The sequence below is a fragment of the Streptomyces sp. LMG1-1-1.1 genome (assembly GCF_040815545.1).
Lineage (GTDB): Bacteria > Actinomycetota > Actinomycetes > Streptomycetales > Streptomycetaceae > Streptomyces.
Window position 1 is genome coordinate 55,450 of the sequence record NZ_JBFPNH010000065.1, and the last position, 55,798, is coordinate 111,247.

The 55,798-nt window shown below is 72.9% G+C and carries 48 protein-coding genes and 2 pseudogenes (2 of these 50 running past the window's edge); 30 read left to right on the top strand and 20 right to left on the bottom strand.

The genetic code is table 11. The features are described 5' to 3' along the window. Window positions 1–907: the 5' portion of a M4 family metallopeptidase gene (locus MRBLMG1_RS31335; RefSeq protein ID WP_367827542.1), read on the bottom strand. The gene continues 131 nt to the left of window position 1, outside the view; only the first 907 of its 1,038 coding nucleotides appear in the window; its start codon is at window positions 905–907; its stop codon lies off the left edge, out of view. Window positions 908–1,275: 368 nt separating this feature from the next. Between MRBLMG1_RS31335 and MRBLMG1_RS31340 the strand changes: the two genes are divergently transcribed. Continuing rightward, entirely contained in the window at window positions 1,276–2,319 is a 1,044-nt protein-coding gene (locus tag MRBLMG1_RS31340) for an isopenicillin N synthase family dioxygenase (RefSeq protein ID WP_367827543.1), read from the top strand. Here the strand turns inward: MRBLMG1_RS31340 and MRBLMG1_RS31345 are convergent. After that, entirely contained in the window at window positions 2,298–3,398 is a 1,101-nt protein-coding gene (locus tag MRBLMG1_RS31345) for a citrate synthase 2 (RefSeq protein ID WP_367827544.1), read from the bottom strand. The two genes, MRBLMG1_RS31340 and MRBLMG1_RS31345, sit on opposite strands and share 22 nt — an antisense overlap. 222 nt (window positions 3,399–3,620) lie before the next feature. Between MRBLMG1_RS31345 and pdxH the strand changes: the two genes are divergently transcribed. Continuing rightward, window positions 3,621–4,247, top strand: coding sequence for a pyridoxamine 5'-phosphate oxidase (gene pdxH, locus MRBLMG1_RS31350; RefSeq protein WP_414721691.1), 627 nt, complete (start codon window positions 3,621–3,623; stop codon window positions 4,245–4,247). Between the two features lie 366 nt (window positions 4,248–4,613). After that, a complete protein-coding gene (locus tag MRBLMG1_RS31355; RefSeq protein ID WP_367827546.1) occupies window positions 4,614–5,945 on the top strand; it encodes a PAS domain-containing protein in 1,332 nt (443 codons plus the stop codon). Window positions 5,946–6,046: 101 nt separating this feature from the next. Here MRBLMG1_RS31355 and MRBLMG1_RS31360 read toward each other — a convergent pair. Continuing rightward, window positions 6,047–6,394 (bottom strand): annotated as a pseudogene (locus MRBLMG1_RS31360) (winged helix-turn-helix transcriptional regulator); the annotation flags it as partial. A gap of 103 nt (window positions 6,395–6,497) precedes the next feature. On the opposite strand from MRBLMG1_RS31360, the gene MRBLMG1_RS31365 reads away from it, so the two are divergent. Continuing rightward, window positions 6,498–7,415 carry an NAD(P)-dependent oxidoreductase gene (locus MRBLMG1_RS31365; protein WP_367827547.1) on the top strand — a complete coding sequence of 306 codons (918 nt, stop codon included), beginning with the start codon at window positions 6,498–6,500 and terminating at the stop codon, window positions 7,413–7,415. Window positions 7,416–7,591: 176 nt separating this feature from the next. Next, entirely contained in the window at window positions 7,592–7,936 is a 345-nt protein-coding gene (locus tag MRBLMG1_RS31370; protein WP_367827548.1) for a hypothetical protein, read from the top strand. Between the two features lie 126 nt (window positions 7,937–8,062). Here the strand turns inward: MRBLMG1_RS31370 and MRBLMG1_RS31375 are convergent, their stop codons facing one another. Next, complete coding sequence (locus MRBLMG1_RS31375; protein ID WP_367827549.1) at window positions 8,063–8,818, bottom strand: SIS domain-containing protein; 756 nt, start codon at window positions 8,816–8,818, stop codon at window positions 8,063–8,065. 150 nt (window positions 8,819–8,968) lie between these two features. On the opposite strand from MRBLMG1_RS31375, the gene MRBLMG1_RS31380 reads away from it, so the two are divergent. After that, the gene (locus MRBLMG1_RS31380) at window positions 8,969–9,658 is read left to right on the top strand and encodes a metal-dependent transcriptional regulator (protein ID WP_053644941.1); all 690 of its coding nucleotides are present in this window, start codon (window positions 8,969–8,971) and stop codon (window positions 9,656–9,658) included. A 95-nt stretch (window positions 9,659–9,753) separates the two neighbouring features. Here the strand turns inward: MRBLMG1_RS31380 and MRBLMG1_RS31385 are convergent, their stop codons facing one another. Beyond that, window positions 9,754–10,521, bottom strand: coding sequence for a hypothetical protein (locus tag MRBLMG1_RS31385; protein ID WP_367827550.1), 768 nt, complete (start codon window positions 10,519–10,521; stop codon window positions 9,754–9,756). 464 nt (window positions 10,522–10,985) lie between these two features. Here MRBLMG1_RS31385 and MRBLMG1_RS31390 point away from each other — a divergent pair, with 464 nt between their 5' ends. The 5 genes from MRBLMG1_RS31390 (at window position 10,986) to MRBLMG1_RS31410 (ending at window position 16,573) form a co-directional block, all read left to right on the top strand. Further along, window positions 10,986–11,837 (top strand): alpha/beta fold hydrolase, encoded by an 852-nt coding sequence (locus MRBLMG1_RS31390; protein WP_367827551.1) that lies wholly within the window; start codon window positions 10,986–10,988, stop codon window positions 11,835–11,837. Between the two features lie 979 nt (window positions 11,838–12,816). Then, entirely contained in the window at window positions 12,817–14,049 is a 1,233-nt protein-coding gene (locus MRBLMG1_RS31395; protein WP_367827552.1) for an FG-GAP-like repeat-containing protein, read from the top strand. Between the two features lie 212 nt (window positions 14,050–14,261). Then, window positions 14,262–14,918, top strand: a complete 657-nt coding sequence (locus tag MRBLMG1_RS31400; protein WP_367827553.1) for a maleylpyruvate isomerase N-terminal domain-containing protein — start codon at window positions 14,262–14,264, stop codon at window positions 14,916–14,918. 69 nt (window positions 14,919–14,987) lie between these two features. Beyond that, window positions 14,988–15,533, top strand: a complete 546-nt coding sequence (locus MRBLMG1_RS31405; protein WP_367827554.1) for a GNAT family N-acetyltransferase — start codon at window positions 14,988–14,990, stop codon at window positions 15,531–15,533. 11 nt (window positions 15,534–15,544) lie between these two features. Next, complete coding sequence (locus MRBLMG1_RS31410) at window positions 15,545–16,573, top strand: hypothetical protein (RefSeq protein WP_367827555.1); 1,029 nt, start codon at window positions 15,545–15,547, stop codon at window positions 16,571–16,573. Between the two features lie 171 nt (window positions 16,574–16,744). Here MRBLMG1_RS31410 and MRBLMG1_RS31415 read toward each other — a convergent pair whose 3' ends face one another. After that, on the bottom strand, window positions 16,745–17,713 hold the full coding sequence (locus MRBLMG1_RS31415) for a hypothetical protein (RefSeq protein ID WP_367827556.1): 969 nt from the start codon (window positions 17,711–17,713) through the stop codon (window positions 16,745–16,747). A gap of 52 nt (window positions 17,714–17,765) precedes the next feature. Between MRBLMG1_RS31415 and MRBLMG1_RS31420 the strand changes: the two genes are divergently transcribed. After that, a complete protein-coding gene (locus MRBLMG1_RS31420; protein WP_367827557.1) occupies window positions 17,766–18,425 on the top strand; it encodes a M15 family metallopeptidase in 660 nt (219 codons plus the stop codon). A gap of 1,718 nt (window positions 18,426–20,143) precedes the next feature. Here the strand turns inward: MRBLMG1_RS31420 and MRBLMG1_RS31425 are convergent. After that, complete coding sequence (locus tag MRBLMG1_RS31425) at window positions 20,144–20,830, bottom strand: GNAT family N-acetyltransferase (protein WP_367827558.1); 687 nt, start codon at window positions 20,828–20,830, stop codon at window positions 20,144–20,146. A gap of 361 nt (window positions 20,831–21,191) precedes the next feature. Between MRBLMG1_RS31425 and MRBLMG1_RS31430 the strand changes: the two genes are divergently transcribed. After that, window positions 21,192–22,130 (top strand): aminoglycoside phosphotransferase family protein, encoded by a 939-nt coding sequence (locus MRBLMG1_RS31430; RefSeq protein WP_367827559.1) that lies wholly within the window; start codon window positions 21,192–21,194, stop codon window positions 22,128–22,130. Window positions 22,131–22,308: 178 nt separating this feature from the next. Here the strand turns inward: MRBLMG1_RS31430 and MRBLMG1_RS31435 are convergent, their stop codons facing one another. After that, the gene (locus MRBLMG1_RS31435) at window positions 22,309–22,881 is read right to left on the bottom strand and encodes a dihydrofolate reductase family protein (protein WP_367827560.1); all 573 of its coding nucleotides are present in this window, start codon (window positions 22,879–22,881) and stop codon (window positions 22,309–22,311) included. A gap of 189 nt (window positions 22,882–23,070) precedes the next feature. On the opposite strand from MRBLMG1_RS31435, the gene MRBLMG1_RS31440 reads away from it, so the two are divergent. Then, complete coding sequence (locus MRBLMG1_RS31440) at window positions 23,071–23,601, top strand: precorrin-3B C(17)-methyltransferase (protein WP_367827561.1); 531 nt, start codon at window positions 23,071–23,073, stop codon at window positions 23,599–23,601. A 199-nt stretch (window positions 23,602–23,800) separates the two neighbouring features. On the opposite strand, the gene MRBLMG1_RS31445 is transcribed toward MRBLMG1_RS31440, so the two are convergent. The 3 genes and pseudogenes from MRBLMG1_RS31445 to MRBLMG1_RS31455 all read right to left on the bottom strand — a co-directional run bounded on the left by MRBLMG1_RS31445 (window position 23,801) and on the right by MRBLMG1_RS31455 (window position 27,267). Then, on the bottom strand, window positions 23,801–25,465 hold the full coding sequence (locus MRBLMG1_RS31445) for a transporter (RefSeq protein ID WP_367827562.1): 1,665 nt from the start codon (window positions 25,463–25,465) through the stop codon (window positions 23,801–23,803). A gap of 194 nt (window positions 25,466–25,659) precedes the next feature. Then, window positions 25,660–26,505: pseudogene (locus tag MRBLMG1_RS31450) on the bottom strand (ABC transporter ATP-binding protein); the annotation flags it as partial. A gap of 75 nt (window positions 26,506–26,580) precedes the next feature. Then, the gene (locus MRBLMG1_RS31455; RefSeq protein ID WP_367827563.1) at window positions 26,581–27,267 is read right to left on the bottom strand and encodes a bifunctional DNA primase/polymerase; all 687 of its coding nucleotides are present in this window, start codon (window positions 27,265–27,267) and stop codon (window positions 26,581–26,583) included. 269 nt (window positions 27,268–27,536) lie between these two features. On the opposite strand from MRBLMG1_RS31455, the gene MRBLMG1_RS31460 reads away from it, so the two are divergent. Together MRBLMG1_RS31460 and MRBLMG1_RS31465 are read left to right on the top strand one after the other, a co-directional pair. Beyond that, on the top strand, window positions 27,537–28,919 hold the full coding sequence (locus tag MRBLMG1_RS31460; protein WP_367827564.1) for a transcriptional regulator: 1,383 nt from the start codon (window positions 27,537–27,539) through the stop codon (window positions 28,917–28,919). 266 nt (window positions 28,920–29,185) lie between these two features. Further along, a complete protein-coding gene (locus tag MRBLMG1_RS31465) occupies window positions 29,186–30,688 on the top strand; it encodes a hypothetical protein (protein WP_367827565.1) in 1,503 nt (500 codons plus the stop codon). A 12-nt stretch (window positions 30,689–30,700) separates the two neighbouring features. On the opposite strand, the gene MRBLMG1_RS31470 is transcribed toward MRBLMG1_RS31465, so the two are convergent. Next, a complete protein-coding gene (locus MRBLMG1_RS31470) occupies window positions 30,701–31,981 on the bottom strand; it encodes an ABC transporter substrate-binding protein (RefSeq protein ID WP_367827566.1) in 1,281 nt (426 codons plus the stop codon). A 203-nt stretch (window positions 31,982–32,184) separates the two neighbouring features. On the opposite strand from MRBLMG1_RS31470, the gene MRBLMG1_RS31475 reads away from it, so the two are divergent. Together MRBLMG1_RS31475 and purU are read left to right on the top strand one after the other, a co-directional pair. Beyond that, window positions 32,185–32,628 (top strand): SCO4402 family protein, encoded by a 444-nt coding sequence (locus MRBLMG1_RS31475; protein WP_367827567.1) that lies wholly within the window; start codon window positions 32,185–32,187, stop codon window positions 32,626–32,628. Between the two features lie 138 nt (window positions 32,629–32,766). Beyond that, a complete protein-coding gene (gene purU / locus MRBLMG1_RS31480) occupies window positions 32,767–33,618 on the top strand; it encodes a formyltetrahydrofolate deformylase (protein WP_367827568.1) in 852 nt (283 codons plus the stop codon). A 123-nt stretch (window positions 33,619–33,741) separates the two neighbouring features. Here the strand turns inward: purU and MRBLMG1_RS31485 are convergent, their stop codons facing one another. Together MRBLMG1_RS31485 and MRBLMG1_RS31490 are read right to left on the bottom strand one after the other, a co-directional pair. Then, the gene (locus MRBLMG1_RS31485; RefSeq protein WP_367827569.1) at window positions 33,742–35,079 is read right to left on the bottom strand and encodes a maleylpyruvate isomerase N-terminal domain-containing protein; all 1,338 of its coding nucleotides are present in this window, start codon (window positions 35,077–35,079) and stop codon (window positions 33,742–33,744) included. After that, window positions 35,076–35,657, bottom strand: coding sequence for a sigma-70 family RNA polymerase sigma factor (locus tag MRBLMG1_RS31490; protein ID WP_367827570.1), 582 nt, complete (start codon window positions 35,655–35,657; stop codon window positions 35,076–35,078). The genes MRBLMG1_RS31485 and MRBLMG1_RS31490 overlap by 4 nt, the downstream gene beginning before the upstream one ends. 179 nt (window positions 35,658–35,836) lie before the next feature. Between MRBLMG1_RS31490 and MRBLMG1_RS31495 the strand changes: the two genes are divergently transcribed. Next, window positions 35,837–36,244, top strand: coding sequence for an STAS domain-containing protein (locus MRBLMG1_RS31495; RefSeq protein ID WP_367827571.1), 408 nt, complete (start codon window positions 35,837–35,839; stop codon window positions 36,242–36,244). On the opposite strand, the gene MRBLMG1_RS31500 is transcribed toward MRBLMG1_RS31495, so the two are convergent. Further along, the gene (locus MRBLMG1_RS31500; RefSeq protein ID WP_367827572.1) at window positions 36,213–37,724 is read right to left on the bottom strand and encodes a class I adenylate-forming enzyme family protein; all 1,512 of its coding nucleotides are present in this window, start codon (window positions 37,722–37,724) and stop codon (window positions 36,213–36,215) included. The genes MRBLMG1_RS31495 and MRBLMG1_RS31500 overlap by 32 nt on opposite strands. Window positions 37,725–37,882: 158 nt before the next feature. Between MRBLMG1_RS31500 and MRBLMG1_RS31505 the strand changes: the two genes are divergently transcribed. The 4 genes from MRBLMG1_RS31505 (at window position 37,883) to MRBLMG1_RS31520 (ending at window position 41,898) form a co-directional block, all read left to right on the top strand. Next, window positions 37,883–39,094, top strand: a complete 1,212-nt coding sequence (locus MRBLMG1_RS31505) for an amidohydrolase family protein (protein WP_367827573.1) — start codon at window positions 37,883–37,885, stop codon at window positions 39,092–39,094. Continuing rightward, the gene (locus MRBLMG1_RS31510; RefSeq protein WP_367827574.1) at window positions 39,094–40,227 is read left to right on the top strand and encodes an acyl-CoA dehydrogenase family protein; all 1,134 of its coding nucleotides are present in this window, start codon (window positions 39,094–39,096) and stop codon (window positions 40,225–40,227) included. Before MRBLMG1_RS31505 ends, MRBLMG1_RS31510 begins: the two co-directional genes overlap by 1 nt. Window positions 40,228–40,235: 8 nt before the next feature. Then, complete coding sequence (locus tag MRBLMG1_RS31515) at window positions 40,236–41,099, top strand: acyl-CoA dehydrogenase family protein (protein ID WP_367827575.1); 864 nt, start codon at window positions 40,236–40,238, stop codon at window positions 41,097–41,099. A gap of 355 nt (window positions 41,100–41,454) precedes the next feature. Next, complete coding sequence (locus MRBLMG1_RS31520) at window positions 41,455–41,898, top strand: ATP-binding protein (protein WP_367827576.1); 444 nt, start codon at window positions 41,455–41,457, stop codon at window positions 41,896–41,898. Window positions 41,899–42,054: 156 nt separating this feature from the next. On the opposite strand, the gene MRBLMG1_RS31525 is transcribed toward MRBLMG1_RS31520, so the two are convergent. After that, window positions 42,055–42,981: a cyclase family protein gene (locus MRBLMG1_RS31525; protein WP_367827577.1), complete on the bottom strand. Its 927-nt coding sequence runs from the start codon at window positions 42,979–42,981 to the stop codon at window positions 42,055–42,057. A gap of 101 nt (window positions 42,982–43,082) precedes the next feature. Between MRBLMG1_RS31525 and MRBLMG1_RS31530 the strand changes: the two genes are divergently transcribed. The 3 genes from MRBLMG1_RS31530 to MRBLMG1_RS31540 all read left to right on the top strand — a co-directional run bounded on the left by MRBLMG1_RS31530 (window position 43,083) and on the right by MRBLMG1_RS31540 (window position 46,474). After that, complete coding sequence (locus MRBLMG1_RS31530; RefSeq protein WP_367827578.1) at window positions 43,083–44,045, top strand: SDR family oxidoreductase; 963 nt, start codon at window positions 43,083–43,085, stop codon at window positions 44,043–44,045. Further along, window positions 44,042–45,091 (top strand): Zn-dependent alcohol dehydrogenase, encoded by a 1,050-nt coding sequence (locus tag MRBLMG1_RS31535; protein ID WP_367827579.1) that lies wholly within the window; start codon window positions 44,042–44,044, stop codon window positions 45,089–45,091. The genes MRBLMG1_RS31530 and MRBLMG1_RS31535 overlap by 4 nt, the downstream gene beginning before the upstream one ends. 168 nt (window positions 45,092–45,259) lie before the next feature. Then, entirely contained in the window at window positions 45,260–46,474 is a 1,215-nt protein-coding gene (locus MRBLMG1_RS31540; protein ID WP_367827580.1) for an MFS transporter, read from the top strand. Here MRBLMG1_RS31540 and MRBLMG1_RS31545 read toward each other — a convergent pair. After that, window positions 46,435–47,430, bottom strand: coding sequence for a GlxA family transcriptional regulator (locus tag MRBLMG1_RS31545; RefSeq protein ID WP_367827581.1), 996 nt, complete (start codon window positions 47,428–47,430; stop codon window positions 46,435–46,437). The genes MRBLMG1_RS31540 and MRBLMG1_RS31545 overlap by 40 nt on opposite strands. Before the next feature lie 70 nt (window positions 47,431–47,500). On the opposite strand from MRBLMG1_RS31545, the gene MRBLMG1_RS31550 reads away from it, so the two are divergent. The 3 genes from MRBLMG1_RS31550 to MRBLMG1_RS31560 all read left to right on the top strand — a co-directional run bounded on the left by MRBLMG1_RS31550 (window position 47,501) and on the right by MRBLMG1_RS31560 (window position 50,698). Further along, window positions 47,501–48,754 (top strand): MFS transporter, encoded by a 1,254-nt coding sequence (locus MRBLMG1_RS31550; protein ID WP_414721687.1) that lies wholly within the window; start codon window positions 47,501–47,503, stop codon window positions 48,752–48,754. 130 nt (window positions 48,755–48,884) lie between these two features. Next, window positions 48,885–50,210, top strand: a complete 1,326-nt coding sequence (locus tag MRBLMG1_RS31555) for an MFS transporter (RefSeq protein ID WP_367827582.1) — start codon at window positions 48,885–48,887, stop codon at window positions 50,208–50,210. Between the two features lie 23 nt (window positions 50,211–50,233). Next, the gene (locus tag MRBLMG1_RS31560; protein WP_367827583.1) at window positions 50,234–50,698 is read left to right on the top strand and encodes a hypothetical protein; all 465 of its coding nucleotides are present in this window, start codon (window positions 50,234–50,236) and stop codon (window positions 50,696–50,698) included. 146 nt (window positions 50,699–50,844) lie between these two features. On the opposite strand, the gene MRBLMG1_RS31565 is transcribed toward MRBLMG1_RS31560, so the two are convergent. From MRBLMG1_RS31565 to MRBLMG1_RS31575, 3 genes are all read right to left on the bottom strand, one after another. After that, the gene (locus MRBLMG1_RS31565) at window positions 50,845–51,441 is read right to left on the bottom strand and encodes a flavin reductase family protein (RefSeq protein ID WP_367827584.1); all 597 of its coding nucleotides are present in this window, start codon (window positions 51,439–51,441) and stop codon (window positions 50,845–50,847) included. Between the two features lie 63 nt (window positions 51,442–51,504). Then, complete coding sequence (locus MRBLMG1_RS31570) at window positions 51,505–52,317, bottom strand: enoyl-CoA hydratase/isomerase family protein (RefSeq protein ID WP_367827585.1); 813 nt, start codon at window positions 52,315–52,317, stop codon at window positions 51,505–51,507. An 11-nt stretch (window positions 52,318–52,328) separates the two neighbouring features. Further along, window positions 52,329–54,551, bottom strand: a complete 2,223-nt coding sequence (locus MRBLMG1_RS31575) for an acetate--CoA ligase family protein (protein ID WP_367827586.1) — start codon at window positions 54,549–54,551, stop codon at window positions 52,329–52,331. A 258-nt stretch (window positions 54,552–54,809) separates the two neighbouring features. Between MRBLMG1_RS31575 and MRBLMG1_RS31580 the strand changes: the two genes are divergently transcribed. Next, window positions 54,810–55,798 carry the 5' portion of an FG-GAP-like repeat-containing protein gene (locus MRBLMG1_RS31580; RefSeq protein ID WP_367827587.1) on the top strand. It continues 709 nt past the right edge of the window, so the window shows 989 of its 1,698 coding nt (coding positions 1–989); the start codon lies at window positions 54,810–54,812; its stop codon lies beyond the right edge, outside the window.

Below are 55,798 nucleotides of genomic sequence, written 5' to 3' on the forward strand. Positions count from 1 at the left end.
CGAACTGGGCGTTCACGATGATCCGGTCGGCCGTACGCGCGCCGAGCTTGCCCCGGATGTCGAAGAGGGCCCGCGACCAGATCTCGCCGTCGGCGTGGACCTCGCCCTCCACGTCCGCGTACGTCTTCGTGCCGTCGATCCGACGCAGGCAGTGCGGGGCCGCGCTGTAGCCGGTCGAGTCCCAGTCGGCCACGCAGGCCTGGTCGGCCTTCATGGGCCAGCCGTACTTCGCGACCGCGTTCGTGCCGACGGCCACCGCCAGGTAGTCGCCGAAGGCCTCGCCGATCGCGCCGGACTCCGGGGTGGTGCCGAAGCCGGGGACCTGGGCGTCGTGCACGGCGTGCCCGTACTCGTGCACGATCACCTCGGCGTCCTCGGCGTCGTCCACGCCGCCCTTGCCGAAGCGGATCTCGTCCTTCTTGTCGGTGAAGAAGGAGTTGTCGGCGCCCCACTGGTTCAGCCGGACCGGCTGGACGCGGTCGTTCGCCCCGCGCAGCTCGGTGCCGAAGCCGAGGCCCTGCAGGTACTCCTGCGCCTCGTTGACCCAGAAGTACGCCATGACCTGCTCGAACTCGTCGTCGGAGCGGTCGAACGAGGTGGCCTCCGCGACCTTCGCGGGCTTGCCGGTCTCCGAGCGGACCACGGCCCACTTTCCGGACAGGCCGCCGCTCGCGTCGAGGTTGCGCAGCGTGACGGTGGTGTACGCGGAGGACGGGACGTCGCTCACCGCGTCCTTGTGGTCGGTGAGGGACTGGTCACCCGAGGACTGGACCGGGTTCACCATGAAGACGCGGGCCTGCGGCGCGGAAGCGGCGGAGGCTCCCACGGACGGCAGCAGCGCCGCGGTGGCGGCGGCCACGGTGACGGCGGCCGCGGCCGCCAGGCCACGAGAGGTGCGGCGGGTCATGGACATCCTCCTGCGATGGGATGCTGCGACGGGAAGCTTGGCGTGTACTCGCCACTCAATGGCGGCGATCTTCGCCTACCCCCGCCGTTTTGAACAGACCCCGAGAGCGATGCCCGCTCCGTGACCCGGACCACAGTCCCCCGCGCGCACCCGCAGTACCCTGGTCCCATGCCTACGCTCGTACGCCGCCGTCACGTGGACTTCGTCCGCGTCACGAGCATGAGCTGTCGCCGCTCCGTCTGACCTTCCGGGCACCACACCACGCCCCGGCGGTCCCTCGTCCGAGCCCCCAACGCCGACCGGCACCCGTGGCCCCCGCCCCACCCTCGCGGCCGCCCCGGGCACCCGTACACCCCGCGGATGCACACATGACGCACAGCTCGTACCCCTCCCAGCTCCCCATCGTCGACCTCTCGGCCGCCGACCGGAACCCCCAGGCCCGCAGGCTGCTCCACGCCCAGCTCCACTCGGCCGCCCACGACGTGGGCTTCTTCCAGCTCATCGGCCACGGCATCACCGAAGCCGAGACCAGGGCCCTCACCTCCGCCATGCGCGCGTTCTTCGCCCTGCCCGAGGCCGACCGGCTTGCCCTCGACAACATCAACTCGCCGCACTTCCGCGGCTACACCCGCATCGGCGACGAACGCACCGCCGGCGCCCGCGACTGGCGCGACCAGCTCGACATCGGAGCCGAACGCCCCGCACACGCCCCCGCACCCTGGGAAGCCCCCTACTGGTGGCTCGAAGGCCCCAACCAGTGGCCCGCCGCCCTCCCCGAGCTGCGCACCGCCGCCCTGCACTGGATCGACCGCCTCAGCGGCGTCGCCGAGCGCCTCCTCCACGAACTGCTCGCCTCCATCGGCGCGCCCTCGGACTTCTACGACGACATCTTCGGCCCCCGTGCCCACCCGCACCTCAAGCTGGTGCGCTACCCCGGCAGCAGCGGCGAGGGCGACGACCAGGGCGTCGGCGCGCACAAGGACTACGGCTTCCTCACCCTGCTGCTCCAGGACCAGGTCGGCGGCCTCCAGGTCCAGCGCGAGGACGGGAACTTCCACGACGTGCCGCCGCTCCCCGGCGCCTTCGTCGTCAACCTCGGCGAACTCCTCGAAGTGGCGACGAACGGCTACCTGATCGCCACCAACCACCGGGTCGTCTCCCCGCCCGGGGCGACGGAGCGCTACTCCGTCCCGTTCTTCTACAACCCGCGGCTCGACGCCCGGATCTCCCCGCTGGTCTTCCCGCACGCGGACCGGGCCCCCGGCGTCACCGTCGACCCGGCGAACCCGCTGTTCGCCGAGTACGGCCGCAACGAACTGAAGGGGAAGCTCCGCGCCCACCCGTCGGTGGCCGCCCGCCACCACGCGGAGCTCCTGCTGCACCCGGAGGGTCAGCCGGCGATGTCCGCGTAACCCTCGATGTCGCGCGGGTCCCGCTGGCCGGGGCCCGTGTAGCGGGCCGACGGACGCACGAGGCGCCCGGTGCGCTTCTGCTCCAGGATGTGCGCCGACCAGCCGGCCGTACGGGCACAGCTGAACATCGACGTGAACATGTGCGCCGGCACCTCGGCGAAGTCGAGGACGATCGCCGCCCAGAACTCCACGTTCGTCGCCAGGATCCGGTCGGGGCGCCGGTTGTGCAGCTCGTCGAGGGCGGCCTTCTCCAGCGCGGCCGCCACCTCGTAGCGCGGCGCGTCCAGCTCCTTGGCCGTACGGCGCAGCACGCGCGCGCGGGGGTCCTCGGCGCGGTACACGCGGTGGCCGAAGCCCATCAGGCGCTCGCCCTTGTCGAGGGCCTGCTTCACGTACGCCGTCGCGTCGCCGGTCCGCTCGATCTCCTCGATCATGCCGAGGACACGGGAGGGCGCACCGCCGTGCAGCGGGCCCGACATGGCACCCACGGCGCCGGACAGCGCCGCCGCCACGTCGGCGCCGGTGGAGGCGATGACACGGGCGGTGAACGTGGACGCGTTCATGCCGTGCTCCGCGGCCGACGTCCAGTACGCGTCGACGGCCTTCACGTGCTTCGGGTCCGGCTCCCCGCGCCAGCGGATCATGAAGCGCTCCACGACCGACTGCGCCTTGTCGATCTCGCTCTGCGGGACCATCGGCTGGCCCTGGCCGCGCGCCGACTGGGCGACGTACGACAGCGCCATGACGGCCGCGCGGGCGAGGTCGTCACGGGCCTGCTCGGCGGAGATGTCGAGGAGCGGCTTGAGGCCCCACACCGGCGCCAGCATCGCCAGCGCGGATTGCACGTCGACCCGGATGTCACCGGAGTGCACCGGGATCGGGAACGGCTCGGCGGCCGGCAGGCCCGGGTTGAACGCCCCGTCGACGAGCAGGCCCCAGACGTTTCCGAACGAGACGTGACCGACGAGGTCCTCGATGTCGACCCCGCGGTAGCGGAGGGCACCGCCCTCCTTGTCGGGTTCGGCGATCTCCGTCTCGAACGCGACGACTCCCTCGAGCCCGGGTACGAAGTCGGACATCAGGCGGCTCCTCTATCGATGATCGATCAACCGTGTTGGTCGATGGTGGAGAATCAACAGTCATCCAGCGGAAGAGTCTGTACGGTTCCGATGATGCGGGGAAGCGTGACATCCGGCACACTGCGCCGATCCGGCGAGTGAGGATTAGGGCCGCGTGGTGCCGGGCAGACTCGGCCGCTGCGGCAGGATGACCCTGTGACCGACGCCCTGGACCCCGCCGACATGCGCGAGCAGTACCGCACCACGGAGCTCCTCGCGGCCGACCTCGCACCCGAGCCGATCGAGCAGTTCACCCGCTGGTTCAAGGAGACCGCCGCCAACCCGGCGATCCACGAGCCGAACGCCATGATCGTCTCCACCGCGACCCCCGACGGCCGCCCGTCCTCCCGGACGGTCCTCCTCAAGCACTACGACGACGCCGGCTTCGTCTTCTTCACCAACTACGGCTCCCGCAAGGGCCGCGAGCTGGAGGCCAACCCCCACGCCTCGCTGCTCTTCCCCTGGCACCCCCTGGCCCGCCAGGTCATCGTCACCGGCCGCGCCGTCCACACCGGCCGCGACGAGACGGTCGCCTACTTCCGCACCCGCCCCCACGGCTCCCAGCTCGGCGCCTGGGCCAGCCCCCAGTCCACCGTCATCCCCTCCCGCAGCGACCTCCTCGCCCGCTACGACGACCTCGCCGCCCGCTACCCCGACCCCGAACAGGTCCCCGTCCCCCCGAACTGGGGCGGCATCCGCGTCATCCCCGACGCCGTCGAATTCTGGCAAGGCCACGAGAACCGCCTCCACGACCGCCTCCGCTACCTCCGCGACGGCGACACCTGGCACGTGGAACGCCTGGCCCCCTGAGGCCCCGGGGCCCCCGGCCCCCGCGTCACGGGTTCGGGCACGCAGACGACCCGTGAGTCTTGGCACCGTCCGCCTAGGTTCGGACGGAGCCTGCCGGCCGGACTGCCGGCGACTCACGGGTCGGGTGACTGCGTTGGTGTTCGGCAGAGGCCTGCCGAGGTGCACAGAGTGCGACTGGCAGGCCTTAGCCCGCAGTCACCTCACGAGTCCGAAAAGAAATCATGTTTTCGGATCACCTCCTTTCGCGTGTACTCACACCCTAGGAAGCGCCCCCGCGTGCCTCAACCCATTTATTCAAATCACGGAACGGGGGTGTGCTCTGCGTCACGTTCCAGTTGAATGGCCCCAGCATGGGGGGAGTACCGGATGAGTGCCTTCACGGGGTCCGCTAGCGAGACCGCTTCCGTTCCGGGAGCGGGGGGAGATCTGCTGGCGGCGCTGCTCGACGGGATGGACGCGGCGCTGTGCGCGTTCGACGCGGACGGGACCGTCACACACTGGAACAGGGAGGCCGAGCGGATCCTCGGGTGGTCGGCCGCCGAGGCGGTCGGGCGGCGGGGGTTCGGAGGGTGGGCGGCGCGGAGCGCGGACGCCGAGGACACCCTGGGTCGGCTGATGGGGGCGATGAAGGGGCCCGGGCGGCAGGTCCACGAGTTCGTACTGCTGCGCAAGGACGGCGGCCGGGTGCTCGTACGGAGCCAGGCGGCGGGGGTGCGCGGAGCGGACGGGGCCCCGGCAGGGGTGTACTGCGCGTTCAGCGAGGTGCACGTCCAGCTGGATCTGGAGCGGTCGGTCGCCCTGAGCGAGGCCTTGTTCGACGACGCGTCGTGGGGGGTCGTGCTCGTCGACGCCGACCTGCGCCCCGCGATGATCAACCCCCATGCCGCCCGCGCGCTGGGAACGGGGCGCACGGCCCTGCTCGGGCGGCCGCTCGGCGACGTCGTCGTCCAGGGCGCGGAGGAGCTGGAAGCGGCCCTCCAGCACGTACTGGCGGAGGGGTCGCCGACCGCGCCCGCCGAGGTGTGGGTGACGCTGCGGACGGCCTCGGGGGAGGAGCGGCGCCGGTGCTGGCGCAGCGGCTTCCTGCTGCTGTCGTCACCGATGGCGGAGGAGCCGGTGCCGCTGGGCGTGGCCTGGCTGTTCCAGGACGTGACGGAGGAGCGCCTCGCGGCGCGCGAGGCCGACCGGATGCGGTTCCGGTGGAGCCAGCTGCACCGGGCGGGCGCGGCGGCGGCGGAGTGCGAGGACCCGGACGAGGCGGCCACGGTCCTCCTGGACTTCGCGCTCGCGGGCTTCGCGGACCACGCCCTCGTCGACCGCCCGGCGGGGGACCGGCGCCTCACCCGCGCCCTGGCGACCCCGGCGGGCGCCGCCCCCGGCCCGTCCTCGCCCGTCGTCGGCGGCGGCATCCCGCTGCGCTACGGCCCGAGGCACCCGGCACTCCAGGCCTGGGACCGGCTCGGCACCGTCCGGGCGACCGCCGGCCGCACCGCCGAGGTCTGGGCCGAGGCCCACCAGTGGCCCGGGGACGCCGCGCACGCCCTGTGCCTGGTCCTGCGCTCCCGTGGCCGCACGGTCGGCGTGCTGACCTTCCTGCGGGCCGCCTGCCGGTCGCCCTTCGAACGCGAGGACGTGGTGTTCGGCGAGACGGTCGCGGCCCGGGTCGCGGCCCTCCTCGACCTCGGCGACCGGGGCTAGGAGCCTGCCCGTACACCCACTTTTTTGTGGGTACTTGTAGGGGTCCGGGTGCCGGGGGGAACCTGGTGGTGGCCCGGACGAGAGGGAGCGACAGGGCCCGGGGGAGCGGCCCCCGCTTCCGTCATCCGGTCGAGCCGGCGATGGCCCCAGTCCGACAACGGGCCCAGTAGTCCGGACAGTTCACGTCCGAACACCGTCAGGGAGTAGACGGTCTTCGGGGGCAGTACGTCATGCACCTCGCGGTGCACCAGACCGTCCTCCTCCATCTCGCGCAGCGCCTGCGTCAGTACCTTCTCGCTGATCTCGGGGAGCCTGCGGCGCAGTTCGCCGGGCCGCAGCGGCCCGGACTCCAGCAGCCACAGCAGCGACGTCTTCCACTTGCCGTCGATCACGGCGATCGCGGCCGTCACTCCGCAGACGTTCGTGTCCTGGGCCCGGAGGCGTGTCATGCGCGTCCCTCTCCTTCGTCGGTCCCCTCATTACTTCACTCATGTGCAAGGGAGTTCACCCATGTCTTCTTCCGACACGTCCGCTTCTTCCACGGGTTCTTCCGTGACTGCTTCCGCGACCTCCGCCGCGACCTCCTCCGCGTCCGCCGAGGCGCTCTCCGTCACCGTTCTCGGTCTCGGGCCGATGGGCCGGGCGCTGACCGGCGCCTTCCTGGACGCCGGGGTGCGGACCACCGTGTGGAACCGCACCCCGGGCCGGGAGGGCGACCTGGTCGGGAGGGGCGCTGTCCTCGCCGGGAGCGCCGAGGAGGCGGTCGCCGCGAGCGCGCTGACCGTGATCTGCCTGGTCAACTACGACGCCACGGACTCCGTCCTGCGGCAGCCCGCCGTCACGGACGCCCTGAAGGGGCGGACCCTGGTGAACCTGAGCGCCGACGTCCCGGAGCGGGCGCGGGACACCGGCCGCTGGGCCGGGGAGCACGGCATCGGCTACCTGGACGGCGCCATCATGACGCCGACGCCGAGCATCGGGACGCCGGCCGGGGTCTTCCTCCACAGCGGGCCCGAGCCGCTCTACGCCGAGCACCGGCCGCTGCTGGACGCGCTGGGCGGCGTCCACACCCACCTCGGCGAGGACATCGGCCGGGCGGCGGCGTACGACGTCGCACTCCTGGACATCTTCTGGACGTCGATGACGGGGTACGTGCACGCCCTGGAGCTCGCGCGCGCCGAGGGGATCAAGGCCCGCGAACTCGCGCCGTTCGCGGCGGGCATCGGGGCGATCCTGCCCCCGCTCTTCGAGGAGTGGGCCGAGGACGTGGACGGCGGCTCGTACTCGGGCGAGGGCAACCCGCTCACCTCGGCCGTGTCCACGATGTCCCACGTCGTGCACGCCGCCGAGGCCCACGGCCTCGACGCCAGCGTCATGCGCGCCGCCGAGGCCCTGGCCCTCCGCGCCGTGGACCGCGGCTACGGCGCGGACGGCTTCACCCGCGTCACCCAGGTCCTCACCCGCCGCTGACGGCCGGCGCCGTCGTGCGGCGGGGCGGGCGGCGGGGTGTGCGGCGGGGTGTGCGGCGGGGCGTTCGTCGGGACGGGCAACCAAGGGCGGCCGGACTCTGCCGGGACCCGGCATGGACGGCCCCGGGCGGGCAGGACGACCATGTGCTCACGTTCGGGAGCTGTGGGGGGGCCGTCATGATGGCGTGGCTGATGGGATCGTTCATGCCGTTCGGCGTGGTGGCGATCGTGAGGGGAGTGGCCGCGTTCCGTACGGGCTGGATGATCGCCCCGGCGCGCCGGAGCGTCCGCCGCCCCCGGGTGTACGGCGTCGGCGTCGTGATGGCCGGCACGGGCGTCCTCGTCGCGGGAGCCACGTACTTCGCGCTGGCCGAGGCCGGGGCCCTGTCGGACCACCCCTGGTTCGCCCTCGTCGGGAACGGCGTCGAACTCGCCGGCATCGCCTTCATCGCGGCGAGCCGCTGGGCCCCCCGACCCGTCCGGGCCGCACGCCCCTCCCGAGGCGCGCATCCGACGGCCTGACCCCGCGAGCGTCGGCCAGGGCGTGTCCTGCCGACCCTGGCGACCCATGGCGTGTCCTGCCGATCGTGCCGACCATGGCGTGTCCTGCCGACTATGCCGACCATGCCGGGCTCGCCGAGAAGCTCCCTAGTGCCGGAAGAAGATCCGGTCGCCGTACTCGCTCATGACGCGGCCGTTCCACTCGTGGCCGCCGTCGACGTTGCCGGAGCGCAGCAGGGGCGGCTCGATGCCGCGGCGGACGAGGTCCTCGGCGGCGGCGGCCATGGTGGCCTGCATGAGGGCGCTGGTGACGACGGTGGAGGCGGGGGCGAAGGGGGCCTCGATGCCTTCGTGGGTGAGCTCGGCGTCGCCGACTGCGATCTTGGAGTCGAGGACGATGTCGCAGTGGTCCTTGAGGTAGGACCCGGAGACGTGGCGTGACTTCGTCTCGGTCGCGTAGGCCACCGAGGTGACCCCGATGACGGTGAGGCCGAGGGCGCGGGCGTTCATGGCCATCTCGACGGGCAGGGCGTTGCGCCCGGAGAGGGAGATGATGATCAGGACGTCCCCGGCCCGGGCGGGGGAGGAGTCGAGGACCGCGCCGGCGAGGCCGTCGACGCGCTCCAGGGCGGAGCCGAGGGTCGCGGGCATGACGTCGACGCCGACGGCGCCGGGGACGGCGAGCAGGTTCATCAGGGCGAGGCCGCCGGCCCGGTAGACGACGTCCTGGGCGGCGAGGGAGGAGTGGCCCGCGCCGAAGGCGAAGAGCCGGTTGCCGTTCTCGACGGCTTCGGCGATCGCCGCCCCGGCGGCGGCGATCTCGGCGGAGTCCTCGTCGCGGACCTGCTGGAGCAGGCCGATCGCGGCCTCGAAGAACTGTCCGGCCAGCTTGCTCTCGCCCATGGCGGCGGCTCCTTCTCGTCGTGGTCGCGGATCACGGTGCGGTCTGGACCATTGCTCTGTCAATACCGCCTCGCCCGGGTGAGGCCCGGTTGTCGGCTCGATGCGTCAGAATTGGGGCAGGGCCAGCGCACGACTCATCGAGGGGCACGTATGTCCGGACTGATCGACACAACGGAGATGTATCTCCGCACCATCCTCGAGCTTGAGGAGGAAGGTGTGGTCCCGATGCGTGCCCGGATCGCCGAGCGGCTCGATCAGAGCGGCCCGACCGTGAGCCAGACGGTGGCGCGGATGGAGCGCGACGGCCTGGTGGCCGTGGCGAGTGACCGCCATCTGGAGCTCACCGACGAGGGCCGCCGCCTCGCCACCCGTGTCATGCGCAAGCACCGGCTCGCCGAGTGTCTGCTCGTCGACGTGATCGGCCTGGAGTGGGAGCAGGTGCACGCGGAGGCCTGCCGCTGGGAGCACGTGATGAGCGAGGCCGTGGAGCGGCGGGTCCTGGAGCTGCTGCGCCACCCGACGGAGTCTCCGTACGGCAACCCGATCCCCGGCCTTGAGGAGCTGGGCGAGAAGGCGGAGGCGGAGGCCTTCCTCGACGACTCGATGGTGTCCCTGGCCGACCTGGACGCGAGCGGCGGCAAGACGGTCGTCGTGCGCCGGATCGGCGAGCCGATCCAGACGGACGCCCAGCTGATGTACACGCTGCGGAGGGCGGGCGTGCAGCCCGGTTCCGTCGTGTCGGTGTCGGAGTCGCCGGGCGGAGTCCTGGTGGGCAGCAGCGGCGAGGCCGCCGAGCTGGACGCCGAGGTCGCGGCGCACGTCTTCGTGGCGAAGCGCTGACGCCTTCCGATACGTGAGCGAGGGGCGCCCGGCCTGTGCCGTGCGCCCCTCGACCGTTTCCGCCGCCCGCGCGCCCCGATCCTTTTCAGAGGTCCTCAGATGTACGGGGCGAGGACTCCCCACAGCCCGAGCGCGAGGACGCCGAGGGCGGCGAGCGAGCCGAAGGCGTACTGCGCGACCAGGATGGGGAGCCACTTCCGCTGGACGTGACGGCCGGGTTTCCGCGGGTCGTAGACGACGTGGATGTGCGGCGTCGCGTTGCTGGAACCGCGCTGGAGGTACTCGTTGCCGTGGGTGTCGGTGTACTTGTAGAAGTCCGACCGCTTCCCGTTGGCGTAGTGGTCCGCGGTGGCCCGGACGGTGACGCCGCGCCGTTTCAGCACCCAGCGGTCGTGGAGGTGGCGCACGACGGCGAAGACGCCGAGCAGGCCGATGAGCGTCCCGAACCCGGCGAAGAAGGCGATCCAAGCCATCCCGCCGCCGTGGGCGACGGCGGTCCACCACACGTAGCCGGTGTAGGCGGCGACGAAGGCCACGCTCCAGCCGAGCACCGACCACCAGGGAATCGCGCCCGGGTCGTCCTCGACGGTGACCAGGGAGCTGCCGGCCGGATCCCGCTCCGCGGGGAGGGCGGCGTCCAGGGCCGTGTGGAACAACGTGGTCGCGGTCGGGTTGCCGCCCATGACCCGGTGAGGGACGCCGTCGGTCAGGACGACCTTGAGGGACGTCTCGGTGTCCCGCCGGACCTCCTGGATCACCGCGAGGGGGATCTCCTTGCGCGTTTCGGTCGTCGTGATGACGAGCCGGTCGTCTTCGAGGACGGCCGAGTCGGCGCCCTTGGCGAGTATCTGGGGTGACAGCACGCTTCGTGGACCGGCGAGGGCGCGGTCCGGTTGCGCGGATGCGGGTCACGAAGCCGTATCGACCCGGTCGCGCCGACCCGGCCGTAAGACTCAACGGCCCCTCGTGCGCCCCGTTTACGCCGGAATGGTCACGCCCGCGCCCTCGCCGTGCCACGCTGGTACGAGCCGGGCGTGGAGGGGGTGGGGCCATGAGGGGCTGCGGACGACAGAGGGCCCCGGCGCCCTTGGGCGCCGGGGCCTGTCCTCCCCTGTGCTGACCTGGAGCCCCGAGCTCTCAAGGTCAATCCCCTTCGGACCGTTTTTCCCCGAGCGGTCCGCCTCCCGTTCAAGATCTCCCCTCGGCAGCGGGAACCAATCCTTGAGTCCTGTCACTCGAACGAGGGGTGTTGGGTGGCAGAAGCGCATTTTCGAATGCGAGTTCGATAGTCTGGCTGGGTTCGACGGAAAGAGGGGGTGCCAGGGACATGGCGCGACGACTCGACGTCACCGGGGCCGACGGCGTACGGCTGGCGGCCTGGGACTTCACGAACGGCACCGCCCCGCGCTCGGGCCCCGGGGTCTTACTCCTCCACGGCCTCATGGGGCACGCCGCCCACTGGGCCCCCGCCATCAGCCGCCTCACCGGCCGCACCCGCACGGTCGCCCTCGACCAGCGCGGCCACGGCCACAGCGAGCGGCCACCCGGCGGCGTCTTCACCCGCGAGGCGTACGTCGCCGACGCGGCCGCCGCCGTGGAACAACTCGGCCTCGGCCCCGCGACCCTCATCGGCCACTCCATGGGCGCCCTCACCGCCTGGCAACTCGCCGCCGAACGCCCCGACCTGGTCCGCGCCCTCGTCATCTGCGACATGCGCGCCTCGGCGCTCGGAGCCGCCTCCCAGCGCGAGTGGCAGGACTGGTTCCGCCGCTGGCCCACCCCCTTCCCGTCCCTCGACGCCGTCCGCCGCTGGTTCGGCGAGGACGACCCGTGGGTCGAGCGCCCCAACCCCGCCCGCGGCGCCTTCTTCGCCGAGGTGATGGCCCAACACCCCGACGGCTGGCGCCCCGTCTTCGACCCCGCCCACATGCTCACCTCCCGCGAGACCTGGGTCCACGACGCCCACTGGGACTCCCTCGCCGAAGTCCGCTGCCCCACCCTCGTCGTCCGCGGCCTCGACGGCGAGCTCGGCCGCGCCGAAGCCCAGGAGATGGTCCGCGTCCTCCCCCACGGCTCCTACGCCGAAATCCCCGACGCCGGTCACCTCCTCCACTACTCCCACCCCTCCGCCTGGCACACCGCCACCACCCCCTTCCTCACCGGCCTCCTCACCCCCTGACCCCCCACCCCTACCGTCAGCCCTGAGAACAGCGCCCCCGCCCACCCCCGTTGCCGGCATAACGGACGGCACCCACCCCGATACCACCCTCGCCGCGAGCCCAACAGACAGCCCGGCCCACCCCTGTGGGGAGCCCAGCGGGAGGCTCCCCCAGCCCACCCCCGTTGCGGGCACAACGGACGCCGGCCCCCCACCCTCGTCGTGCGCGCAACGGACGCCGCCGCCCCCCCCCGGCCACCTTCGTCGTGCGCGCAACGGACGCCGCCGCCCCCCCCGGCCACCTTCGTCGTGCGCGCAACGGACGCCGCCCACCCCCCCGGCCGCCCTCGTCGTGCGCGCAACGGACGCCGCCCACCCTGCCCACCCTCGTTGTGGGCAATCGTTCCGCTGGGGCGGAACGGGTGGGCACAACGGAACGGCGCCCCCTGCCGGGCCTAGGCTTCCGCGCCCGAACCCGCACCCCGTGCACGGCGCCGTGTCGGTGCGGGCCAGGGCACAAGGGGGCGGAGGCGCCGCCAAGGGCGCCGTCCCGTGTGCCCACCCGTCCCGCCCCAGCGGGACGATTGCCCACACGGAGGTGGGCCGGGCGGCGGGCGCAGCCCGCACGAGGCGCGGGTTCGGACACCGGGGCGCGGGCCCAGGTCCGGGCAACGGGGCCAGGGCACGAGTCCGGACGACGGGGCGCGGGCGCGGGTTCGGACGACGGGGCGCGGGCGCGGGTTCGGACGACGGGGCGCGAGCACGGGTGACAGCGAGGCGCGGGCGCGGGGCCGGGCAACAGGGCGCGGGCACGGGTCCGGACAGCGAGGTGCGGGCGCGGGTCCGGACGACGGGGTGCGGGCGCGGGGCCGGGCAACAGGGTGCGGGCGGGCGCGGGGAGGTAGGGGGGACCCCTGCGGGGGTGGGGGGAGGGGCGCGGTAGCGTCCCTCACACGGCGCGTCGAGCACGGACGTCTCCGCGCCGCCCGAAGGGAACTCGATGCGCATTTCCATCACGCGGCGCCTGGCCGCGGCGGCCACGACGCTGGGCCTCGCCTCGGCCGGCCTCCTGGGCGCGGGCGCCACACCGGCGCAGGCGGCGATCAGCGATTGCCCGTCCGGCTATTTCTGTGCCTGGAAGTCGGACAACGGCACGGGCACGATGTACAAGACGAATGTGAACCAGGCGACGCTCGGGAGCTGGGACAACGCGTTCCGCTCGATCGTGAACCACACGAACAAGTGGCTGTGCCTGTACGACGACGCGAACTACACCGGCTCGCCCGGTGCGACGGTGATTCCGCCGGATCCGGCCGGCACGGAGTGGGGCGGCCCCGGGAGCAACTCGATCAGCTCGCTGAAGTTCGTGCCCACGGAGCGGGAGTGCAGCGGGCTCGCGTACCCGTCGTGGAACGCGGCGACGTCTCCGGCGAAGGCCGGTTTCGGCGATCTCAACGCGGACAAGAAGGCGGATGTCCTCGTCCGGGACGAGGCGGGGCGCCTGTGGTTCCTGCCCGGTGACAACACCGGCCGTCTCGTCGGTACCGGCGGCTGGGGTGTCATGAACGCCCTGACCCGGCACGGTGACTTCACGGGCGACGGCCGCGAGGACGTCATCGCCCGCGAGACCGCCACCGGCAAGCTCTGGCTCTACCCGGGAACCGGGACGGGAACGCTCGGGACCCGCAAGCTGATCGGCTCCGGCGGCTGGAACGCGATGGCCAAGCTCACCGCGTACGGCGACCTGACCGGTGACGGCCGCTCCGACCTGCTTGCCGTCGAGCCCACGACGGGCAAGCTCTGGCTCTACCCCGGCACCTCCGCCGGCACCCTCGGCGCCCGCAAGCTCCTGGGCACCGGCGGTTGGAACGCGATGAACGCGCTCGTCGCCCCCGGTGACATGAACGGCAACGGCACGGCCGACCTCATCACCCGCGAGGCCTCCACGGGCAAGCTCTGGCTCTACCCGGCCACCACCTCCGGCACCTTCGGCCCGCGTGTCCTGATCGGCTCCGGCGGCTGGAACGTCATGGCCGCCTTCCTCGCCCTCGGCGACTTCACCGGCGACGGCCTCAACGACCTCGCGACCGTCACCACCAGCTCGTACGTCGGCGAAGGCTGCCGCGGCGTCGGCTGCCTCGTCCTCTACAGCGGCAAGGGCACCGGCGGCCTCAACCCCGGCTCCCCGGAGAGCCAGGACGTCGACTGGTCCCATCTGCGCGGCACGTTCTGATCGGCACGTTCGGATCGGCACGTTCGGATCAGCACGTTCTGCGCGGCAGGCTCTGAGCTGCACGTTCTGAGCCGTACGTTCTGCGCGGCGGATTCCGCCCCGTAGTGCCGTGAGTGTGAAGTGAGGGCCTCCACCCACCGGGTGGAGGCCCTCACTTCTTCGTGTCGCGGCCAGGAGGGTGCCCCCGGTGGCACAGGCGTTACGGTCTTGCCATGTCCCGATCAGAGAAGACAGACGTGTCCCGGCAGCCCGTCACCGCGGACGACCTGGACCTGGCCGTGCAGCTCGCCCTGGAGGTCCTGCGGGGCGCGCCCCCGGAGGCGTGGGAGGAGAAGGCGGGCTCGCTGGAGTGGGACTGCTGGGAGACCGTGGAGCACCTGAGCGACGACCTGTTCGCGTACGCGGCGCAGCTCGGGCCGAAGGCACCGCCGCTGGACGGGGAAGTGCCGTTCGTGTGGGAGAGCCGCAGGGCCGGCGGGCCGGCGAACGCGATCCACGCGGACCGTACGGCGGGGCCGGCCGGGCTGTTGCAGGTGCTGGACGCGAGCGGCGCGCTGCTGGTCGCGATGGCGCGTACGGCGTCGCCGGAGACACGGGCGTACCACGTGTTCGGCGTCTCGGACCCGGAGGGCTTCGCGGCGATGGGGATCGTGGAGACCGTGGTGCACACGTACGACCTGGCGCAGGGACTGGGGCTCGTGTGGACTCCGCCGGCGGACATCTGCGCGCGGGTGCTGGCCCGGCTGTTCCCCGAGGCGCCGTCCGGCACGGATCCGTGGCCCACGCTGCTGTGGGCGACGGGGCGGGGCGATCTTGAGGGGCGGCCGCGTCCGACCACGTGGCGGTGGGACGGCACACCGCGCGCGTAGGGCGGAATTCCGTTCCGGCGCACGTTTATTGGATTGCCGCCGGTGAAGCCGGTCGGATAGGAAGCCTGCATGCTTACCGGCGGCAAGATCGGGCTCAGGGCCCGGCACGACGAAGACATCCCGATCCTGCGGACCGAGCTGTACGACGACGTGGTCAACGCCGCGCGCGCCGAGGGCGGTCCGTGGCGGCCGATCACGCCGGGCTCGAAGGACCCGCGACTCGTCGTGGACGAGTCCGACCAGCGGAACGTCCCCTTCTCCATCGTGGAGTCGGAAGGCGGCACGCTGATCGGCAGCGCGAACCTGTGGGGCATCGACACCCACAACCGGGGCGCGCACATCGGCCTCGGCCTGCTTCCGTCCGCCCGCGGCAAGGGCTACGGCACGGACGTGGTCGCGACCCTCTGCCACTACGGCTTCGTCGTGCGCGGGCTGCACCGCCTCCAGATCGAAACGCTGTCGGACAACCACGCGATGCTGCGATCGGCCGAGCGCAACGGCTTCGTACGCGAGGGCGTACTGCGCTCGTCGGCCTGGGTGATGGGCGAGTTCCTCGACGAGGTGATCCTCGGGCTGCTTGCCCGGGACTGGAAGCCGACGGCTGCGCACAGCTAGGACGGGATTGCTTGGACCTCTTCGTGTGTGCCGGGTGCGGCACGGAACTGACGGCGCCGGTGGCGCGGGTCGCGCTCCCCGTCCACACCCACTTCGGGGGGTGGGAGGAGCTCCACCCGCCGCTGATGGATCCCGGGACGTACGCCGTCGAACCGCTGCCCACCGGGCCGCCCTGGCGGCTGTGGGAGGACGTCGGGGAGGACGAGGCCGCGCGGCAGGGCGTGTACGCGCCGGTGTACCGGGTCTCGTTCGGCGCGCGGAACAGGATCGTCATCGCCCCCGGCGACTCGCGGTCCATGACGCTGATCCTCGACAAGTGCGACGGCTACTGCATGGGAGTCGACGGCCGGGACGGCCCCAATCTGGCGTGTGAGCAGTGCGGACGTGCGGTGGCGACCCGCATGGACGACTGCGGCATGTGGCAGACGGTCTGGCTGGAGCCCGACGCGGTCGTACGCCGCCCCTCAGGGCTCCCGGCCGTTCCGCCTCCCGACTGGGACGACCTGGAACGCGCGGACCACCGCGTCCCGCCCTTCGAACCCGACGGGTCGTGGAGCCGCCGCTGGGAGGCGGCGCTCGGGGTCGCTCTGGCCCACCTCGTCGCCGTGACCGGCGACCGTCCCGTGACCCTCCCCGCCGGCCCCGTCACCGAGCTGTTCGGCCCCGCCGTCCACCGCTGCCTCCCGGCCGGCCCCGACACCCGCTCCGTAGCCCTGGCCGGTCCGGGCATCCCCACCCCCCACCCCCGCCCCGACGTCCTCCTCGTCCCCCGCCACCCCCTCACGGGCGCCCCTTGGCGCCCACCCGGCGACGAGTCCCCGGTCGTCCCCCTCGACAGCGGCGTCTGGGCCTACCTCGTCCACCCCGGCGAAACCTCCCCCACCCCCGCCACCGGCGTCATCCCACCCGGCGTCCTCCGCGACGACTACACCCTCGTCCCCCACCCCTGGTGCCCCCTCACCCCCCACCGCCACGCCTTCACCTGGACCCTCATCGGCCTCCCCGCCATCCGCGGCCCCCGCCTGAGCAGATACCGCTAGGCGTACGGCCAGGCGTACCGCCAGGCGTACCGCTAGGGGTGCCTTGTCGATGTTGCGGAGAAACGTCATGAGGGGACCGGCAAGGCCGAAGCTTCCGGGGTCGCCGTTCGGGGTCTCGGTCGACGTGCCGACCACCTGCCGACCTGCCAACCTGCCGACGAGTCGACCGGTCTACTCGCGCCGCAGGGTGTACAGCTCCCAGGAGTCGGGGTCGCCCACGAAGACGTACAGCTTGGGGTGTTCGCGGGTGCCGTAGACGCTCCAGCTGTCCATGTCGGCGGGGCAGGAGTCGATGGAGACGGTGACCGTGTGGGGGTCACCGATTGGGTCGAACGCCCAGGTGCCGACGCCGGAGCACTCGCGGATCCGGGGTCCGGACGGGTCGACGGTCTCGTGGAAGTCGAAAGTGTCCACGCGGGACGCCATGGCTTTGCCGTCCGGGCCCAGGGTGAGGGTGCCGCCGTCGCCGTCGGAGTAAGTGCCGGTGAGCTGTTCGGCGTTCAGCCGCGGAGGCTCGTAACCGGCACCGGCGAACAGGGCGATGCCGGCGACGGCCAAGGCGGAGACGACGGCGAGCGTGCCGTATCCCGCCACCCGCCAGAACATCCCGCGACCCGTGAGCGTCCGCCGGTCAGGCAGCAGCAGTCTGCGGGCGATCAGGGCGGGCGCCGTGAGCGCCACCGTCGCCGTGAGCCATCCGACGAGACCCGCCAGGAGCCCGGCCTCCGCGAGGATCGCCAGGACGACGACCGGCGGAGCGGCCGCGAGGGCCGTCGCCGCCGGAACCCACCCCCACGCCTCGCGCCCCGAGAACCTGCGGCCGAGCCAGGCGGCCGAGGCCAGTACGGGCATCACCACGCCGACGGTCAGGAAGGCGCCGAGGACGGCCCAGGCCAGCGCCAGGAAGGGCGCGGCGACGGCCATCACGAGGAAACCCAGCGCGTTGTACGGCAGTTCGGGGCCCTCAAGCGTCCGCTCCCATACCCCGTACGCGATCATCCCGATCGCGGCCTCGACGAACATCACCGAGACGGAGGCCGACACCACGGCGCCGAACCTGTCCTTCGGGCGTGCCTGGACCGGGGCCTGGGGTCGCATCCGTGCCTGCGCCGACACCTCGACAGGAATTTCTGAACGCATTCAAATCCCCTCCGGCCCTCATCATGCACCACGGCGCAGGCATGATCGACCCATGAGTGAGATCGTTCTGATGGCCGACCCCAAGGTCGCCGCCCTGCCCGTCCTGGAGTGCGGCGAACCGCTCGTGGACGTCCGCGACAGCTCGTTGCTCGTCGACACGCGCAAGCAGGATCCGGACCACGCCTACGCCCACCTCCGCCAAGGCGTCCTCGAACGGCTGCTCACCGCCCAGACCCTCCTCCCCGACGGCCTACGCCTCCTCTTCGTCGAGGGCTACAGGCCCCCCTCACTCCAGCGCGCCTACTTCGACGAGTACGCCGCACAACTCCGCTCCACCCACCCCACCTGGTCCGACGACCGCCTCCACACCGCCACCAGCCGCTACGTCTCACCCCCCTCCATCGCCCCCCACAGCGCCGGCGCCGCCGTCGACCTCACCCTCGCCGACCCCTCCGGCCGCGAACTCGACCTCGGCACCCCCCTCAACGCCGACCCCGAGGAAAGCGACGGCGCCTGCTACACCCACGCCCCCCACATCACCCCCCAAGCCCGCGCCCACCGCTCCCTCCTCTCCACCGCCCTCACCACCGCCGGCCTCGTCAACTACCCCACCGAGTGGTGGCACTGGTCCTACGGCGACCGCTACTGGGCCCTGACAACCGCCGCCCCTTCCGCCCTCTACGGCCCGAGGGAACTGACGCGGGGCGGATGACAGGACCTGGGGGGTATCGGGTCGATTGGTCGGTTGGGTGGGTGGTTGGGCACGCCCGACGTGCCCTGAAGCTCACTTCGGTAGTCGTGTGCGGGCTGCGGGGCTGAGGGTGCTTGGCCTGGTACCTGCGTGCGGCCTGTGGGGTTGAAGGGGCTTGGCCTGGTGCCTGCGTGCGGCTCGTGCGCCTTGTGGGTGCAACGGACGGTGCCTGCCCCGCTCGCCCCCGTGGTGGGGCCTGGGACGTCACCCCCCTCGTCCACCCCCGTTGTGGGCATTCGTTCCGCCAGGGGCGGAACGGGTGGGCACAACGGACGGCGCCCCTTGCCGGGCCTAGGCTTCCGCGCCTGAACCCGCACCACAGGTACGGCGCACATGGGGTGCGGGGCCAGGCACATGGGGGCGAGGCGCCGCCGAGGGCGCCGTCCCGTGTGCCCACCCGTCCCGCCCCAGCGGGACGATTGCCCACACGGGGCGGGGCGGGCGGATGGCGCGTCCCGCACGAGGCGCGGGCGGGCACGGCAGGCTGGCGGCGGCTTCGGGCGCAGCCCACACGACGCGCGCGCGGGTCACACGTGAACGACGGGCGCGCGGGCGCACCCCGCACGAGGCGGGGTCGCGGGTACGGCCCGCACGCCGGGTTGGTCGGGCGTACGGGCGCAGCTCACGTGACGGGTTCGGCCGGCGTGTGGACGCCGTCCACGCGGGCGGGCCGTGCGACGGCGGTGGCGCAGCTCACGAGGCCGGGCCGGCCGTGCGGCAGCGTGGGCATGGCTCACGAGAGGGCCGTGGGACAGCGCGGGCGCGGCTCATGCAGGCGGCCCCTACGACGGCGCGAGTGCGGCTCGCAGAGTGGTTCAGGCGGGTATGGGCTGAAGTCACACGGGCCGGCCGTAGACAGCAGGGTGCGAGCAGGTCCTTCGGTGGGGCGGGCGTAGCTCGCACAGTGGTTCAGGCGGGTACGGGCTGAAGTCACGCGGGCCGGCCGTAGACAACTAGGGCGCGAGCGGGTCCTACGGCGGCGCGGGCGCAGCTCGCACAGCGGTTCAGTCGGTACGGGCTGAAGTCGCGCGGGCGGGCTGTACAACTGCATGGGCCCGGATCACGCGGGCGGACTTTACGGCGGCGCAGGCGCAGCGCCCACACAGCGGGTACGGCCGAGGCCACTCGGGCGGTCCGGGCGACAGCACGGGCGCGGCTCACGCCGGCGGGCCGCCTATGACGCTACGGGCGCAGCTCGCGTCGCGGACCGTGCGGCGGCGAGGCGCAGGCAGTGCGGGACGTACAGGAGCCGGGTCAGGGGTGGAGGCCCACGTGGCTCGGCTCACGGGGTGGAGGTCCACGTGGCTCGGCTCACGGGGTGGAGGTCCACGTGGCTCGGCTCACGGGGTGGAGGTCCACGTGGTTCGGCTCACGGGGTGGAGGTCCACGTGGCTCGGCTCACGGGGTGGAGGTCCACGTGGTTCGGCTCACGGGGTGGAGGTCCACGTGGCTCGGCTCACGGGGTGGAGGTCCACGGGGCTCGGCTCACAGGGTGGAGGTCCACGGAGGTCCACGTGGCTCGGCTCACGGGGTGGAGGTCCACGTGGCTCGGCTCACGGGGTGGAGGTCCACGTGGTTCGGCTCACGGGGTGGAGGTCCACGTGGCTCGGCTCACAGGGTGGAGGTCCACGTGGCTCGGCTCACAGGGTGGAGGTCCACGGAGGTCCACTTGGCTCGGCTCACTGCGTGGAGGCCCATGTCGCGCGGGTCAGGCGCCAGACCTGGTCGTTGCCGGTTTCGGCGGGGGCGGTGGGGGTGTGGGGGCGGTGGAGGTGGGGGGTGAAGCCGAGGCGGGTGGGGACGGCGGCGCTGGGGTGGTTGGCGGAGTCGTGGACGATTTCGATGGCGTGGATGGTGGGGAGGCGGAAGGCCTGGGAGGTGAGGGCGCGGGCGGCGCGGGTGGCGATGCCGAGGCCGGTGGCGCCGGGGTGGAGCCAGTAGCCGATTTCGAGGGTGTCGGCAGGGGTGTTCTCGTCGTGGCGGTGCAGTCCGCAGCTGCCGACGATGGCGCCGTCGAGGAGGATCGCGTAGCTGTACTGCTCGCCGTCGGCCCAGAGTTGGGCGCGGCCGGCGAGGAATGCGGTGGTCTGGGCGAGGCTGTGTTCGGAGGCCCAGGGCATCCAGGGCCGCAGGTGCTCCAGCGACTCCTCGATGACTCGGAAGAACTCCGGAAGGTCCGCCTCGCCCTCGAACGCGCGCAGCGTCAGACCGCCGTCGAGCTCGATACGGGCCTGAGGCAGGGCCTGTGACTCGTGCTGGAGCCCGGGCTCGCTCTTGGGCCGCGACTCCGTGTCGAGCCGGGACTCGTGCGGGAGCCGCGACTCCGGCTGGGACGGCGACTCGGGCTGCGGCTGCGGAAATTCCATGCGGCGAGGATGGTTCGGGTGGTTGTCGAGCCGCAAGGGGTTTCCGTCAGGCCGGGAAGCGGGCCGGGGGAATGCGTGCTCACGGATGCGCTTCCGGCCGCGGCCCCCGATGGGGGCCCGGATACGGATGCCTCTGCCGCCGCCCCCGTGTTGAAGTCGTTCAGGCCTTCCCCCGAGTCCCCGGCGCGCGCTCGTGATCGTATGGCCCGAGACGCGGCGCCGAAGGTGCACTGCCGGAGACGGCTGACCTAAGCGGCCGCGAGACGAGGGTCGCCGAGCCCCGGCCGAGGGCGGGCCGCGTCGGGCGCCGGGTCGCGGCTGAAGGGCCGCCGGAAACGGGACGGGTAGGACGGGTGAGGGCATGGACGTACACGTCGACGAGGGGCTGATCCGTGGGCTGCTTCGGGAGCAGCACCCGGATCTGGCGGAGCTGTCCATTCGGGAGGTGCCGGGTGGCTGGGACAATCAAATGTGGCGGGTGGGGGAGGAGTTGGCCGTGCGGATGCCGCGTACGGAGCGGGCCCCGGAGCTGCTGCGCAAGGAGTTCCGGTGGCTGCCCCTTCTCGCGCCGGCGCTTCCGCTGCCGGTGCCCGTTCCCGTACGGACGGGGGAGCCGTCGGCGCGATTTCCGCGGTTCTGGACGGTGGCCCGGTGGGTTGCGGGCGAACCCGCCGACGCCGTGCCCGTCACGCGGGGCGGGCACGCGGCCGAGGTCTTGGGTGGCTTCCTGCGGATCCTGCATCGTGAGGCGCCCGAGGAGGCGCCCGTCAACCCGCATCGGGGGGTGCCCTTGTCCGCCCATGCGGACGGGTTCGAGGAGGGGCTGCGGCTCCTGGCCGAGTTCGCCGACGCGGCGGCCGTACGGCGTGTGTGGGAGGACGCCCTCGCCGCGCCCGAGGCGCGGGGAACGCCGGTGTGGCTGCACGGTGACCTGCACCCGGCGAACGTCGTCGTGACCGACGGCAGGCTCTCCGGGGTCCTCGACTTCGGCGAACTCTGCTCCGGCGATCCGGCCACGGACCTCTCGGCCGCGTGGCTGCTCCTCCCCGCCGGCGCGGCCCCGCGCTTCTTCGAGGCGTACGGCGACCGCGACCGCGACGGCGACGGCGACGGCGACGTCGGCGTCGGCGTCGGCGACGTGGACGAGGCCACTGTCCGCCGGGCCCGGGGCTGGGCCCTCCTCCGTGCCGCCGGGCTCATCGACATCGGCCGTGCCGGGGACCAGGGCCTGCCGGGCGGCAAACCGACGTGGGGACCGGCGGGCAGGGCGGCACTCGCGCGCGTACTGGCGGACGGGTAAGGATCCACCCGTGGGACCCATCCCGCGGCCCCCTTCGGAAACCCCCTGCGGAAACCCCCCTGCGGGGCCCCACCCTCGGGTCGGCCCCTGCGGAATCCCCTCCGCGAACCCCTGATCGCTCCTCGGGACCCCCGTGATCGCTCCTCGGGACCCCTTCGGGACCCCGCGGGCCCCCGCGTCACCGGACGACGTCGAAGACGTTCTTCTGCAGGCCGTTGGCGTACGCCTCGTGCTCGACCAGCTTCAGCTTCTGGGTGTCCTTGTCCGTGGTGCTGAACAGGCGCTTGCCGGCGCCGAGGAGGAGCGGGAAGACGAGCAGGTGGTAGCGGTCGATCAGGCCGGCGTCGGAGAGGCTGTGGTTGAGGGCGGCGCTGCCGTGGACGATGATCGGGCCGCCTTCGGTCTCCTTGAGGGCGGCGACGTCGTCGAGGGAGCGCAGGATGGTGGTGTCGCCCCAGTTCGACACGAGGTCGGCGTCGGTGAGCGTGGTGGAGACGACGTACTTGGGCATCGCCTTGTAGTCGGCGAAGTCCGCCATGTCCGGCCAGACGGGGCTGAACGCCTCGTAGCTCGTGCGGCCCAGCAGCATCGCGGCGGATTCCTTCTGCTCGCGGGCCTTGATGTCGAAGGCCTCGGCGACGAAGTCGACGTCCTTGAAGGTCCAGCCGGAGTTGCGGTAGCCGGGCTCGCCGCCCGGGCCTTCCACGACGCCGTCGAGCGAGATGAAGGCGGTGCTGATCAGGGTGCGCATCGGGGGTTCCTTCGTCGTGGGTCGTCGTTGCTTCATTGGATAGGACGGAGTTGCCCGGGCGAACTCATCGGTGTCGGGCGGGTCTTCTCGAAAGTCTTCCCGAGGTCGCGGCGGCGCGAGCGGCTACAGCTCGGTCACAGCTCCGGTCGGGCGTCGGGGATTTCGGCTCCGGCACGGAGGATGAGGTTCATGCGCCGTCATCGTTCCCGTACAGCCGCCATCGGTTCGCTCGTGTGCGTCGCCCTCGCCGTGCTGGTCGGTGGTTACGCCGTCGCCGACGGCGGCGAACCGCGCGACACCATGCGGTACTGCCCGAGCCCGGAGGAGCCGAGGCTTCCGCCGGGTACGCCGTGCATCTCGCAGGACCCGAACGAGAAGTACCGGGAGAACCACGCGTTCCAGCAGGAGATGGAGATCACCGAGGAGCAGCGCGCCGGTGCGCGGGGCGAGGCCGAGGCCCTCGTCGAGGCCCTGCGGGGGCTGGAGGAAAGCAAGCGGGCCGACGAGACGGATGTCCGGGCGGCGGCCGCCACGGCCCTCGGCCTGGCACCGGACAGGATCGAGTACCGGCCGGAGGGCCGGGCGGGCTCCCTCGTCGGCGGCGGCCACGGCAAGGTCTGCGTCATCGGCCGCATCGACGAGCGCGGGGGAGGCGCCACGGCCGAGGTCACGGGACGCACCTTGGACGGTACGTGCCTTCCGGGCCTCGGGGGGCACTGAGCGCCCGCGTCGCCGGCACCCGATCCACTCCGGGCAGTACGCCGAGGGCCCCCCGGGTACGCCGAGGGTCCGCCCCTAGTAAGGGGCCCGCCCCGGTACGCCGATGGCCCGCTCGGACACGTGAGCGGGCCATCGGAGCACGGAGCACGGAGCCGTACGGAGGGACGGAACCGGGCGCGGGGCGCCGGGCGGGGGCGTGTCAGCCCTTGCTGACCGCGGCCAGGATTTCCGGTAGGCGCTCGGCCGTGCGGGGGGCGGCCAGTTTCAGGCCCGCGAGGACGAGGAGTCCGCCGTAGAGGGTGCCGAGGGGGAGGACGAGCCAGAGGAGGGACTGGTGGTCGGAGAGGTGGAGGTAGACGGTCGCGGCGATGAGGGGGGCGCAGAGGAGGCCGCCCGCGATCATGCCGCCGAGGATCGACATCCAGGCGAGGGCGCCTTGGCCGGGGGCGACGTTCTTGTAGCCGCTGTCCTGGGGGATGGAGTAGGGGAAGGTCGCCGAGGTGACCGCGCCGGTGCCCATCATGGCGCCGAGCAGGGCGAAGGCGAGGCCGAGGGCCTCGGGGAGCCGTGACCAGTCGCCGAGGACGCCGGCGGTGACGGCGGTGACGAGGGCGGTGTACGGCAGGGTGATGGTGAGCATGGCCAGGGCGCGGGAGCGGAGTTCGGCGTAGGCGTCGGCGCTCGTCGAGATGGTCTGCGCGACCATCCAGAAGCCCGAGCCGTCTTGGCCGAACTGGTTGTACATCAGCATCCCGAGCATGCCGGACGCGAAGCAGGCGAAGTAGATCGAGCCGACGCCCTGGAAGGCGTTGAAGAGCGGGACGATCAGGCCGATGGCGAGCGAGGTCACCCAGGAGGCCTTCGTCTTCGGGTCGCGCCAGATGTAGCGCAGGCTGCGGTCCATGACGGCGCCCGTGCGGCCGCCCGGCAGGAGCCGCCCGAGCCGGCCTGTACCGTCGGCCTTCTCGCGGACGCCCGCGTCGGCGGCCGCGCCGATGGTGGAGCCGTCGGGTTCGACCATCAGCCGTACGAGGCTCCGCTGCCACCAGTGGACGAGCCCGGCGAGCGCGGCCGCCGTGAGGAGCAGCCGGGCCGCCGCCACCGCGTAGTCGCCGGTGCTCGCCGCGTCCACGGCGCCGATCGCGGCGGCCGGCGGCAGCCAGCCGACGACGGCCGTCGCGGGTTCGAGCGACTCCAGGCCGCCGGCCTGGCCGAGGCGCTGGGCGCCGAAGTTCACGAGCTGCATGCCGACCGCGATGACCAGGCCGCTGAGCAGGGCCAGGTCACGGCCCTTGCGGGAGGTGAGCAGCCGGACGTTGGCGGCGGCCACGGCCCGGGACAGGGCCACGCACGTCACCGCCGAGAGCGGGACGGCGAGGACGGCGAGGACGGTCGCGGCGGCGCCGTGCGCGACGGCCAGGGCGGCGCCCAGGACCAGGATCAGGGTGAGGGCCGGCCCGATGCCCACGAGCGAGGCCACGAGCAGGGCCCGGACCAGCGGCCGGGGCCGCAGCGGCAGCATCACGAGCCGGGACGGGTCGAGGGTCTCGTCGCCGCTCGGGATGAACAGCGGCATCACCGTCCACGCGAGCGCGAGGAACCCGGTGACGAGGATCGCGATGCTGTCGGCGTTCGCACTGCCCCGCATCAGGACGAAGGCCAGGAGTATCGCCGCGGCGAACACGGTGCCGAAGACGATCGTGGAGACGTACGCGGCGGTCCGCCCGCCCGACTGCCGCAGCCCGTTGCGCAGCAGCGACAGCTTGAGCCGTACGAAGACCGACGTGAGCGACGGTACGGGTGCGGCGGGGGGTACGGAGGGGGCGGGGGATACGGGGGGAGTGGTCGAGGTGCCGGCGCTCATCCCTCGGCCCCGTTCGCGTCGCTCGTGGCGCCGGTGGCGCCGGTGGAGCCCGTGCCGCTCGCGGCGCCGGTCACACTCGTACCGCCCGCCGAACCGGTCACACCCGTACCGCCCGAGGCGCCGGTGACTCCCGTACCGCCCGAAGCGCCCGAAGCGCCCGTACCGCCCGCACCGCCCGTCGAGCCCGGCCCCGTACCGCCGCCCAGCCAGTCCAGCGAATCCCCGGCCGCCGTGCGGCCGTTCGCGCCGACGAGCTCAAGGAACGCGGCCTGGAGCGAGGGTGCGGTGCCCCGCACCTCGGCCAGGGGGCCCTGGGCGCGGATCCGGCCGGCGGCCATGACGGCGACCCAGTCGCAGAGCGACTCGACGAGCTCCATCACGTGGCTGGAGAAGACGACGGTGGCGCCGGAGGAGGTGTACCGCTCGAGGACGCCGCGGATGGTCTGGGCGGAGACCGGGTCGACGCCTTCGAAGGGCTCGTCGAGGAAGAGGACCTCGGGGTTGTGGAGGAGCGCGGCGGCGAGGCCGATCTTCTTGCGCATGCCGGTCGAGTAGTCGACGACCAGTTTGTTCTGCGAACCCGTCAGGTCGAGTACGTCGAGGAGTTGCGCGGCCCGCTTGTCGACCTCGGAACCGGGCAGCCCCCGCAGCCGCCCGCTGTACGCGAGGAGTTCGCGGCCGGAGAGCCGCTCGAACATGCGCAGGCCCTCGGGGAGGATGCCGATGCGCGCCTTGACCTCGGCGACCGACTCGGGGTCGGCCCAGACGTCGTGCCCGGCGACCAGGATGCGTCCGTGGTCGGGACGGAGCAGGCCGGTGATCATGGAGAGGGTGGTGGTCTTGCCGGCCCCGTTGGGCCCGACGAGCCCGATGAACTTCCCCGCGGGCAGGACGAGATCGATGCCGTTCACGGCGATCTGCTGGCCGAAACGCTTCCACAGGCCCTCGATACGCACCGCGGGCACCGCACCGGCAGCCGGTGCGGTGCCCGGTGCGGCACCCGTATTGTCGAACGCTCCGTCAAATGCCTGGTCAGGCATGTACGTCAACCCTTCGGTCGTCCCCGTCATCCTTACGGGCACCACCCTAAGGGCGAGGCCGAGCGGCCCCCAGGGTCACGACGTGCGGCTCCTGGCCTCCGCCGCTTCCCGGCCACACGCGTACGCGAGGGCGCTGATCAACTCCTCGGCGTCCGGGAGCCAGCGGTTCGCCGGGGTGGGGCGGCGCGCCCACTGCACCGCGCCGCAGCCGCCGATGCGGGTCGGCGGGGCCGCCACGTAATGCCCCTCGCCGCGCGTCGTGAGGTCGATGGCGGCCGGCGTCCAGCCCAGCTTGCGGACCAGGTCGGGCACCTTGGCGGCGGCGCCCGGCAGCACGAAGAAGTACATCCGGCGGTCCGGGGTGCAGGTCACCGGGCCGAGCGTCAGCTCCATCCGCTCCATGCGGGCCAGCGCGAGGAATCCGGCGGACTCGGCCACCTCGATGGCGTCGAAGGTCCGGCCGGTCGGCAGCAGGATCGACGCCTTCGGCGTCTTCGACCACATGCGCCGCGCCCCGACCCCGCTCCCGGTGGCCTGGGTCGACCAGTCGGGCTTGACCGCGTGGGCGCCGGGGACGGCGCACGCCTCCGCGCCGCAGGAGCAGCGCTCCCTGCCCTCGACGGCCTCAAGCCAGGTCCCGGGGAACACGTCCCAGTGCCGCTCTTCCGCGTACCGCACGGCGCTGTCCAGTAGCTGCTCGCCTCGCTGCTGGGGGATCTGTGCGGCTTCCGTGACTCCGATGGTCTCTTCCACGGTGAACACAACTGCCCCCGCCACCTGGGGTTACGGGCGCGGCGGCGGGCGTGTTGACGCATCGATCCTGCATGCGGGGCGCATGGGTGCACTCGCGGGGGCGCGCGGAGGGCCGGGGAGCGGGGGTGGGTACGCACAGGTGGGGACGTCGGTGGCGGGATGGCTTCATCCTCGCGGCGGACGTGTCCGGTTTCGCGTGTTCACATCGGCATTGACCGGATATCCACCGGGCAGTGATCACTCCTCCGGTGATCACCGCACGGCCTCAGGGGGTACTCATGGCAGCCAGGCCACTCGTTCCGCGTCAGCTCAACGAACGGCTCCAGGCGCTCATCCAGGAGGCGGCCTGCTCCAACGCCGGCCTCGCCCGCAGGGTCAACATGGTCGGCGCGGAGCGCGGACTCGACCTGCGGTACGACAAGACGTCCGTGGCGCGCTGGCTGCGGGGGCAGCAGCCGCGCGGCCGGGCGCCGGGGATCATCGCGGAGGCCCTGGGCCGCAAGCTGGGGCGCACGGTCACGATCGACGAGGTCGGCATGGCCAACGGCCGGAACCTCGCCGCCGGGGTGGGCCTCCAGTTCGCGCCGACCGTGCCCGGGGCGATCGAGCAGGTCTGCGAGCTGTGGCGCAGCGACGTGGGCCGCCGGGACTTCCTCTCGGGTTCCGCGGTGGCGGCCTCCGCGCTCGTCGAACCCAGCAGGGACTGGCTGATCACGGTCCCCGACCCGCACGTGGCCCGGCTCGCCGGCGCCCGCGTCGGGGTCGCGGACGTGGCCGCCGTACGGGAGATGACGAGCGCGCTCGTCGACCTCGACCGGCGGTTCGGCAGCGGGCACGTCCGGCCGGTGGTCGTCCACTACCTCAACAGCGTCGTGTCGGGGATGCTGTCCGGCTCGTACCGGGAGGCCGTCGGCCGGCAGCTGTTCGCCGCGGTGTCGCGACTCACCGAGCTCGCCGGGTACATGGCGGTCGACACGGGCGAACCGGGCCTGGCCCAGCGCTACTACATCCAGGCGCTGCGCCTCGCGCAGGCCGCCGGCGACCGGGGCTACGGCGGATACGTCCTGGCCGCGTCGATGAGTCATCTCGCCGCCCAGCTCGGAAACCCCCGGGAGATCGCCCAGTTGGCGCGGGCCGCGCAGGAGGGGGCGCGCGGGAAGGTGCCGCCGCGGGCCGAGGCGATGTTCTTCGCGGCCGAGGCGCGCGGCCACGCCCTGCTCGGCGACGTCGGCGCCTTCGAGGCGGCGGCCGGCCGGGCCGTACGGGCGCTGGAGCAGGCCGATCCGGAGGCGGGCGACGACCCGGTGTGGATCGCCCACTTCGACCACGCCTACCTGGCGGACGAACTGGCGCACTGCCACCGGGACCTGGGGCAGGCGGACGCGGCGGCGCGGGCGGCGGAGGAGTCGATCGCCGGGCACCCGGAGACCCGCACGCGGCGGCGCGCCATCGGCCTCGCGCTCCTCGCGTCGGCGCGCGTCCAGCAGCGCGAGATCGAGCAGGCCTGCCGCACGGGGACGCGCGCCCTCGAACTGCTCGGCACGCTGCGGTCGTCACGGGGCGCGGAATACCTGGAGGACCTGAGGGAGCGCCTGGAGCCGTACGCGGGGGAGGCGGTGGTGCGGGAGTTCGGGGCGCGGATGGATCTCGCGGCGGCGTAGGCGGTGTGTCGCCGCGCCGCTCAGGCGGGCTCGTGGGCCGGGGAGTCGATTCCGCCGTGGCGCGAGAAGACCGCGCGGGAGGAAGGTGCGAGGAGGCCGCGCGAGTGAGTCGCGCGAGGAGGCCGCACGACGAGGCCGTGGGGGAAGGAGGCGCGAGGAGGTCGCGCGAGAAGGTTGTGTAACCGGGCTCACACGTGTGTGCGGAGGCCCGGGCGCACCCGGTAGCGTGAGCCGACGATTCCATAGGTTTATCAGTAGGAGTCCCGGTGACGCAGAACGGACAGGGTCCGGAGCCGCAGTACCCGGCGGTGCCCCCCGCGCACGACGGTGCCCACGGGGGAACGCAGCCGTGGGGCGGCGCCTGGGGTCCCGCCGGCGGTCAGCCGGGCGGGCAGCCGCTGCCGCCCGCGCAGCCACTGCCCCCGGAGGCGGCGCCGGGTGCCGCGGACATGCAGTCGACGCAGTACCTTTCGCCGATCCCGCCGCAGCAGGGGTCCCAGACGCAGCAGGGGTCCCACACGCAGCAGGCGTCCCAGACGCCGCAGGCTCCCCAGCCCTTCCCGCAGCAGGCGCAGGCGCAGCCCGGGTACGGCTACCCGCACCCCGGCGGCCCGGCCGCCGGCGACATGCAGGCGACCCAGCACATCGCGCCGGTCCCGGGCGCGATGCCGCCGGTGCAGGCGCAGCAGCCCGGCTACGGGTACCCGCCGCCGGCCGCGCAGGCCGCCGGCGACATGCAGGCCACGCAGTTCATCGCCCCGGTGCCGCCGCAGCAGGGCGCGGGCTCGGCGACCCAGTTCCTCGGCACGGGCCCGCTCCCGCAGCAGGGCGCCGGGCAGGGCGGTGGGCCCGCGGGGGCGTCGGACGCGACCCGGTTCATCGCCCCCGTACCGGGGCAGGGGTCCGGTGAGCGGCAGCCTCCCGCGGAGTTCGACAGCCTCTTCCGCACCGAAGCGCCGCAGGCGCCCAGGGCGCCGCAGCACCCCCAGCCGACCCAGGGCTACCAGCAGCAGCCGGCCCCGCCCGCCTACCAGCAGCAGCCCCCGCAGCAGGGCTTCCAGCCTCCGCAGCCGCCGCAGTCCCAGCAGTACGGCTACGAGGACGCCTACTACGACGACGAGCCCGCGCCGCGCCGCAAGTCGCCGGTCGCGCTGATCGCCGCCGTCGTCATCGGCTGCGCGGTCGTCGGCCTCGGCGCGGGCGCGCTGCTCAGTGGCGGGGACGAGGAGAAGGACCCCAAGGGGGGCGGCCAGAACGTGGCGGCGACCTCCGCCGCGCCCTCCACCGGAGCGCCCGCGGAGAAGCCGGCCGATCCGGCGGAGGCGCAGGCGCGGGAACTGAGCAGTCTCCTCGCGACCAGCAGCAGCAGCCGCGACACGGTGATCGGCTCCGTCGAGTCCATCAAGCAGTGCAAGAACCTCGACAAGGCTGCCACCGACCTGCGGGGAGCCGCCGAGCAGCGCCGCGGCCTGGTGACCAAGCTCCAGTCGCTCTCGGTCGACCAGATCCCGGACAACACCGCGCTGACGGCGGCCCTCACCAAGGCCTGGCAGGCGTCGGCGTCGGCCGACGACCACTACGCGGCCTGGGCCGACCAGATGAAGTCCAAGAAGGCCTGCAAGGGCGGCAAGGCCCGCTCGACCGACCAGCTGGTCGCGGCGAACGCCAAGAGCGGCGAGGCCACCACCGCCAAGAAGAAGGCGGCCGGGCTGTGGAACCCGACCGCCGCGAAGTACGGACTGGAGAAGCGGACCTACTCGCAGCTGTAGGGGCTCGGCGGCTCAGGGGGCGCTGAGGACGGTCTCGCCGACGTCGACGAAGCCGGGCTTCTGCGCCACGAGGCGTCCCTGGCGGACCACCTGGAACGTCACCTCGTGGTTGACGATCCGGGGGAAGCCGGGGGCGCCGAGCAGGTCCTCGTACTTCCAGCGCAGGACGGGCGTCAGGCCGCCGGTGTCGATGCGCGCGCCCCGGTCGAGGGCGTGGCTGATCTTCGCGGCCGTGACCGTGTCCGTGTCGAGGCCCTCGACGACCTCCCTGAGGACCGTGTAGGCGATCCAGGTGGTCTGGACGCCGGCGTCGGCCGGGTCGACCCGGTTGTCGGCGAACGCGTGCTCCTGGATGACCTTGCGCATCGGCGCCCAGCTCTTGTCGGAGGCTTCCGGGTACCAGCCGGTGACGTACGCGCCCTCGAAGGGGCTGTGGGCGCCGCCGGTGCGGTCGATCACGGGCTGGCCGACGCTGCCGAGGACCGACGAGATGCGGACGGCGGCCTCGTCCCCGCCCTTCGCGTCGTCGCGCCGCCCGCCGTCCGGCAGGCGGCGGAAGGAGTCGAAGAAGGTCTGGGTGCGCTCGCCGAGCACGGCGGTGACGCAGCCGTCCTCGTGGCCGGCCTTGGTACGGGCCCGGTCCGCCTGCTGCGAGTACTCGGCGGCGTCCTCCATGGCCGGGATGTCGACCGCGCTGCGGTGACTGGCCTTGCGGAGGCCGGAGTTGAGGAGCCCGGGCAGCTTGTCCCCGGCGATGGTGTCGGGCCGGACGAGCGAGACCTTCCGGCACGACTCGGCGAGCTGCATGCCGTGCCCGGCGATCAGGGAGGCCTGACCGCCGTTGACGGGGTACGAGAGCGGGCTGGTGAACTCGTCCTCGGAGATGCCGTAGCCGCCGATGTACGGGATGCCGGCGGCCTCGAGGGGGGCCATGAAGGCGCGGCCGTTCTGGCTGTACGAGCCGACGACCGCGACCGCGTTCTCGCGGACGGCCCGGCGGGCGCAGTCGGCGGCGCCGGCGGAGGTGTTCTGTTCGTTGCAGGTGAGGACCCTGAGTTCGTGGCCGTCGAGGCCGCCCTGGGAGTTGACCCACCGGGCGTAGGCCTGCGCCATGGCGGGCATTCCGGGCATGTTGGTCGCTCGGGTCTGGTCGGGAGCCCAGGTCATCACCGTGAGGGGCTCCCTGGAGCCCCCCGTGGCCCCAGGGAGCACGCCGCACCCGGTGAGCAGCGACGCTCCGGTCGCCGCGGTCGTGACGTACGCGAGGAGTGAGGTCAGTCGCCTACCGGTCATGGGCATGCACATTTCCGCCTCACGGGTAACGCGGGAGTGAGCACGGTTCAACGATGGGTGACGTGAAGGTGAATTACGGGGGTCAGGCCGGAATGAGGAGGGGGTGAGTCCGCTTATGCCGCAAGGGAACGTACGATCGAAACGTGTCCAGTCCAGTCTCCGGTTCGGTTAACTCTTCCCGTCGCGGCCGTCGCTCCTCCACCATGGGCGACATGCCGCTCAACGACATGCCGTGGTGGCGCTGGCGCATCAACGTGCGCTCGGCGCTGCACATGCTCTCCGACCCCGGGTTCCACGAGACGACCTGGCTGGCCGGCCTCGACGGGTACGGCGACGTCACCGACGCCGTCTACCGCCTGGTCGAGGACACCTGGCTCGACAACTGGTCCGCCGAGAAATACGTCGGCGCCGTCTTCCGGGACACCGGCGAGGCCGCCCTCGTCGACGTCGCCGTCCTCCGGGTCCTCCGGATCATGCACCAGGTCGGCCCCGACGCCCCCGTCTCCGCCTACCTCGAACACCACGGCTGGCCCGAAGCCGTACGCGCCGCCCGCGAGGCACACGTACGGATGGCACAGGCCGACGGCGAGGACCCCGACGCGCCCCCGCGCACCCTCGACGTCCTCCGCATCATGACCCGCTCCTGACCCGCTGCCGTCCGGCTCGCGCACCGCTCGCGCCCCGGCTCGCGCACCGCCCGCGCGGTGCTCGCGAACCGTCCGCGAACCGTTCCGCCTGACGGACACCGGGTCACCCGGCGCACCCCGGTGTGGCAGGCTGCCGGAATGACCGATCAGTACGTCCTCACCCTCTCGTGCCCCGACAAGCAGGGCATCGTGCACGCCGTGTCGAGCTACCTCTTCATCACCGGGTGCAACATCGAGGACAGCCAGCAGTTCGGAGACCGGGACACAGGGCTCTTCTTCATGCGCGTCCACTTCTCCGCCGAGGCGCCGGTGAACGTGGACAAGCTGCGGGCCAGCTTCGCGGCGGTCGGCGACGCCTACGAGATGGACTGGCAGATCAACCGCGCCGACCAGCCCATGCGGGTCGTGCTCATGGTCTCCAAGTTCGGGCACTGCCTGAACGACCTGCTGTTCCGCTCCCGCATCGGCGCGCTGCCCGTCGAGATCGTCGCCGTCGTCTCCAACCACACCGACTTCGAGGAACTCGTCGGCTCCTACGGGCTGCCCTTCCGGCACATCCCCGTCACCAAGGACACCAAGGCCGCCGCCGAAGCCGAGCTCCTCGAACTCGTCCGCGAACAGAACGTCGAGCTCGTCGTCCTCGCCCGCTACATGCAGGTGCTCTCCGACGACCTCTGCAAGCAGCTGTCCGGCCGGATCATCAACATCCACCACTCCTTCCTCCCCAGCTTCAAGGGCGCCAAGCCGTACCACCAGGCCCACGCCCGCGGCGTCAAGCTCATCGGTGCCACCGCGCACTACGTCACCGCCGACCTCGACGAAGGCCCGATCATCGAGCAGGAAGTCGAGCGCGTCGGCCACGAAGTCACTCCCGACCAGCTCGTCGCCGTCGGGCGCGACGTCGAATGCCAGGCGCTCGCCCGCGCCGTCAAATGGCACGCCGAACGCCGCATCCTCCTCAACGGCCGCCGCACCGTCGTCTTCGCCTGACCGCCCCGGGCCCGGGTCGGCACCGCCCCCAGCGGGACGTTGCCCACGACGAGGGGCGGCACGGCTGGGTTGTCCGCGACGGGCGGCGGGCGACGGGCGGCGGGCGGCGGGTGGTGGGTGGGGTTAGAGGCGGCTGAGGGAGGCGGCGGCGGAGAGGACGTCGCGGATGGCTTCGCGGTCGCCGTCTTGGCCGGCCGCGGCTTCGTCGGGGGAGATGTGGCCGGCGACGAGCTGGCAGAACTCGACGCCGTCCATGGCGACCTGGGCGACGGCTTGGTCGGGGGAGCCGATGGCGGCGGGGGAGTCGAGGGGGATGTACCAGTGGCCACCGCCGGCGCCCTCGACTTCGAGGTGGAGGGAACGGCCGGGCGTGCCCGCGGCGACGAGGTGGCGGGCCGGCGAGGCGAGGCCGGTGCGGCGGCGGGCGGCGAGGGCCGCGGGGAGGAGCCGGGCGGCGAGGTCGATCATGCCGTGGAGGTGGGCGCCGCTGGGCGGGGCGTACGGGTAGGCGATCGCGTTGGCGATGTCGTCCGCGTGGACCCAGCACTCGAAGGCCCGCTCCAGGAGCGAGTCGCGCAGCGGCAGCGCGAAGTCCTTGTACGTGACGGTGAGGTCGGCGACGCCCCGCCCCGCGAAGGAGACCGTGCGGATCAGGGTGTGGCTCTGCTCACGCCAGGGGTCGCGCAGCGCCCGGTTCGGCGGCCGGTCGAGCCCCGACCAGAACGCCTCGGTGCGTTCGGCCGGCGACAGTTCGGGCACGCCGGTGCCGAGCGGGTCGTCCAGGCCCAGCGCGGCCGTCACCAGGCCGTCGACGGCGAGGAGGTGGCCGATGACACCGGCGACGGTGGCCTTGCGGCGCACGACGCGGTTCTCCTCGTACCACTTGAGCCGTACCGGCGCGTGCCACTCGGACTCGCCGATGTCCCGGAGGAGCGCGTCGAGGCGGGCGGTCTCGGCGTCGTACGGGGTGACCCAGGCGGGGACGGGGATGCGGGCGGGCCGGCGGCCGAGGCAGTTCTCCAGGACCCGGGAGCGGAGCAGCGGGTCGAGGTCGAGGTCGCGGTCCTCGTGGAGCAGCGCGACCGCGTCGCGGAGCCGCAGTGCCTCGTCGGCGCAGGGCGCGCACGCGGTGAGGTGGTCCTCGACGGCCCTGGTCTCGCCGCCGGAGCACGCCGAGAGCGCCCACGCCCCGAGGAGGGACTTGAGCACCGCGTGGCTCAGGACGGGCACCTCGGGCTCTGGCTCGCCCCCATAGCTCTCAGGCCCAAGCCCAGGCTCGGCCCCGGGCCCGGCCCCGGCCTCGACCCCGTGTCGCTCGGGCTCGTCCGCGTCGCGTTCGGGTGTGCTCGGCCACGCGGGCGGGGGTGTGTCGAGGTCGGCGTGGTCGTCGGCGGCCTGTCGGGGGGCGGGTATCCAGGGGGTGCGGGCGGGGTCGGCCGAGTCGCCGGTCGCGTCGCTCACAGCGCAGGTCCGTAGCCGGGTGGGGAGGAGCCGCCGTGGGGGCGGGTGTTGGCGGTGGAGAGCAGTTGGAGGCCGAGGCGGAGGCGTCGGCGGGCCTCGTCGTCGGTGACGCCGAGGTCGGCGGCGGTCTGGCGGTAGTCGCGCCGCTGGAAGTAGGCGAGTTCGAGGGCGGCCCGCAGTGGGGCCGGCATGGAGGTCACGATGTAGTCGGCGCGGGCCGCGACGTTGGCCCGGCGGACTTTCTGTTCGAGTTCCTCGGCGGAGCCGAGTCCCGTCTCCGCGTACGCCGTGGCTTCGGCCTGCCGCAGCCGGTGGACGGCCTGTCGTTGGGTGAGCCGGGCGACCCAGGAGCGCATGTTGCCCTGCTTGGGGTCGTAGGCGTCGGGGTTCTCCCAGATGTAGCCGAAGACCTCGCGGGTGACCTGGTCGGCGGCGTCGTCGTCGTCGAGGACGCGGTGGGCGAGGTTGTGCACCAGGGCGGCGAAGCGGTCGTAGAGCTCGCCGAGCGCGGCGGCCTCCCCGCGCGCGAGCCGCTGCTGCATCTTGCGGTCCCAGCGCAGTGGTGTGTCCGTCGCCATCCGGCCCTCCGCCCCTCCCGGTCTCCGGTCCCGTCCTTCCCCGTCCAAAGTAGTGCGCGGCACGGCCGGCGTACGCCTGTTTGCCGCAAGTGCGCCCTTGACGCCGGTGTGGATGGTAAGGAACGCGTCATCCCCGGCTCCCGGGGTTTCGGCCCGTGCCGGTGGGGCAGGCGGCGACCGTGACAGCGATCGAGGTCGACGAGGACGTGTACGGCTCCTGGACTGTTCTGCGGGTCCGGGGAGAACTGGACCTGGTCACCTCCCCCCGGATACGCCGCAGCGTCCACGACGCCGTGGCGGGCGGCCGGCACGACCTGGTGGTCGACCTGTCGGGGGTGCGGTTCTGCGACTCGAGCGGTGTCGGCGTCCTCATCGCGGCCCGCCGCCTGCTCCGCTCGTGCGGCGGCCGGCTGCGCCTGATCCTCCCCGGGCGCGCCGGGAAGGACGGGCTGGGGGAGGAGTGGGCCGGGGACGGTCACGGTCACGTCGACCGGGTGCTGTCCGCGCTCGGTGTGCGGCGCCTCTTCGAGGTGTACGAGGACGTGCCGGAGGCGCTCACCGGGGTGCCGGGCCAAAGCGTTCTCTGAGCCGGTACTTGAGCACCTTGCGCAGGGTCTCGTTGCGGGGGAGCGCGTCCATCAGTTCCAGCTGTTCCGGCAGTTTGTGGACGGAGAGGCCGGCCTCCCGCAGGAAGGCCGTCACCGCGGGCAGGGTCAGCGGGGCGGCGCCCGGGGGCTGCTCGACGACGGCGCAGACGCGTTCGCCGCGTTCGGCGTCGGGGAGGCCTATGACGGCCGCGTCGCCGACGTCCGGGTGGCGGTGGAGGAGGTCCTCGATCTCCTTGGCCGAGATGTTCTCTCCCTTCCGGATGATGATGTCCTTGATCCGGCCGGTGAGGACGAGGTGGCCGGTCGGGGTGAGGTGCCCGACGTCGCCGGTGATGAGGAAGCCGTCCTCGTCGAAGGCGGCGGCCGTCTGCGCCGGGTCCAGGTAGCCGCGGCAGACGGCTTCGCCGCGGAGCCGGACCTCGCCGTCGCCGGTGATGCGGATCTCCATGCCGGCGGGCGGGCGGCCCTCGGTGGTGGCGAGGTTCTCGGCGGTGTCGTCGGGCGCGCCCATGGTGATCATGGGGACCTCGGTCATGCCGTATCCGTGGGTGAGCTGGCAGCCGAGTTCCTTCCGTACGGCGTGGTAGATCTCGGGCGGTTTGGGCGCGCCGCCGCCCGCGAGCAGCCGGAGGGTGGGGATGACGGGCTTGTCGGGCTGCTTGCGCTGTTCGGCGAGGAACATGGAGTAGAAGGCGGTGGAGCCGCCGGCGACGGTCACGCCGTGCCGGTTGTACTCGTCGAGGGCGTCGGGCAGCGCGAACTGTTCGAACATGACGGCGGGGAACCCGTAGAGGAGCAGCATCACCGTGTAGTCGGGTCCGGCGATGTGCGCGTAGGGGAAGGCCATCGAGCCGACGTCCGTGTCGGTGAGCTCGAGGGCGTGGGCGAGGCAGGAGCCGCCGGCGAGGAGCGAGCGGTCGGTGTGGAGGACGCCCTTGGGGTCGGAGGTGGTGCCGGAGGTCCAGTAGATCCAGCGGACGTCGGTCCCCGACGAGGGCGGTGGGGGCAGGACGGCCGGGTCGCCGTCCGGGAGGTCCTCGTAGGCTTCGAGGATCCCGTGCGCGCCGAGTCGCCGGGCCATCTCCGTGTGGTCGAATCCGCGCCAGACTCCGGGGACGGCGAAGTGTTCGGCGCGTGACGCGCGCAGGGCGAAGCCGACCTCCTTGTCCCGGTAGAAGGGGATCACCGGCGTCTGTACGGCTCCGATGCGGGCGAGCGCGAAGGAGAGCACCGCCGTCTCGATGCGGGTGGGCAGCTGCCAGGCGACGACCGTCCCGGGCCGCACGCCCTTCTCGTACAGTCCGGCGGCGCACCGCTCGGCCCGGTCGCGCAGACCGCCGAAGGTGAGGACGCGGTCGCCCTGGAGCAGGACGGGCCGGTCGGGAGTGAGTGCGGCGCGGCGTTCGACGAGCTCCCAGAGCGTGCGGGACTCGCCCAGGGCGTGTGCGGTCTCGTTCATCCCGTACTCCTCTTGGCTGACGTTCCGTCAGATAGTCCGGTGAGCGTAGAGGTCCGACGCTTGTCGGTCCAGGGGTGCGGGGCTAGCCTGATCCCGTCAGATCTGACGGGTCATCAGAAACGGGCCGGGAGCGGTCCGCCCAATCCGGGAGAGGCTCCATGACGGAACTGCCCCGCATCATCAGCGTCGACGACCACGTGATCGAGCCGGCCCACCTCTTCGAGACCTGGCTCCCGAAGAAGTACCGCGACCGCGGCCCCCGGCCGCTCACCGCCGGCATCGGCGAGCTCGCCTACGTCGCCGGCAAGTACCAGATCACGATGGACCCGGAAGGCCCGCCCACCGACTGGTGGATCTACGAGGACCTCAAGTTCCCGTACAAGCGCAACATCGCCGCCGTCGGCTTCGACCGCGACGACATGACGCTGGAGGGCATCACCAGGGAGGAGATGCGCCGCGGCTGCTGGGACCCGGCCGCTCGCCTGAAGGACATGGACCTCAACCACGTCGAGGCCTCCCTCTGCTTCCCCACCTTCCCCCGCTTCTGCGGCCAGACCTTCGCCGAGGCGCACGACAAGGAGGTCGCCCTCGCCTGCGTCCGCGCCTACAACGACTGGATGGTCGAGGAATGGTGCGGGGACAGCGGGGGCCGGCTGATCCCGCTCTGCATCATCCCGCTGTGGGACATCGACCTCGCCGTCGCCGAGATCCGGCGCAACGCCGCCCGCGGCGTCAAGGCCGTCACCTTCTCCGAGATCCCCACCCACCTCGGACTCCCCTCCATCCACTCCGGCTACTGGGACCCCTTCTTCGCCGTCTGCCAGGAGACCGGCACGGTCGTCAACATGCACATCGGCTCCAGCAGCCAGATGCCCGCCGCTTCCCCCGACGCCCCGCCCGCCGTCCAGGCCAGCCTCAGCTTCAACAACGCCATGGCCTCGATGATGGACTTCCTCTTCAGCGGGGTGCTGGTGAAGTTCCCGCGGCTGAAGCTCGCCTACAGCGAGGGCCAGATGGGCTGGATCCCGTACGCCCTCGAACGCGCCGACGACGTGTGGGAGGAGCACCGCGCCTGGGGTGGCGTGAGGGACCTCGTCCCCGAGCCGCCGTCCACGTACTACTACCGGCAGATCTTCTGCTGCTTCTTCCGCGACAAGCACGGCATCGCCTCGCTCGACGTCGTCGGCCGCGACAACGCCACCTTCGAGACCGACTACCCGCACGTCGACTCGACCTTCCCGCACACCAAGGCGGTCGCCCTCGACCACGTCCAGGGCCTCGACGACGAGACGGTCTACAAACTCATGCGCGGCAACGCCATCCGCATGCTCGACCTGGACTTCGACCGGGGCGTCCGGGGCGTCGTCTGATGGACCTCGCGTACAGCGCGGAGGAGGAGGAGTTCCGGGCTCGGCTGAGGGCATGGCTCGCGGTCGTCCTGCCCACGTTGCCGCCGAGGCCCGACCCGCTCGACTGGCCGGCCCGGCGCGCGTACGACTGCGGCTGGCAGCGCAGGCTCCACGACGCCGGATACGCCGACGTCCACTGGGACGCGTCACCGACCCACCGGCTGATCTTCCTGGAGGAGACCGAGCTCGCCGGAGCGCCCTACGTCGGCGCCAACTTCGTCGGGCTGCTCCACGCCGGCCCGACGATCGCCGCCGAGGGCACGGCCGCCCAGCGGGACCGCTGGCTGCCGCCGGTCCTGCGCGGCGACGAGGTCTGGTGCCAGGGCTTCAGCGAGCCCGACGCCGGCTCCGACCTGGCCTCGCTCCGCACGCGGGCGGTCCGGGACGGCGACGAGTACGTCGTCAGCGGGCAGAAGATCTGGACCTCGCACGCCGAGGTCGCCGACTGGTGCGAACTCCTCGTGCGCACCGACCCGGCGGCCCCCAAGCACCGGGGCATCAGCTGGCTCGCCATGCCCATGGACGCGCCCGGCGTCACCGTACGGCCGCTGCGGACCCTCGCCGGATCCACCGAGTTCGCCGAGATGTTCCTCGACGAGGTGCGGATACCCGTCGGCAACCGGGTGGGGGACGAGAACGACGGCTGGCGCGTCACCATGGTGACCCTCTCCTTCGAGCGCGGCACCGCGTTCGTCGGGGAAGTCGTCGCCTGCCGCCGCCTCCTCGGCGAACTCGCCCGTACGGCACGGGAGAACGGCACCTGGGACGACCCCGTCCTGCGGCGGCGGCTCGGGAGGCTCTCCGCCGAGTTCCAGGCGCTGTGGCGGCTCACCCAGGCGAACGTCAGCGAGGCGCAGGCGACCGGCGGGGTCCCGGGCGCCGGCGGGTCCGTCTTCAAGCTGCACTACTCGCACGCCCGCCAGGAGCTGTACGAGGCCGCCGCGACGGTCCTGGGCCCGGACGCGCTGGACCTCGGGCACGACTGGACCCTCGACCGGCTGTCCTCGCTCTCGTACACCATCGCCGCCGGCACCTCCCAGATCCAGCGCAACATCGTCGCCGAGCGCATCCTCGGCCTGCCGAAGGGACGGTGACCCCCGCCATGGACTTCCGACTCACCGAGGACCAGCGGGCCCTGCGGAAGGGCGTACGGGAGCTGCTCGCGCGGCGCTTCGACCGGGAGGCGCTGCGGGCCGCCGTGGACTCCGGGGGCCTCGACCGGGAGTTGTGGCGGGAGCTCGGCGCGGCCGGGTTCTTCGCGCTGCGGCTGCCGGAGGAGGAGGGCGGGGTGGGGCTCGGACTCCCGGAGGCGGTGCTCGTCTTCGAGGAGGCCGGCCGGGTGCTGCTGCCGGGCCCGCTGGTCGCCACGCACCTGGCGGCGGGGGTGGTGCCGGGGGCGGCGGAGGGGGAAGCCGTGGTCACCGCGGCGGACGGGGGCCTGGTCCCTTGGCTGGACGAAGCCGACGTGGTGCGGGGGGACGCGGAAGACGCCGTACCGGTGCGATCGGTGGACCCGCTGACGCCTCTGCACCGGGTGCGGGAGGTCACGTCGACGGACGACCGGCTCGTGGCCGCTCTGCTCACCGCGGCCGAGCAGGTCGGCAGTGCCGGGCGGACCACCGACGCGGCTGTTTCCCACGCGCGGGAGCGGGAGCAGTTCGGGCAGGTCATCGGGGGGTTCCAGGCGGTGAAGCACCTGTGCGCCGGGATGCTCGTGCGGACCGAGCTGGCGCGGGCGGCCGTGTGGGCGGCCGCGGTCACGGGGGATCCCGTCGAGATCGCGGGGGCGAAGTTGCTGGCCGACGGGGCGGCGACGGGCAACGCCCGCGACTGCCTCCAGGTGCACGGTGGCATGGGCTTCACCTGGGAGGCGGACGTGCACCTGCACCTCAAGCGGGCCTGGGTGCGGGCGCAGCTGTGGCTGCCCGCGGCGCGCGCCGAGGAGGTGGTGGCGGCCCATCTGTAGCGCTGCGCGTTCGGGAGGTGACGGAATGTCGATACCGGGTTGTGTCCTTCGTCGGGACCGTCACGGCCCGGAGTCGGCCTCCGGCTCCGGTACTCTCCGTGGGATGCGAGTGCTCGTCGGCCCGGATCGTCCCGGTGTCGCCCCTGGGGCGGCCCCGTGTCCGGGAATGCCCGCCGCTCGCGCCCGGCGTTCGACTACCCGCAGCGTGCGTCGCACAGTATGGACCATGCGTACTCCTTCGCGCTGGAATATGCCCGAAGCGCTTGTTGCGGTGACTGTACGTCAACCATGCTGTCCCACAAGGGAATCACGTTCCGTGAAGGTGTGTTGTCCGCCGGTTCGGATGGTGTGAGCGGTGCAGGTGCTTCAGGTGCAGTTGGAGGTCGGGCCCGACCCGGCCGAGGTGGGGCGAGCCCGGAGGTGGGCGCGTTCGCGGCTCGCCGGATCGGGCATAGGGGATGACGAACCGCTGGCCGACACGTTGGTCCTGCTCATCTCCGAGCTCGTGACCAACGCCGTGGTGCACACGGGATGCCCGGCGGTGCTGCGGATGCTGTTCGCGGCGGAGGGCGGGGTGCGGGTCGAGGTCGCCGACACGAGCGGCTGCCCGCCGCGTCCCCGGCACGCGCAGGGCGACGACACCAACGGGCGCGGCCTGGAGCTGGTGGACGGCCTCGCGGACCGGTGGGGCTGGCAGCCGGAGGGCGCCGGCAAGAGCATCTGGTGCGAGGTGGACCGGGCCCCGGTGGCCCCGTCGCACGGGCAGGCCGTGGTGTCGCACGGACGGGTGCGCTGTTGACGGTTCGTGGCGTTTTGCCCACTCTGGTGTGAGCGATTCGTGGCGAGGGGAGCCGAGGGCCGTGTGCCCTCGGCGTGTGCGGGTCGTGGTCGGGTGGCGGCGTCCGTGCCGTGCTCGGGGCGCGCGCGAGTGCGCCGCCGCCCGTGGCCTCGTGGTTCAGAGGATGGCGACCGGTGCCACCGGCGTGCCCGTACCGCCGACGAAGGGTTCCGGCATGGCGGAGAGCAGGAAGGCGTAGCGCCGTTCTTGTGCACAGGCTGTGGACAGAGCTTCGAGGTTCCAGTTCTGCCCCTGGAGCATCCCCATCTCGACCAGGTCGAGTGCGTGCACGGGCAGCCACAGGTCGTCGATCTCCGGCGGGAAGATCTCGAAGGTGAGCGTGTCGTTGGCGACGGCCGCGACGTCCCGGGCGTGGAACCACTCCGGCGTACGGATCGAGAGGCCCGGTGACGGGAAGGCGTATCCGTGCTTGTCCCCGGCCAGGTACGCCCGTATCTGACCCGTCCGTACGAGCACGATGTCGCCGGCCCGGACCGTGACGCCGCCGAAGTCGGCCGCCTCGTCGAGGTCCTCCGGGGTGACGGCGTGGTCGCCGGGCAGCCGGTCGACGCCCTTCGCCGCGGCGACGTCCAGGAGGACCCCGCGGCTCACGAGGTGCCGGGCGGTGTGGATGCCGCTGAACTCGGCGCGGCCGTGCGGGGTGATGGTGTCGGCGGGCCGGCCGTTGTAGATGCGGCCCGAGTGCGAGGCGTGGGTCAGGGCGTCCCAGTGGGTGCCGGCCTGGAGGCCCAGGGTCACGGCGTCGTCGCTGGTGGCGACGGTGCCGGGGCCGAAGAGCTCCTGGTTGACCTGGACCATGACGTGCAGCGGGTTCACCCGGCCGGGGATCATCCCGGTCTGCACGCCGTCCTGCTTCAGGTCGACGGCGAGGGGGACGCGGTGGCCGGTGCGGACGGTGGCGACGGCCTCGCGCACCACCTCGTCCGTGACGAGGTTGAGGGTGCCGATCTCGTCGTCCCGGCCCCATCGGCCCCAGTTGTTGACGCGCTTGGCGATCTCGTGAAATGCGGCGGGGAGAGACATCGGGGCCTCCGGGGTCTTGTTTTCCGGTATCTGACGGACCGTAGAATCCTGACGACTGACGAATCTAACGGACCGTCAGAAAATGCGGGAAGGGGCCGGGCGTGGGGAACTTCTTGGCTGGCAAGGTCGTCGCGGTGACGGGCGCGGGGCGGGGCATCGGCCGCGCCGTCGCCCTCGCGTGCGCGGCGGAGGGCGCGAAGGTCGTCGTCAACGACTACGGGGTGTCGATCGAGGGCGGCGAACCGACCTCCGAGATCGCCCTCGCCGTCGTGAAGGAGATCGAGGCCGCGGGCGGCTCGGCCGTGGCCGTCGCCGACGACATCTCGACGATGGCGGGCGGGCAGCGGATCGTGGACGTCGCCCTCGCCGAGTACGGGCGCGTCGACGGCGTCGTCTGCGTCGCCGGCATCCTCCGCGAACGGATGCTCTTCAACATGTCCGAGGAGGAGTGGGACCCCGTCGTCGCCACCCACCTCAAAGGCACCTTCACCGTCTTCCGCGCCGCGTCGGCCGTCATGCGCAAGCAGGGCACGGGCACGCTGATCGGGTTCACCAGCGGCAACCACCAGGGATCCGTCGCCCAGGCCAACTACGCGGCCGCCAAGGGCGGGATCATCTCCCTCGTCCGCTCCGCGGCGCTCGGCCTCCACAAGTACGGCGTCACCGCGAACGCCGTCGCACCGGTCGCCCGTACCCGCATGTCCGCCAACGTCCCCATGGAGCTCAAGGAGATCGGCGAGCCCGAGGACGTGGCCGCGCTCGTCGTCTACCTCCTCTCCGAGCGCGCCCGCGCCGAGAAGATCACCGGCCAGGTCTACACGATCGCCGGCCCCAAGATCGCCGTCTGGGCCCAGCCGCGCGAACTGCGCGCCGGCTACGCCGAAGGCGCCGCCTGGACCCCCGAACGCATCGCCGACTTCCTTCCCGGGACCGTCGGCACCGACCCCATGCCGATGCTCGCCCGGCTGGAGGAGATGGCGCGCGCCGCCGCCGCGGGCGACCGTCCCAACGCCGGAGCCGCCGCGGGCGACCGTCCCAACGCCGGAAAGGAGAACGGGTCATGAGGGGCGTCGTGTTCGACGGGAAGGCGGTGCGGGTCGTCGACGACCTGGAGGTGCGGGACCCCGGGCCGGGCGAGGTACTGGTCGGGATCGCGGCGGCGGGGCTCTGCCACAGCGATCTTTCGGTGCTGGACGGGACGATCCCGTTCCCGCCGCCGGTGGTCCTCGGCCACGAGGGCGCGGGGGTCGTGGAGGCCGTGGGGGCCGGGGTGACGCACGTCGTGCCCGGGGACCACGTGGCCCTGTCCACGCTGGCGAACTGCGGGGCGTGCGCGGACTGCGACCGGGGGCGGCCGACGATGTGCCGGAAGGCGATCGGGATGCCGGGGCAGCCGTTCTCGTGGGACGGGAGGCCGGTGTACCAGTTCGCGTCGAACTCGTCGTTCGCGGAGCGGACGGTGGTCAAGGCGGTCCAGGCGGTGAGGATCCCCAAGGACATCCCGCTGACGTCCGCCGCGCTGATGGGGTGCGGCGTCCTCACCGGCGTCGGGGCGGTGCTGAACCGGGCGAAGGTCGGCCGGGGCGAGACGGTCGTCGTCATCGGCACCGGCGGGATCGGGCTCAACGTGCTCCAGGGCGCCCGGCTCGCGGGGGCCCTGACGATCGTGGCCGTCGACACCAACCCGGAGAAGGAGGCCGTGGCACGGCGGTTCGGCGCCACCCACTTCCTCGCCTCCGCGGACGGCGTCCGGGAGGTCCTGCCCACCGGCGCCGACCACGTCTTCGAGTGCGTCGGGCACACCGGCCTCGTCCGTACCGCCGTCGACCTGCTCGACCGCCACGGCCAGGCGATCCTCCTCGGCATGACCGCGCCCAAGGCGGAGGCGACGTTCCTGCCCGCCGCCATGTTCCTCGACAAGTCGATCCTGGGCTGCCGCTACGGCTCCTCCCGCCCGCAGAAGGACATCGCCCTCTACGCGGAGCTGTACCGGACGGGCGGCCTCCTCCTCGACGAGCTCGTCACCGCCACCTACCCCGTCGAGGACTTCGAGCGGGCGGTGGAGGACGCGGAGCAGGGGAAGGTGGCCAGGGGCGTGCTCACGTTCTGACGGGTCCGCCGGAAACGCGCTGGGCCCCAGGGTCGGACAGCCGTCACGGTCCCGACCATGTCCGCCGGAAACGCGCTGGGCCCCAGGGGCGGGCAGCCGTCACGGTCCCGACCATGTCCGCCGGAAACGCGCTGGGCCCCAGGGCGGGCAGCCGTTACGGTCCCGACCATGTCCTACCGCGAACTGGCCACCCGCCCCGTCCTCGCCTGGTCCGCCGTGATGGTCACCGGTCGGCTGCCCGTCGCGATGGCGCCGCTGGCGCTGGTGTTCCTGGTGCGGGAGCGGCCCGGGGGGTACTCGCTCGGGGCGGTGCTCGCGGCGGCGTACGTGCTCGGGGAGATCGTGGGCGCACCGGTGCTCGGGATGCGGATGAACGCCGAGCGGGCCAGGCCGCAGCTGGCCGTAGGGCTCGCGGTCGGAGCCGTCGGGTTCACGGGGCTCGGCCTCGCGCCCGGCGCCCCGCCGGCGGTGCTCGCCGCGCTCGCGCTGCTCGCGGGCGTCGGCCCGGCCGCCGTGCCCGGCGGGCTGCGGGCCCTGCTCACGAGCCTCGTCCCCGAGGGGGCGGTCACCCAGGCGATGAGCATGGAGTCGGTGCTGACCTTCGCGATCTGGGCGGCGGCGCCGGCGCTGACGACCGGTCTCGCGCTGGGCGTGGGCCCCGGCGTGCCGCTGCTCCTCCAGGGCGTCCTGGCCGCCGTCTCGGTGGCCGGTCTGTGGCTGCTGCCGGCGGGCTGGGCGGCCGGGCCGCGGGAGGAGGGGGTGTCGACGCGGCGGGCGCTGCTGGCGGCCTGGCCGGTGTACGTCCTGGGGGCCGCCGGCCTGACGCTGCTCGCGCTGGCCGAGCTGATCCTGCCCGCCCTGCTCGAACAGCGGGGGATCGGCATCGGCTGGGCGGGGCCGCTGCTCGCCGGGTTCTCGATCGGCTCGGCGGTGGGCGGGTTCGTGTACGGGCTGCGGGGGCACTGGCCGGGTTCGCTGTCGGCCCAGTCGCTGGTCCTCGTCCTCGCGGTGGCCGCGGGTGTCGCGCTCGTCGCCGTACTGCCGTGGACCGCCGCCATCGCGGTGGCCCTGGTGGCCGCGGGGCTGCTCCAGGCCCCCGCGAGCCTTTCCCGGAACCTGGCGCTCCGGCAGATCCTGCCGCCGTCCGCGCTCGCCGCCGGGTACTCGGTCATGTACGCGGCGGTGGGCGCCGGTTACGCGGTCAGCGGCAGCCTCGCGGGCGGGCTGCTCAAGGTCGTGGCGCCGTCGACGGCGATCCTGTGCGGGGTGGGGCTGACGGTGCTGCTGACGGCGGTCGGTGCGGTGGGGGAGCGGCGGTCGGTGCGCTGGAGCGGGGCGGACGTTCAGACGGCGTCCGCGCCCGTGCGGAAGGTGCGGCGGTAGGCCGTCGGGGTCACGCCGATCGCGGTCATCAGGTGGACGCGCAGGGACTGGGCGGTGCCGAAGCCGGCGGCCTGGGCGACGCGGTCGACGGGGAGGCCGGTGGACTCCAGGAGGTGCCGGGCGCGTTCGACGCGCTGCTGGGTGAGCCACTGGCCGGGGCTGATGCCGACCTCGTCGCGGAAGCGGCGGGTGAACGTCCGCACGCTCATCGACTCCTTCTCGGCCAGGTCCCGCAGCTGGATCGGCTCGTCCAGGTGGGCCAGCGCCCACGCCCGCGCGGTGGTCGTGGTGTGGGTGCCCGCCTCGGGCATCGGGCGCTCGATGTACTGGGCCTGGCCGCCGTCGCGGTGCGGCGGTACGACGGTCCTGCGGGCGACGTCGTTGGCGACGGCCGTGCCGTGGTCGCGGCGCACGATGTGCAGGCACAGGTCGATCCCGGCGGCGACGCCCGCCGACGTCAGGACGTCGCCGTCGTCGACGAAGAGGACGTCCGCGTCGACCCGTACGGACGGGAAGAGCCGCTGGAAGTGCTCGGCGGAGGACCAGTGGGTGGTGGCCGGGCGCCCGTCGAGGAACCCGGCGGCGGCGAGCACGTATCCGCCGGTGCAGATGGAGACGAGCCGGGTGCCGGGCCTGATGTGCGCCAGCGCGGCGGCCAGTTCCTCGGTGAGCCTGCCCTCCTCGTGGACGGGCCCCAGCTCGTACGAGGCGGGGACGACGACCGTGTCGGCGGTGGCGAGGATCTCCGGCCCGTGTTCCACGTACACGGCGAAGTCGGCGTCGGTGGGCACGGCTCCCGCGGCCGGCGCGCAGGTGACGATCTCGTACAGGTGCCGCCCCACGGCGTCCTTGGCGCGCCCGAAGATCCGGTGCGGGATGCCGAGCTCGAAGGGCAGGAGCCCGGGCAGCGCGAGGACGGCGACGCGGTGGGGGGTGGGGCCGGACTGCGACGGCACGGGCGTGCTCCCTTCGGCGGGCGGCGGCGGAAAAGGAGTGGTGGTCCAGACCACTTTCCGGTAGTTCTGCTTGTCCGTGACGGACAACACGTACAAGTCTGAGGCCACCGAGCGGATTCCCGCCCCGGTCGAGCCGCCCGCACTCTGGAACCGTAACTTCCGGCTCTTCTTCGTCGCCCGCGCGGTCGCCGTCTTCGGCGAGGGCATGGTCCCGGTCGCCTTCGCCGCCGGACTCCTCGGCGCCGGCCACCCCGGCTCCACCGTCGGGTACGCGCTCGGCGGCTGGACGGCCGCCTTCGCGCTCTTCGTGCTCTTCGGCGGCGTCCTCGCGGACCGGTTCACCGCCCGCCGCATGATGATCCTCGCGGACCTCCTGCGGCTGCCCGGCGCCGCCGTCCTCGCGGTCTCCTTCACCCTCGGCAGCCCGCCGCTCTGGGCGGTGTACGCCCTCTCCGTCGCCGCCGGCATGGGCGCCGCCCTCTTCCAGCCCGGCGTCGCCTCCACGATCCCCCGCATCGCCCCCGACGTGCAGCGCGCCAACGCCGTCCTGCGCGTCGTCGAGGCCCTCATGACCATGGCGGGACCCGCCGCCGCCGGCCTGCTCGTCGCCGTCTGGAACGCGGGAGCGGCCTTCGCCGTCAACGGCGTGACGTTCGCGGTCAGCGCCCTCTGCCTCACCCTCCTGCGGATCGCCCCGCTCCCCTCCGACTCCGCGCGCCGCGACTCCCTCGGCGCCGAACTCGCGGGCGGCTGGCGCGAGTTCCGGTCCCGGAGCTGGCTGTGGGGCGTCATATCCATCTGGACGGTGTACGGGCTGACCGTCGCCGGACCCATGGTGCCGCTCACCGCGAGCCTGGTCACCGAGGACCACGGCGCGGCCGCGTACGGCGTGCTCATGGCCGTCAACGGCGCGGGCAGCGCCGTCGGCGGCCTGCTCGCCCTCAGACTCCGCCCGAGCCGCCCCCTCGCCTCCGGCGCCGTCGCCCTCCTCGGCCTCCCCGTGAACCTCGCCCTGCTCGGCCTCGGCGCACCCGTCGCGCTCCTCGGCGCCGGCCAGTTCATCGGCGGCGCGGCCTTCGCCTTCTGGCTCGTCATGTGGTCCACCTCGGTCCAGACCCACGTCCCGCAGGAGGCCCTCAACCGCATGCACGCCTACGACGTGGCCGGCTCCCTCCTGATGATGGGCGTCGGCCGCACCCTGTCGGGCCCGGTCGCCGCCGCCGTCGGCGCGCACCAGGTGCTGCTCACGGGGGCGGGCATCGCGGTCCTCGTGGTGGCCGCGCTGCTCGCCGTACGGCCGATCAGGACGCTGCCGCGGGTGTAGGGGCGGCCACGGGGGCGCGGATACGGGGGGAGCGGGGACGGCGGCGTGTCCGGGACCGTGTCCCGATCCTTTGGAAAGCTGTCGTTCGGGCCAATGGTCGGGGCGCGACGCGGACGGGATGCTCGGTGGCATGGCCCAGACAACCGAGAGCCCCGCCGGTCACGCACCCGACCGCCCCCCGGGCCGCACGCCCCCCGTCCGCACGCCCCGCGTCCACCGCGCCTGGTTCGTCGCGGCGGTCACCTTCGTCACGATCATCGGCGCCGCGGCCTTCGCCTCGCTGCCGGGCCTGCTGATCGAGCCGCTGCACGGCGAGTTCGACTGGTCGCGCGGGACGATCGGCTTCGCCGTCTCGGTGAACCTCGCGCTCTACGGGCTCACCGCCCCCTTCGCCGCCGCGCTCATGGACCGCTTCGGCATCCGCAGGGTCGTCGCCGTCGCCCTGACGGTCATCGCCGCCGGGTCCGTCCTCACCGTGTGGATGACGGCCGCCTGGCAACTCGTCCTCTACTGGGGCGTCCTCGTCGGCCTCGGCAGCGGCTCCATGGCCCTCGCCTTCGCCGCGACCGTCACCAACCGCTGGTTCGTCGGCCGCCGCGGCCTGGTCACCGGCATCCTCACCGCCGCCGGCGCCTCCGGCCAGCTCGTCTTCCTGCCGCTGCTGTCCTGGCTGGTCGAGCACCACGGCTGGCGCCCCGCCGCCGTGACCGTGTCCCTCGCCGCGCTCGCCGTCGTCCCCTTCGTGTGGCTGCTGCTCCGCGACCACCCCGCGGACGTCGGCCTGGCCCCGTACGGCGGCGCGTACGCCGAGAAGCCCGCGCCCGTCACCGGCGCCGCCCGCCGCGCCGTCACCGTCCTCCTCAAGGCGGCCCGCACCGGACCCTTCTGGCTCCTCGCCGGCACCTTCGCGATCTGCGGCGCCTCCACGAACGGCCTGGTCAAGACCCACTTCGTGCCCGCCGCCCACGACCACGGCATGCCCGCCACCGCCGCGGCCGGCCTCCTCGCCGTCATCGGCGTCTTCGACGTCGTCGGCACCATCGCCTCCGGCTGGTTCACCGACCGCTTCGCGGCCCGCCGCCTCCTCGCCGTCTACTACGCGCTCCGCGGGATCTCCCTCCTCTTCCTGCCGATGCTGCTCGCCCCGGCCGTACACCCGCCGATGCTGTTCTTCATCGTCTTCTACGGCCTCGACTGGGTCGCCACCGTCCCGCCGACGATCGCCCTCTGCCGTGAGCACTACGGCGAGGACTCGGCGATCGTCTTCGGCTGGGTCCTCGCCTCCCACCAGGTCGGCGCCGCCGCCGTCGCCTTCGCCGGCGGCGTCGCCCGCGACCTCTTCGGCAGCTACGACGTCGTCTGGTACGCCTCCGGTGCCCTGTGCGCCGCCGCCGCCCTGATGGCCCTCGTCATCAGGCGACCCCGGACGGACCTCCTCTCCCCGGGAGGAGCATGATGAGCCCCAGGGGGTGATCGCCGATGAGCGGTCCTGACGACGGGCGGACCTTTGCCCGGATGCTGTGGGTGTCGATGGTCGTGCTGGTCCTCGAAGCGGCCGTGACCTGGGTGGGAAACGTCGTCCTCGCCGGGCCCGGCGAGGACCGGCTCGGGTTGCTGCCCGCCTTCAGGCAACCCTCTCTGCTGACCGCGTGGTTCCTCGGCCTGCTCCTCGCCGTCGTGTTCCTCGTGATCCCCACGGTGTGGCTCGCCGAGGAACTGGAGCGCCGCTTCGGCGGCCGCGCGGACGGCTGGACACCGGCCGTGGCGGCCCTCGCCGCGACGGTGCCGGTCCTGCCCCGGGCCCTCACCGAGACGGCGGGCCCGGCGGCCGGGGCCAAGGCGTGGCTGACCGGCGCACTGGTCCTCACGGTGGCCGCGCTCGCCGCCCGGCGGGCCGGACGAATCCGCGCCCTCCGGGTGAAGGCACCGGCCCCGACCAACTGATCGGCCGCTGGACCCGGGCGGCCCGCGGTCCGGGCCGCCCGCAAGTAGAGCGGCCTACGCGCCGGGCGGCGCGAACCGAGCGGCCTACGCGCCGGGCGGCACGAACCGAGCCGCCTACGCGCCGAGCGGCCCGCGAACCGAGCCGCCTACGCGCTGAAGCGCCCGAACCGCCCCCGGTGGAACAGCAGCGGATCACCGTCCTCCGCCGCGCCCAGGGCGTCGACCCGACCCACCACGATCAGATGGTCGCCCCCGGTGTGGACGGCGCTGATCGTGCAGTCCATCCACGCCGGCGCACCGGGCAGCCGCGGTGAGCCGGTCACCGGCGCCGGCTCCCACTCCACACCCGCGAACTTGTCCGCGCCGCTGACGGCGAACGACCGGCACAGGCCGCCCTGGTCGGCGCCGAGGACGTTCACGCAGAAGCTGCCCGCCCCCGCGATCCTCGGCCAGGTCGTCGACGTACGGGCGACCATGAACGCGACCAGCGGCGGATCGAGCGACAGCGACGCGAACGACTGGCAGGCGAACCCCGCCGGCCCGTCGGCGTCCCGCGCCGTCACGATCGTGACCCCGCTCGCGAAATGCCCGAGCACCCGGCGGAACTCGGCCGGATCGACGGGTGGCCGCTCGTCCTCCCGTACCGCGCGCAGCACCGGTCTCGGCAGTGGTTCCACGGCCGTCGGCGAACCGGCCGCTCTCAGGTGTCGGACGACGGTGGCCGCCATCCCCGCGTGTCCCATCACCCCTCCATTGAAACTGACGGCTCGTCAGATGGGAAGCCCCGGCGCCCCTCGGTACGAGGGTCATCGCCCCTCGTACCGCGCCTCGCGCCGCTCCACGAAACTCGCCACGCCCTCCTGGGCGTCGCGGGTGGTCATGTTGAGTTCCTGGGCGGTGGCCTCGGCGGCGAAGGCGGTGGTGCGATCGGCGTCGAGGGAGGTGTTGACGAGGTGCTTGGTGAGGGCGAGGGCCCGGGTGGGGCCCTGGGCGAGGCGTTCCGCCCAGGTGCGGGCGGTCTTCTCCAGGTCCTCCGGAGGGACGACGCGGTTGACGAGGCCGAGGCGTTCCGCGTCCGCGGCGGGGAGCGCGTCGCCGAAGAACATCAGCTCCTTCGCCCGCTGGGGGCCGATCAGCCGGGGGAGGAGGTACGCGCCGCCGCCGTCGGGGACGAGGCCGCGGCGGACGAAGACCTCGACGAAGCGGGCTGATTCGGAGGCGAGGACGAGGTCGCAGGCGAAGGCGAGGTGGGCGCCGAGGCCGGCGGCGGTGCCGTTGACGGCGGCGATGACCGGCTTCTCGCAGTCCAGTACGGCTCCGATGAAGCGCTGGGCGCCGAGGCGGATCATGCGGGCGACGTCGCCCGCGACCCTTTCCCCGACTCCGGCAGGGGAGGACCCCGGCGCGCCGCGCAGGTCCGCGCCGGCGCAGAAGCCGCGGCCGGTGGCGGTCACCACGACCGCCCGGACGTCCGGGTCGGCGGAGGCGTCGGCGAGGAGGGCGATGATCCGCTCGCGCTGGTCCCAGGTGACGGCGTTCATCGCCTCGGGCCGGTTGAGGGTGATCCAGGAGACGCCGTTCTCGACGGTGTGCAGGACGTCGGGCGGTACGTCGGCCATCGGGAGGGCTCCTATCGGCAGACCGCGAGGGCGTCGAGGGCGACCGCGCCCTGGCCGCGCGGCAGCACCATCAGCGGGTTGATGTCCAGTTCGGCGAGGTCGCCGTCGAGTTCGAGGGCCATGCGCTGCACGCGGAGGACGACCTCGACGAGGGCGTCGACGTCGGCGGGCGGGGCGCCGCGCACGCCGTCGAGCAGGGCCCGGCCGCGCAGCTCGGCGAGCATGGAGCGGGCCTCGTGCTCGTCGAACGGCGGGACGCGGACGGCCGTGTCGTTCAGGACCTCGACGAGGACGCCGCCGAGGCCGACGGTGACGGTCGGGCCGAAGAGGTCGTCGCGGGTCACGCCGACGACCATCTCGACGCCGCGCCCGACCATCTGGCAGACGAGGATGCCGTCGAGGTCGATCGACTCGAAGCGGGCGATGTCGGTGAGTTCGCGGTAGGCGTCCCGCACCTGGCTGGCGGAGGTGAGCCCGACCTTCACGAGGCCCAGTTCCGTCTTGTGGGCGAGCTGGGCGCCCGACGCCTTCATCACCACCGGGTAGCCGACGAGCCCGGCGGCCCGGACGGCCGCCGCCGCGCTGGTGACGAGCTGCTCGCGCGGCACCCGGATCCCGTACGCCCGCAGCAGCTGCTTCGCCGCGTGCTCGCTGAGCCGCCGGCCGGGCCGCATGAGGGCCTGTGCCTTGCGGAGGGACGGGGAGGGGGTGCGGGGGGCCTCGTCGAAGGGGGAGCGGTAGCCGGTGGTGAAGCGGTGGTGGTCGAAGTACGCCTTCACGGCCCCGATGCAGTTCCCGAAGGTGCGGAAGGTGGCGACGCGCGACGAGCCGAGCAGTGTCGTGCGGTACGCGTCCTCCGTGCCGACCGGCGATCCCCACACCACGCACACCAGCTTGTCCGTCGCCTCGGCCGCGTCGACCAGGTCCTGCGCGAGTTTGTCGCTCATGGGCGGGAAGGGTCCGGTGATGGGACAGATCAGCACGCCGACCGACGGGTCGGCGAGGATCGCGTCGATGATCTTCCGGCCCCGCCAGTCGCCGACCGGGTGCCCGCCGTTGTCGACGGGGTTCGAGACGCTCAGGTACTCCGGTATCCACTGGTGGAGTTCGTCCTGCTTCGCCTGCGGGAGGGTGGGGAGTCCGAGTCCGGCCGCCGTGGCCAGGTCGGCGAAGTGCGCTCCCGTGCCGCCGGAGATCGAGTAGACGACGACGCCGTCCGCGACCGGCCGCCGCGCGCGGGCGAGCAGCGTCGCGGTGTCCTGGAGCTGGTCGAGTCCGTCGACCCGGATGACGCCGAACTGGCGCATGGCCGCGTCGACGACCCGGTCGGCGCCGGTCAGCTTCCCGGTGTGCGAGGCGGCGGTACGGGCCCCGGTCTCGGTCCGTCCCACCTTCACGGCGACCACGGGCACTCCCTGCCGTGCGGCCCGGTCGGCGGCGAGCAGGAAGGACCGGCCGTCCTTCAGCCCTTCCACGTAGCAGGCGATGGACCCGACCTCGGGCCGTCCCGCGAAGTACGAGATGAAGTCGGAGGTCTCCAGGTCGGCCTCGTTGCCGGTCGGCGCCCAGTGCGAGAGCCGCACCCCGAGCTCCTGGAGGGTGAAGACGGGCCGCCCCTGGTGGCCGGACTGGGTGATGAGCGCGACGGCGGGCCCGTCGAGGTCCTCGCGGAACCGCTCGAAGGCGTTGAGGTTGGTGTTGGGGCCGAGCAGTCGCAGCCCCGAGCGGCGTACGGCCGCGGCGAGGCGTTCCTGGGCCTCGGCGCCGGCCTCCCCGGTCTCGGCGAAGCCGGACGCGAACGCGACGGCGAACCTCACCTTCGCCTCGGCCAGCTCCTCGATCACGGGCAGCGGGTCGGCGACGAGCAGGACGGCGAGGTCGACGGGTTCGGCGAGCGCGCCGACGGAGGGCACGCAGTCGATCCCGAAGACGCTGGTACGGGTGGGGTGGACGGGCACGAGCCGGGCGCCGACCCGCTCGGACCAGGCGAGCAGCTGCCGGGTGATCCCGGTGTTGGGCCGGCCCTCGGTGTCGGAGGCGCCGATCACGGCGACGGACTCGGGCCGGAAGAACCGGTCGAGGTCGGGGACGGGTGCGTGCAGCGGGCGCCCGCTGACGTCGTGGTCGCCGGGGGCGGCGGTGACGCCGTGCACCGCGGTCCGGGGCGATTCGCCGCAGGCGACCACGCGGGCGCGGAGATCGGTGGTGAAGGTGCCGTGAGTCGATCCAAGCATGTGTTCCGCCCGCCCCTTCACCCATCCGTATACAGCTGACGCTTAGTCAGATTACAGAACTGACGGCCAGTCAGGAATGGGTGTGCGGCGGTCACGGCAGAACGGATCCTGCGGCGGCGTACAACCCTTCGACGGGGAGAGGGGTCTCACCTCACGGACGGCATGCCTGAAACGGGCGGGATGTCCGCCGGAACGGGCGGATCCGCCGCGACAGGAGCGACGTCCGCGCCATCCGATGCCGACAGCAATGGGGATCACGTGACCCGCTCCACCCGTGTCCGCGGCCGCCGCCGCGCCCTGGGCGCAGCCCTGGCCGTCCTCGCCTCCGCCGCCGCGCTCACCGCGGCCACGGAGGGCCGGGCCCAGGCCGCCACGGGCGTGCCGAAGCCCCGGGTCGCCTTCACCGAGTACAAGTACGTCGACGGCGTCCGCACCGGCGACACCCTCGTCACGGTCAACGCCGACGGCACCGACCGCCGCGTGCTGGTGCCCACCGGCGGGGGCCTGACGGCCACGACCGCGATCTCGGGCGTCGCCTTCTCGCCCGAAGGCCTGCGCATGGCCTTCCTCACCGGCGGCAGCACCCTCTGGGTCGCGGACGCCGACGGCAGGAACGCCCACGTGGTCCGCAAGGACCTCATGGAACCCGATGTCCTGGCCGACAGCCTCGACTGGACCGCCGACGGCCGGCAGGTCGTCGTGAGCTACGCGCCCGGGGCCGGGGCCGACGACAGCATCCACGAGCTTCTCTGCGTCTACCGCGTCGACATCGCGAGCGGCGACATCGACAACGCCCTCCCCGCCTCCTTCAGAGGGGCCGGCCAGGCCGACGTGGCCTGGAACGGGAAGATCACCTTCGTGAAGGGCTGGAAGGGCGACTCCAAGGTCTACTTCTGGGACCCGCGCGCCGGAGGCGAGCCGAAGCTCATCGCCGCGGGCATGAACCCGAGGTTCTCGCCGGACGGCGAGCAGATCTCCTTCGCGGACGGCAGCGGAGGGTGGAACGCGCGCGCCTACTTCCTCGACACCGGCCAGCAGTACGACCTGACCACGGGCGAGGGGTACGGCGCCGAGTGGTCCCCGGACGGCAGCGCGATCGCGTACCAGTCCGGCGGGCAGGCCGTCGTCAGGAGCGCCGCCGCGTCCGACGGTCCCCGCACGGTCCTCTCGGCGCCCGGCACCCTCATCGACGAGGTCTCCTGGGTCGCGCCGCGCGGCTGGAACCCCCACGGCACCTTCCGTCGCGA

Bases quoted from the DNA above. Each gene is read 5' to 3' on its own strand.
- MRBLMG1_RS31555 (WP_367827582.1), top strand. From the start codon at position 48,885: ATGGCCCAGACAACCGAGAGCCCCGCCGGTCACGCACCCGACCGCCCC.
- MRBLMG1_RS31420 (WP_367827557.1), top strand. From the start codon at position 17,766: ATGAGTGAGATCGTTCTGATGGCCGACCCCAAGGTCGCCGCCCTGCCC.
- MRBLMG1_RS31505 (WP_367827573.1), top strand. From the start codon at position 37,883: ATGACGGAACTGCCCCGCATCATCAGCGTCGACGACCACGTGATCGAG.
- MRBLMG1_RS31475 (WP_367827567.1), top strand. From the start codon at position 32,185: ATGGGCGACATGCCGCTCAACGACATGCCGTGGTGGCGCTGGCGCATC.
- MRBLMG1_RS31340 (WP_367827543.1), top strand. From the start codon at position 1,276: ATGACGCACAGCTCGTACCCCTCCCAGCTCCCCATCGTCGACCTCTCG.
- MRBLMG1_RS31345 (WP_367827544.1), bottom strand. From the start codon at position 3,398: ATGTCCGACTTCGTACCCGGGCTCGAGGGAGTCGTCGCGTTCGAGACG.
- MRBLMG1_RS31405 (WP_367827554.1), top strand. From the start codon at position 14,988: ATGCTTACCGGCGGCAAGATCGGGCTCAGGGCCCGGCACGACGAAGAC.
- MRBLMG1_RS31430 (WP_367827559.1), top strand. From the start codon at position 21,192: ATGGACGTACACGTCGACGAGGGGCTGATCCGTGGGCTGCTTCGGGAG.
- MRBLMG1_RS31370 (WP_367827548.1), top strand. From the start codon at position 7,592: ATGATGGCGTGGCTGATGGGATCGTTCATGCCGTTCGGCGTGGTGGCG.
- MRBLMG1_RS31355 (WP_367827546.1), top strand. From the start codon at position 4,614: ATGAGTGCCTTCACGGGGTCCGCTAGCGAGACCGCTTCCGTTCCGGGA.
- MRBLMG1_RS31560 (WP_367827583.1), top strand. From the start codon at position 50,234: ATGAGCGGTCCTGACGACGGGCGGACCTTTGCCCGGATGCTGTGGGTG.
- MRBLMG1_RS31415 (WP_367827556.1), bottom strand. From the start codon at position 17,713: ATGCGTTCAGAAATTCCTGTCGAGGTGTCGGCGCAGGCACGGATGCGA.
- MRBLMG1_RS31390 (WP_367827551.1), top strand. From the start codon at position 10,986: ATGGCGCGACGACTCGACGTCACCGGGGCCGACGGCGTACGGCTGGCG.
- MRBLMG1_RS31490 (WP_367827570.1), bottom strand. From the start codon at position 35,657: ATGGCGACGGACACACCACTGCGCTGGGACCGCAAGATGCAGCAGCGG.
- MRBLMG1_RS31400 (WP_367827553.1), top strand. From the start codon at position 14,262: ATGTCCCGATCAGAGAAGACAGACGTGTCCCGGCAGCCCGTCACCGCG.
- MRBLMG1_RS31535 (WP_367827579.1), top strand. From the start codon at position 44,042: ATGAGGGGCGTCGTGTTCGACGGGAAGGCGGTGCGGGTCGTCGACGAC.
- MRBLMG1_RS31445 (WP_367827562.1), bottom strand. From the start codon at position 25,465: ATGAGCGCCGGCACCTCGACCACTCCCCCCGTATCCCCCGCCCCCTCC.
- MRBLMG1_RS31440 (WP_367827561.1), top strand. From the start codon at position 23,071: ATGCGCCGTCATCGTTCCCGTACAGCCGCCATCGGTTCGCTCGTGTGC.
- MRBLMG1_RS31510 (WP_367827574.1), top strand. From the start codon at position 39,094: ATGGACCTCGCGTACAGCGCGGAGGAGGAGGAGTTCCGGGCTCGGCTG.
- MRBLMG1_RS31380 (WP_053644941.1), top strand. From the start codon at position 8,969: ATGTCCGGACTGATCGACACAACGGAGATGTATCTCCGCACCATCCTC.
- MRBLMG1_RS31570 (WP_367827585.1), bottom strand. From the start codon at position 52,317: ATGGCCGACGTACCGCCCGACGTCCTGCACACCGTCGAGAACGGCGTC.
- MRBLMG1_RS31575 (WP_367827586.1), bottom strand. From the start codon at position 54,551: ATGCTTGGATCGACTCACGGCACCTTCACCACCGATCTCCGCGCCCGC.
- MRBLMG1_RS31395 (WP_367827552.1), top strand. From the start codon at position 12,817: ATGCGCATTTCCATCACGCGGCGCCTGGCCGCGGCGGCCACGACGCTG.
- MRBLMG1_RS31565 (WP_367827584.1), bottom strand. From the start codon at position 51,441: ATGGGACACGCGGGGATGGCGGCCACCGTCGTCCGACACCTGAGAGCG.
- MRBLMG1_RS31525 (WP_367827577.1), bottom strand. From the start codon at position 42,981: ATGTCTCTCCCCGCCGCATTTCACGAGATCGCCAAGCGCGTCAACAAC.
- MRBLMG1_RS31435 (WP_367827560.1), bottom strand. From the start codon at position 22,881: ATGCGCACCCTGATCAGCACCGCCTTCATCTCGCTCGACGGCGTCGTG.
- MRBLMG1_RS31470 (WP_367827566.1), bottom strand. From the start codon at position 31,981: ATGACCGGTAGGCGACTGACCTCACTCCTCGCGTACGTCACGACCGCG.
- MRBLMG1_RS31515 (WP_367827575.1), top strand. From the start codon at position 40,236: ATGGACTTCCGACTCACCGAGGACCAGCGGGCCCTGCGGAAGGGCGTA.
- MRBLMG1_RS31425 (WP_367827558.1), bottom strand. From the start codon at position 20,830: ATGGAATTTCCGCAGCCGCAGCCCGAGTCGCCGTCCCAGCCGGAGTCG.
- purU (WP_367827568.1), top strand. From the start codon at position 32,767: ATGACCGATCAGTACGTCCTCACCCTCTCGTGCCCCGACAAGCAGGGC.
- MRBLMG1_RS31540 (WP_367827580.1), top strand. From the start codon at position 45,260: ATGTCCTACCGCGAACTGGCCACCCGCCCCGTCCTCGCCTGGTCCGCC.
- MRBLMG1_RS31375 (WP_367827549.1), bottom strand. From the start codon at position 8,818: ATGGGCGAGAGCAAGCTGGCCGGACAGTTCTTCGAGGCCGCGATCGGC.
- pdxH (WP_414721691.1), top strand. From the start codon at position 3,621: ATGCGCGAGCAGTACCGCACCACGGAGCTCCTCGCGGCCGACCTCGCA.
- MRBLMG1_RS31500 (WP_367827572.1), bottom strand. From the start codon at position 37,724: ATGAACGAGACCGCACACGCCCTGGGCGAGTCCCGCACGCTCTGGGAG.
- MRBLMG1_RS31460 (WP_367827564.1), top strand. From the start codon at position 27,537: ATGGCAGCCAGGCCACTCGTTCCGCGTCAGCTCAACGAACGGCTCCAG.